Raw genomic sequence first — 57671 nt, 5'->3', positions numbered from 1 at the left:
CAATCCCAGCACCTTCGCCTCACCCGCCGTCACCCCGACCTACGTCATGGTCGCCGTCTCCCGCGAGGACATCGACGACACCCTCGGCAAGCTCAGCACCTCCTTCCTGGCCATCGGCGGCGCCGTCCTGGTGCTGATCGCCGCACTCGGCTTCTTCGCGGTGCGGGCCGGCCTGCGGCCGCTGCGGCGGATCGAGGCGGGCGCCGAGCGGATCGCGGCCGGCGAGCTGTCGCACCGGATGCCCGAATTCTCCCCCGGCACCGAGGTCGGACGGCTGGCCGTCGCGCTCAACGGCATGCTCACCCAGATCGAGGCCGCCTTCGAGGCGCGTGCCGAGTCCGAGGCCCGGATGCGCAGCTTCGTCGCGGACGCCTCGCACGAACTGCGCACCCCGCTGGCCGGGATCCGCGGCTTCGCCGAGCTGTACCGGATGGGCGCGCTGCCCACCGACGCGGACGTCAAGCGCACCATGACCCGGATCGAGAGCGAGGCCGACCGGATGGGCGCCCTGGTCGAGGACCTGCTGGTGCTCGCCAGGCTGGACGAGGAACGCCCGCTCGACCTCGCCCCGATGGACCTGCGCACCCTCGCCGCCGACGCCCTGCACGACCTCACCGCGCTCGACCCCAGCCGCCCGGTCGCGCTCACCGGCCCCTCCGGCACGGGCGCGCCCGGCGCGGCGCCCGTCATCGGCGACGAGGCCCGGCTGCGGCAGGTGGTGACCAACCTGGTCGGCAACGCGGTCAAGCACACCCCGGCCGGCACGCCGGTCCGGATCGGCGTGGGCGCCGGCGCCGACGGCACCTGCCTGCTGGAGGTCGCCGACGCCGGGCCGGGCCTCACCGAGGAGCAGGCCCGACGGGTCTTCGACCGCTTCTTCCGGGTCGACGCCTCGCGCAGCCGGGACAACGGCGGCGGCGCCGGACTCGGACTCGCCATCGCCACCGCCCTCACCCGCGCGCACGGCGGGACCCTCAGCCTGGAAACCGCGCCGGGCGAAGGCGCGACCTTCCGGGTCGAACTGCCCGACGGCGACCGGCCTTCCTGACAGCGGGCCTTCCTGGCAGCGGGCCTGCCCGGCGGCGGGCCTTCCTGGCGGCGGGCCGCCTTTCTGCAGGGCGGGTCACCTCGCCGACGGGACTTTGCGCGCCCTTTGTCGACTCGTCAATGATCCCGTCAACCAGGAAGGTTGAGCGGCCGGACATTGCCGGAATCCGGCATGGAGCGTAAAGAAAGCGTCTGCCTATGATCGGCACTGCCTGGCCGTCACCACCGTTACGGACCAAGGCCTTTGCTTTCTTTCCGACCCGAAAGGGGTCATTGTGAAACTCCGCCGTTCGCTGGTCTCGGCCGCCGTCCTCGCCTCCGTGATCGTGCCCGCAGCCGCGTTCTCCGCCGCACCGGCCTTCGCGGCGACGGCCTCGGCGTCGCAGGCCCGGAGCGAGAGCGGCTCGATCGCCGAGCTGGAGCAGGCCGCCGCCGACGCGGCCAAGGCCTACGAGGCCGCGAAGGCCCACGAGGCCGACCTCAAGGCCAAGTTCGACGCCTGGACCGCCCCGGCGGACCTCCGTGCCGCGTTCGAGGCGGCCAAGGCCGCAGCCGCGAAGGCCACCGCGACCAGGGAGGCCCTCGACAAGGCGGCCGGGGAAGCCGCCGCCGCGTACGGCAAGGCCAAGGAGGCGGACCTGGAGAAGGCCAGGGAGGCGATGCTGAAGGCGTTCGACGCCGCCAACGCCTCCCACACCGCCGAGACCGAGGCCAAGGCGGCCGTCGACGCGGCCGGCCGGGCGATCGACGACGACCGGATCGCCGAACTCCGCAAGGTCATCGCCGCGCAGGACGCCACCGAGAAGGCGGCCGCCGCCAAGGCCGCCGCCGACAAGGCGCTCGCCGACGCGAAGGCGGACGCCGAGAAGCCGGTGGAGAAGCCGGTCGAGCAGCCGGTGGAGAAGCCCGCCGAGCAGCCGGTCCAGCAGCCGGTGGAGAAGCCCGCCGGGCAGCCGACCACCGTCACCCCGGCCTCGGACACCACCAAGGCCTCGACCGCCACCGCCATGTCGGACCGGTCGGTCACCGCCGCCACCTCGACCACCGCCGTCACTCCGGCCACCTCGCCGGCGGCCACCACCACGGGCTCGACCACCGAGCTCGCCGAGACCGGCTCCGGCCCGGCCACCCCGTACCTCGCGCTGGGCTCCGGCCTCGCCGTCAGCTTCGGCGCCGCCGCCCTCTACGTCTCCCGCCGCAAGCCGGCCGCCCGCGCCACCCGCTGACCCACCCCGGTCCGCGCCCGCTCGGGAGGAGGGCGCGCACCGCACCGCACCCGCGACCGCAGGACAGGCCCCGGCCCGTCCTGCGGTCGCGGCGTTCCCAGCCCCGAAACTCCCCGATCGGGTGAACCGGAACCCGTTCACCCGGGTGGCCCCCCGGTCGTGTGCAACCGTGCAGCCGTTGCTTGTGCGGACTCGCACGGGCTGATCACACCGGACGGGAAGTGGGTGTCCCCATGAGCGTGCTTGTTGCCGAGAGGACCGTCGTGAACCTGGACCAGCAGCTGTGGCAGGCATGGAAGTCCATGGATGTACCCGAGGGCTTCTGCGCGGAGATCACCGGTGAGCACCGTGGCTGACCGCGAGGTGTCGTTCAAGCGGGACCTGTCGGAGTGGCGGGTCGCCCTGGTCGCCTGGCGGCTGCTGGTGCTGCAGGCGGCGGATCCGGTGGTGGGGGCCGGGATGTCGGAGCACTCGACGTACCGGGCGCACCCGTGGCGGCGGATCGAGCACACCCTCGGCAGCGGGCGGCGGCTGTTCTACCAGGACGCGGAGACGCTGCGGCGCGAGGTCGCGCGGCTGGACCGGGCGCACAAGCGGATCCGGGGCACGGCGCCGGACGGGCGGGCGTACGACGCCCGGGACGCCGCGACCAGGGCGTGGGTGCTGCTGACGCTCTTCGAGTGCGTGGTCGCCATGCGCCGACTGGGCGGGGACCCTTACGACGCCGGGCAGTTGGAGGAGGCGTACGCGGAGTTCAAGGGCGCGGTCGCGGCCTTCGACCTGCCCGAGGAGGAGTTGCCCGCCACGGCGAAGGACCTGCCGGCCTACTTCGCCCGGTACGCCCGGGAGAAGCTGGAGCTCACCGACGCGGCCCGCTACCTGATGGGCGACCTGCTGCGGGAGGCGCCCCGGCCGCGGCGGCTGTGGTTCCTCGGCGACGCCGGGTGGCGGGTGCTGCGGCGTCTGGTGGCCCGGGTGATCACCGAGCTGACGGTGGCGGACCTGCCGCCGGTGGTGCGGGAGCGGTTCGGGATGGTCCCCGCCAGGCGGGCGGTGCTGCTGTCCGCGTTGTTGCACCGGGGCGCGGGGGCGCTGGTGCGCCTCCTCCCGGACCGGATGCGCTACCGCTCCCCGGCCGAGCAGGGGCCGCCCCGCCGCTACCGCCCGCTGCGCGACCCGCGCGGGTCGCGGCTGGACCGGTTCTTCCGGGAGGTGCTGGACCAGACCGGCGACGGCTTCGTCACCGTGCACGACCTGCGGGCGATGGCGCACAACGTGTGCTGGCAGCTGGAGCTGGACGAGGCCGGCGAGGCGCGGGTCCACGAGGCCTTCGAGGGCTGGTGGGAGCAGCTGCGGGCGGCGATGGACGCCAACGGTGACGGCAAGGTCAGCCGGGAGGAGTTCGTGGCCGCGACCGCGGCCGGCCTGGACCGGGACGGGACGTACCTGGAGCAGGGGCTGCTGCCCGCGCTGCGGGCGGTGTTCACGGCGGCCGACACCGACGGCAGCGGTTTCCTGGAGTTCGACGAGTACCGCGCGGTGTTCGGCGGTCCGCGGGTGCACCCGGCCGAGCTGTCGCACGGTTTCCGCCAGTTGGACACGGACGGGGACGGGCGGATCACCCGGGAGGAGTTCCTGCACGGCTTCACCGAGTTCTTCACCGCCCGCGCCGACTCGACATCGGGTACCCAGCTCCTCGGCCGCGCCTGACCGGCGCCCGTCCGGGGCCGTTCGGCCGTAGCACGCCCCGTTCGCCGTCGCGAGCGGGGCGTCGGCCTGTCAAGCGCCGGTTCGGCCAAGAACCCGCCGGCATCCGCCCGCTCGTTCGTTGCCCCGCCACCGGCCCGGTCCGCAGACTGTGCGCACCGCACCGCACACGGTGACCGCACCGTGACGCACCCCACAGGGCTGTCAACTCCACCCCACCTGCAGTTCCCCCGTAAGGATGGTGGATACTGATGCTTGTGAACGTGTTCACGTTCACAAGCGGACAAGCTTGCATGGTTCGGCAGCGGTCTACGGCTATAGAAGATGTTTGTCCGGAATGAGCCCGTCGGAGTACGGGCCGGCTGGGAGAGAGGGCGACGTGGAACTGGCAATCGCTCACGAGACCATCGCGCGATGGCAATTCGGCATCACCACCGTCTACCACTTCCTCTTCGTTCCGCTCACGATCAGCCTGGCCGCGGTCGTGGCCGGCCTGGAGACCGCCTGGGTGCGGACGAACAAGGAGAAGTACTTCCACGCGACCAAGTTCTGGGGAAAGCTCTTCCTCATCAACATCGCGATGGGCGTCGTCACCGGAATCGTCCAGGAATTCCAGTTCGGCATGAACTGGTCCGACTACTCCCGCTTCGTCGGCGACGTCTTCGGCGCCCCGCTCGCGATGGAGGCGCTGATCGCCTTCTTCTTCGAGTCCACCTTCATCGGCCTGTGGATCTTCGGCTGGGACAAGCTGCCGAGGAAGATCCACTGCGCCTGCATGTGGATGGTCGCGCTGGGCACCGTGCTCTCCGCCTACTTCATCCTGGCCGCCAACTCCTGGATGCAGCACCCCGTCGGGTACGCGATCGACCCGGCCACCGGCAAGGCGCAGCTGACCGACATCACCGCGGTGCTGTTCCAGAACACCACCCTGACCGTCGTCGCCCACACCCTGACCGCCGCCTTCCTCACCGGCGCCGCCTTCATGGTCGGCATCTCCTCGTTCCACCTCTGGAAGGCCAAGCGGAGGCCGGAGACCGCCGACGCGAAGAAGACCGCCTCGATGCGCACCTCGCTGCGGCTCGGCCTGGTGCTCGCCGTGGTCTTCGGCGCCGGCACCGCCCTCAGCGGCGACGAGCTGGGCAAGGTCATGTTCGAGCAGCAGCCGATGAAGATGGCCGCCGCCGAAGCCCTGTGGGACACCCAGTCGCCCGCGCCGTTCTCGGTCTTCGCGGTCGGCGACGTCAGCAAGGGCCACAACTCGGTCGCGCTGGAGGTCCCCGGAATACTCTCCTTCCTCGCCCACAGCGACTTCAGCTCCTCCGTCCCCGGCATCAACGACACCGCCGCGGCCGAGGCCGCCCAGCACGGCGGCGACCCCAAGGACTACATCCCGAGCATCTTCGTCACCTACTGGGGCTTCCGCCTCATGATCGGCTTCGGGATGACCTCCTTCGTGGCCGGCCTGATCGGACTCTGGACCACTCGCAGGAAGTTCCTCCTGCGGCCCGAGTTCCGCACCGGCGAGACCGAGGTGCCCCGGCTGATGCTCACCCCCGGGCGTGAACTCGGCCCGCTGCTGACCACGTGGAGCTGGCGGATCGGCATCCTGACCATGGGATTCCCGCTGATCGCCAACAGCTTCGGCTGGATCTTCACCGAGATGGGCCGTCAGCCCTGGGCCGTCTTCGGCCTGATGACCACCTCCAGTGCGGTCTCGCCCAACGTCGGCGTCGGCACCCAGATCGGCGCACTGGCGACCTTCACCACGCTGTACGCGATCCTCGCGGTCGTCGAGGTCCGGCTGCTGGTCAAGTACGCCAAGGCCGGCCCGGTGGTGACCGAGCAACCGCCCACCGAGGACCCCTCGCTGCGCGGGCCGTCCTCCGGCGAGGACGCCGACAAGCCGCTCGCCTTCGCGTACTGAGGCACCCGGGACGACTGAGGACCACTGGGGAACTGAGGATCTGACATGCAACTCCACGACGTCTGGTTCGTGCTGATCGCGGTCCTGTGGATCGGCTACTTCTTCCTGGAGGGCTTCGACTTCGGGATCGGCATCCTGACCAAGCCACTGGCCCGGAACACCGCCGAGCGCCGGGTGCTGATCAACACCATCGGCCCGGTCTGGGACGGCAACGAGGTCTGGCTGCTGACCGCCGGCGGCGCCACCTTCGCCGCCTTCCCGGACTGGTACGCGACGCTCTTCAGCGGCTTCTACATTCCGCTGCTGGTGATCCTGGTCTGCCTGATCGTCCGCGGCGTGGCCTTCGAGTACCGGGCCAAGCGTGACGGTGCCCGCTGGCAGCGGAACTGGGAGGAGGCCATCTTCTGGACCTCGCTCCTGCCCGCCTTCCTCTGGGGCGTGGCCTTCGCCAACATCGTGCGCGGCGTGGACATCGACGCGCAGAAGAACTACGTCGGCACCCTCGGGGACCTGCTGAACCCGTACGCGCTGCTCGGCGGCCTGGTGACGCTCTCCCTGTTCACCTTCCACGGCTCGGTGTTCGCCGCGCTCAAGACGGTCGGCGAGATCCGTGAGCGGGCCCGCAGGGCCGCCCTGCAAGCCGGACTGGTGACGGCCGTGCTGGCCCTGGTCTTCCTGGTCTGGACGCAGGCCCACAGCGGCAACGGCCGCAGCCTGGTCGCCCTGGTGATCGCCGTGCTGGCCCTGGCCGGCGCCCTGGTCGCCAACCAACTGGGCCGTGAGGGGTGGGCGTTCGTCCTCTCCGGGGCGACCGTCGTGGCCGCCGTCGCGATGCTCTTCCTGGCGCTCTTCCCGAACGTCATGCCGTCCACCCTGAACCCGGCCTGGAGCCTGACCGTCGGCAACGCGGCATCCTCGCCGTACACGCTGAAGCTGATGACCGTCGTGGCGGCGGTCTTCACCCCGCTGGTGCTGCTCTACCAGGGCTGGACGTACTGGGTGTTCCGCAAGCGGATCGGCGTCCAGCACATCCCCGGGCACGCCCCCGCCGCCCCCGCCGCCCCGCTCGACCGGGCCTGACGCGATGAAGCCGGTCGACCCCCGACTCCTCGGGTACGCCCGCACCACCAGGGCCTTCCTCGCCGGATCCGTGCTCCTCGGCGCGGCCGGTGCGGCCCTGGTGGTCGCCCAGGCGGGTCTGATCGCCGAGATCGTCGTCCGCGCCTTCCAGCGCGGTGCGACCCTCGCCGAACTGACCGCGCCGCTGCTGCTGCTCGCCCTGACAGCCCTCGGGCGCGGGCTGGTCGGCTGGCTCACCGAACTCACCGCGCACCGGTCCGTCGCCCGGGTGAAGTCCACCCTGCGGCTGCGGCTGCTCGACCACGCCACCGCGCTCGGCCCGTCCTACCTGGCGGGCCGGCGCACCGGAGAACTCACCACCCTCGCCACCCGCGGCGTCGACGCACTGGACGACTACTTCGCCCGGTACCTGCCGCAGCTGGCGCTGGCCGTGGTCGTCCCCGTGATCGTGCTGCTGCGGATCGTCGGCGTCGACTTCACCTCGGCCGCGATCATCGCCGGGACGCTGCCGCTCATCCCGCTGTTCATGGTGCTGATCGGGATGGCCACCCAGTCCCGGATGGACCGGCAGTGGGACACCCTGGCCCGGCTCTCCCACCACTTCCTCGACGTGGTCGCCGGGCTGCCCACCCTCAAGGTGTTCAACCGGGCCCGCACCCAGGCCGCCACCATCGCCCGGATCACCGCCGACTACCGCCGGGCCACCCTGCGCACCCTGCGGATCGCCTTCGTCTCCTCCTTCACCCTGGAGCTGCTCTCCACCCTGTCCGTCGCCCTGGTCGCGGTCACCGTCGGCTTCCGGCTGGTGGACGGCACGCTCGACCTGGAGACCGGGCTGCTGATCCTGGTCCTCGCCCCCGAGGTGTACGTCCCGATCCGCCAGGTCGGCGCGCTCTACCACTCCAGCGTCGAGGGGCTGACCGCCGCCGACGAGCTGTTCCGGGTGCTGGAGACCCCGCTGCCCGCCACCGGCACGGTGCCCGCGCCCGACCTGGCCGGCGCCCTGATCGAGGCGGACGGGCTGGTCGTCCACCACCCCGGACGGACCGGGCCCGCCCTGGACGGCGCCGCGCTGACCCTGCGTCCGGGCTCCAGCACGGCCGTGACCGGCCCGAGCGGCGCCGGCAAGTCCACCCTGCTGGCCGTCCTGCTCGGCCTCACCGCCCCCGGGACCGGCACCGTCCGGATCACCGCCGCCGACGGCCGGTCCCACGCCCTGGCCGACCTGGAACCCGGGAGCTGGCGGCGGCAGATCGCCTGGGTGCCGCAGCACCCCCACCTGTTCGCCGGGACGGTCGCCGACAACCTGCGGCTCTACCGGCCCGACGCGACCGACGAGCAGCTGTGGACGGCGCTGCGGGCCGCACACGCGCTCGACTTCGTGACCGACCTGGCCGCCGGGCTCGGCGAGGACGGCGCCGGGCTCTCCGCCGGGCAGCGCCAGCGCCTCGCCCTCGCCCGGGTGCTGCTCGCCGACGACCGGCCGCTGGTGCTGCTGGACGAGCCCACCGCCCACCTGGACGGCGCCTCCGAGGCGGCCGTCGTGGACGCCGTCCGGACGCTCGCCGAGGACCCGGCGCGCACCGTGCTGATCGTCGCGCACCGGCCGGCCCTGCTGGCCGTCGCGGACCAGCGGGTCCGGCTGCTCCCGCCCCCGGCCGAGGGCCTCCCCGCCGCAGGACCCGTCCCCGCCCTCGCCCACAGCGGCCGCCCGACCGCCGCCCCCGCCGTCCCCGGGGAGCCGGAGACCGAGGCCGGCAGCACGCCCCGGCTGGCCCTGTCCGTCCTGCTCGGGGCACTCGCCCTCGGCTGCGCCGTCGCGTTGATGGCCACCTCCGGCTACCTCATCTCCCGCGCCTCCGAGATGCCGCCGGTGCTCTACCTGATGATGGCCGTCACCTCGGTCCGCGCCTTCGGTATCGGCCGCAGCGTCTTCCGCTACGCCGAACGGCTCGTCTCGCACGACGCGGTGCTGCGCACCCTCGGCACCCTGCGGGCCGCCGTCCACCGGCGGCTGAGCGCGCTCGCCCCGGCCGGCCTGCCCGCCTTCCGGCGCGGCGACCTGCTCTCCCGGCTGGTCGCCGACGTGGACGCGATCCAGGACCACTACCTGCGCTGGCGGCTGCCGGCCGCCGTGGCCGGCGTGGTCGCGCTGGGCTCGACGCTGGCGATGGCCGCCTTCCTGCCCGCCGCCGGGGCCGTGCTCGGCCTCGGACTGCTGCTCGCGGGCGTGCTGGTGCCCGCCCTGGCCGCCCGCTGGTCGGCCGGCGCCGAGCGGCGGCAGGCCCCGGCGCGCGGGCGGTTGGCCACCACCGTGGTGGACGCCTTCACCGGCACGGCCGAACTCACCGTGGCCGGCGCGCTGCCCGCCCGGCTCGCCGCCGTCCGCGGCGCCGACGCCGCGCTGACCCGGCTGGCCGCCCGCTCGGCCGCCACCACGGCGCTCGGCACCGGACTGATCGCGCTGCTCACCGGGCTGACGGTGACGGCGGCGGCGGCCGTCGGCGTCCAGGGGGTGCGCGGCGGGGCGCTGGCGCCGGTCTGCCTGGCGGTGGTGGTGCTGACCCCGCTGGCCGCCTTCGAGGCCGTCACCGGGATGCCGCTCGCCGTCCAGGCCCGTCAGCGCAGTCGCGCCGCCCGGGCCCGGCTGGACGAGGTGCTGAACGCCCCCTCGCCGGTGACGGAGCCGGCGGACCCGGCGGAACTCCCCGGTGAGCCGTTGCCGGTCGCGGTGCGTGGGCTGACCGTGCGGCACCCCGGGCAGGCGTCCGACGCGCTCGCCGGGGTGGACCTCGACCTCGCCCCGGGCCGCCGGATCGCCGTGGTCGGCCCGTCCGGCTCCGGCAAGACCACCCTTGCCCAGGCGCTGCTGCGCTTCCTGGAGCCGGGCGCCGGGAGCGTCACCTTCGCCGCCGGCCGTCCACAGGCTGTGGACAGCCGGGAGCTCGCGGGCGAGGACGTCCGCCGGGTGATCGGGCTCTGCGCACAGGACGCGCACGTGTTCGACAGCTCGCTGCGGGAGAACCTGCGACTGGCCCGGCCCGACGCGGACGAGGACGAACTGCGCGCCGCGCTCGCCGCCGCCCGGCTGCTGGACTGGACGCGGAGCCTGCCGGACGGCCTGGACACCATGGTCGGCGAGCACGGCGCCAGGCTCTCCGGAGGCCAGCGCCAGCGCCTCGCGCTCGCCCGGGCCCTGCTCGCGGACTTCCCCGTACTGGTCCTGGACGAGCCCGCCGAGCACCTCGACCTGCCCACCGCCGACGCGCTCACCGCCGACCTGCTGGCCGCCACCGAGGGCCGCACCACCGTGCTGATCACCCACCGGCTGGCCGGGCTGGACGACACCACGGTGGACGAGGTGCTGGTGCTGGACGGCGGCCGGGTGGCCGAGCGGGGCCGCTGGTCCGAGCTGGTCGCCGACCCGGACGGGCGGCTGCACGCGATGTGGCGGCGGGAGCGGGAGGCGGACGGGCTGCTGGAGCCGGCCGGGCGCTGAGACCGGGCCGCCGATCCCCGTGCGCCCGGTGTGCCCGCCGTGCCCGCCGTGCCTGACGGGCCCGCCGTGCCCGCTGATCGCCGGTGGGGGCCGGTCATGCCGTCCTTCGTCTGAAAAGCGTACAAACTAGGCTTTCTGCATGGACCCGATGCCGGACGTTCCCGAGGCCACCCCCGAGGCCACCCCCGAGCCGACACCCCATCGGGTGCCCGAGATCGCCTCGCTCGGCCTGGACACCCTGGTCACCGAGGTCGCCGAGCGCCTGCAGTCGGCCGCCGCCGTCACCGACCGGATGCAGCGGCTCCTGGAAGCCGTGGTCGCCATCGGCGCCGGCCTGGACCTGCACGCCACCCTGCACCGGATCGCCACCGGCGCCGCCGAACTGGTCGACGCCCGCTACGCGGCGCTCGGCGTGATCGCCCCCGGCGGCACCGGCCTGGCCGACTTCATCCACGTCGGCGTCGCCGACGAGACCGCCGCCGAGATCGGCGACCTGCCCGCCGGCCGCGGCGTCCTCGGCGCGCTCATCGACCGCCCCGAACCGCTACGGCTGGCCGACCTCGGAGCCGACCCGCGCTCCTCCGGGTTCCCGCCGCAGCACCCGCGGATGCAGACCTTCCTGGGCGTGCCGATCCGGGTCCGCGAGGAGGTGTTCGGCAACCTCTACCTCACCGAGAAGAAGGGGGGCGGCGCCTTCACCCCCGAGGACGAGCAGGTCGTGCACGCCCTCGCCGCCGCGGCCGGCGTGGCGATCGAGAACTCCCGGCTGTACGAGGAGGGCCGCCGCCGCGAGCGCTGGATCGCCGGTGCCGCCGCCGTCACCACCGCGCTGCTCTCCGCCGAGCAGGCCGAGACGGCCCTGACCGTCGCGGCCGAACAGGTGCGGGAGCTGGCGGACGCCGCCCTCGGCATGATCCTGCTGCCGACCGGCCCGGAGGGTGAGGAGGACGGGCAGATGCGGGTCGCCCACGCCTCCGGCGAGGTGGCCGAGTTCGTCCGCGGCGAGCTGCTGCCCAAGGAGAGCTTCGCGGCCCGGCTGCTGGAGGGGGAGAGCGTCCGTCTGGACGACATGTCCAGCGACCCGACCGTGGTGATGCGGCTCGCCCGCCGCTTCGGCCCGTCCATGGCCGTGCCGATGATCGCCGCCGGGCGGGTGCTCGGCGGCCTCTGCGTCTGGCGGCCGTGCGGCGCCCGGCCGTTCACCGACGGCGAGAAGCAGCTCGCCGAGACCTTCGCCTCCCAGGCCGCCCTCGCCCTGCGGCTCGCCGAGGGCCAGCGCGACCAGCAGCGGCTGGCCGTCTTCCAGGACCGCGACCGGATCGCCCGGGACCTGCACGACCTGGTGATCCAACGGCTGTTCGCCACCGGGATGATGCTGGAGAGCGCGGCCCGGCGGGCCATCGTCCCGGAGGTGCGGACCGGCATCGGCAAGGCGGTCGACGAACTGGACGCCACCATCCAGGAGGTCCGCACCACCATCTACGCCCTCCAGCACGACAACCACGGCGACGCGCCCGACACCCTGCGCACCCGGGTGCTGCGGGAGGCCAGCCAGGCCGCCGCGGCCCTCGGCTTCAAACCGGCGGTGAGCTTCGTCGGCCCGGTGGAGAGCCTGGTCGGCGAGAAGACCGGCCGTCAACTGCTGGCGGCACTACGGGAGATGCTGTCCAACACGGCACGGCACGCGCGGGCCTCCCGGGTCGGCGTGGAGATCGACGCCACCGTCCACCTGGGCGACGACGGCCGGCCGGTCGGCGGCGACCCGGAGTCACTGGATCGCAGCGGCCGCCCCGGCGTGCTGCTCTCCGTGACCGACGACGGGGTGGGCATCCCGGAGGGCGGCCGGCGCAGCGGGCTGCTCAACCTCACCCGGCGGGCGGAGGCCCTCGGCGGCGACGCCTGGCACGAGGGCGGGCCCTACCGGAAGGGCACCGTGGTGCGCTGGACGTCCCGGCTCTGAGGGTGTTCCCAGGGGCTGTCCGGGCGGGTTCCGAAGGCATTCGAAAAGCCCTCGGGTAAAGACAAGTGAAAGTTAAACGAGAGAGAACTTCCCGACCAACGGAGCAAGTTGTGAACGTTCTGGGCTTTCCGGGGCTCTGTGTGCACACATAGCTTTGCTCCGCTCGGAGGGGAAACCGGAAGGTAACCGGACGGAGGGGGCAGTGGACGCTTCCGGCCGCGGTCACACCGCAGCAGGGGCAAGTCGAGGGGGGTTCCGCGCCGAACGGACCGCGGACGGGCGCTACCGCTGGCAACTGAAGGCGCCCAACGGCCGGGTGGTCGCGATCACCCCGGCCGCGTTCGAAACGGCCGGTGAGGCCGAGCGCTGCTTCGACGGCCTGCGCGTCGGGGCGGCCGAACTGACCGCCCGCATCACCCACGTCCGGGACGGCATCGGCTGGATCTGGGTCGTCCCGGGTTCGCGCAACCTCCCCGAAGTGCGTTCCAGCCGCGCGTACGAGCGGTACGCGACCTGCCAGAACGCCTTCCGGCGGTTCGTGGTGCTGCTCGCCAAGCAGCCGCCACGCGAACTGCCGCCGCGCGAGTTGTCGCCGCGCGAACTGCCTGAGCGCGCAGTGCCGTTGAGACGCACCGATGGCCACTGAGCGGCGCGGTCCGCGGCTGCTGGTCGTGCCCGCGGCCGACCGCTGCCTCGGCTGGGCGCTGCGCGCCGCCAACGGCCGACCACTCGGCGTCGGCGTGCGCACCTACCGCACCGAGGAGGAACTGGCCGAAGCGGTCAGAGAGTTGCTGATCGAGCGGGCCGCGCTGCGGTGCTCGATCAGCCAGTCCGAGGGGCGTCAGTGGGTCTGGGCCGCCTCCCTGCCGGTGCGCAGCACCCGGCCGGGGGCGGCCTCCGCCGTTCCGGTCGCCCGCAGTGCCCGCGGGTACCTGCGGCGCGACCAGTGCCAGGCCGGGATCGATGGATTCCTGGCCGCTCTGCAGTGGGTGGGGCAGGAGCTGCGCCGTTCGGGGCGCGACGGCCGCCGGCCGCTGTAGCCCGCCGCCCGCGTGCCGCATGCCGTGGTCAGCCGCCCGCATGCCGTGGTCCGTCGTCGCCGTGCGGTGGTTCGCCATCGCAACGGCACGGTTCGCCGCCGATGGGTCGTGGGCGGCGTTCCGTTCGTGCGTTTCCGGTGAAGCCCAGGTTTCCGGCAACACCCCGAGCAGCCTCCTGGAGAAGAACGTCGACCGGGTTCGGAGGCCCGGTCCCGCCCCTGTCGCGTCAACGCTGACCAGTGCCTAAACCTCGCTGAACCGATGAGTCGACATTCCCCGGCGGCCCTCGACCTCCCTTCCGGCGGAACCCGCCCGCCGGACAGGATCTGCACTGCCGGACAGGCCGCAGCGGACGCGGCCACCGGCCCCGAACTCCCGACCGGAGCAAGGGTTCACGCGATGGACGTCTCTCCCACCGGAGGAAGAGAAACATGCGTAAGACCGCTGCCAACCTGCTTGCCGCCGCCGCGCTGGCGACCTCGGTCGCCACCGTCTTCGCCGGCACCGCCGTCGCCGACCCGGCCGGCCTGCCGAACTCCCAGGACATCGTGGGCGTCGGCTCGGACACCACCCAGGCCGTGCTGAACCAGCTCGCCGCCGACTACAACGCGACCCTGACCAACCCGAGCGACCCGCACCTGTACAGCTGGGACGCGATCCCCTCCGGCACCATCACCACCAAGTCGGGCGCCACCGCGATCACCCGCCCGAACGGCTCCGGCGCCGGCATCACGGCGCTGAACGCCAACACCAGCGCCACCGTCGACTTCGCCCGCTCCTCCCGCGCCCCGCAGGCGAGCGACCCGACCACCGACGACTTCGTCGCCCTTGCCAAGGACGCCGTCGCCTGGGCCGCCCCGGCCACCGGCAACGCCCCGGCGAACCTGACCACGCAGAACCTGAAGGACATCTACACCTGCACGGTCACCAACTGGAACCAGATCAGCGCGTCGCTCCCGAACGCCACGATCAAGCCCTTCCTGCCGCAGGCCAGCTCCGGCACCCGTTCCTTCTTCCTGACCACCATCGGTGGCGGCACCGCCGTCACCCCGGGCGCCTGCGTCACCAGCGGCACCCAGGAGAACCAGGGCAGCGACCCGGCCCTGGCCGACGTCAACTCGGTGGTCCCCTACTCCGCCGCCCACTACATCGGCCAGGTCTACTTCGGCAAGGGCAGCGGCGCCGACGTCCAGGGCCCGCTGACCATCCGCAGCGTCGACGGCGTCGCCCCGGTCGACACCGTGAACAAGACCATCAGCTCCGCGTTCGCGGCCACCGCGTACTCCCGCGTGGTCTACAACGTCTTCCGTGACGCCGAGTGGACCGCCACCGACGCCCACGGCACCGCCCTGCGCGCCATCTTCGGCAAGGGCGGCTGGATCTGCACCAAGGGTGCCGCCGACATCAAGAGCTTCGGCTTCCTGCCGCTGTCCTCCTTCGCCTGCGGCAGCGTCACCCACTCCTGAGCCACCCCGCACCTCACCGGCGGCCGCGGGGCCTCGCCCCCGCGGCCGCCGGCCCGGTCCGACGACGAGCCGGGATCCGGACCTCCGGGTGCCCGCCGCCGGAGTCCCCCGCCCGCGGCGGTGCCATCCGCGCATGAGCTTCTTCGAACCGCACGACCGGAACACACCTCTCCCTCTCCCAAGGAGTTCAGCATGTCCCGCATCAGCGCCCGCCTGGCCTCGTCCGGTGCCGCCGTCGTCCTCGCCCTGACCGCCGCGAGCGGTGCGGCCGTCGCGGACACCCCCGCCACCACGCCGGCCGCCGGCCAGGCCGTGATCACCACCGACGTGAGCTTCCTGTCGAACGCCGCGCGCAACGGCATCGTGGTCATCCCGCTCCAGCCCGCCAACCCGGCGTTCGACCCGAACGCCGGGCTCACCGTGACCCTCCCGGTGAGCGGCGGCGCCGCGAACATCCCGGCGTTCTACGGCGACGTGCAGTTCGGCGGCGGCCTGCTCTTCCTGAACCTCGCCACCGGCCGGAGCGTGACCTTCAAGCAGCTCGACTTCTCGGTCGCCAACGGCTACTTCACGGCCGTGCCGACCGGCTCGACCACGCCCGTGCCGCTGCTGGACCCGGCCGGTGACAACGTGATCAACCGCACCGGCCTCACCCAGAACCTGAACTCCTCCAGCTTCCAGGTGGACGCGGAGGGCGCGAGCTACCTCGACGCCAAGCTCGGCACCACGTTCTTCACCGCCGGCCAGCAGATCGGCAAGCTCGCGCTGTCCTACACCCCGGCGCACTGAGCCCCGGCGGGCCGGACCCCGGCGCACCGAAACCCCGGCGGGCCGAACCCCGCCGCGCCGAACCGCAGATCGGCGGGCCCGCGCCTCGGCGTGGGCCCGCTGCTTGTGGAGTTCCCAACTCCGGTACGGAGTCGCCGCGTTGTGGTCTCGTACACCTGGCCGACCGGATCCCGCCACATCCGGCTGGCCGAATAGTACGCACGGAACCGTCCGTCCCCAGCGCGATCGACTCCCTCGCGCCGCCTCCCTCGGCGGCCCGCATCCCCCGGAGGCCCCGCCATGAGAAACCGCGTACCCGACCCGAGAGACCGAGGGCGGTGGCGCCGTCGACTTCCGGCCCTGGCGTTCTCCTGGGCCGTCGTCGCGGCGCTCGCCGTCGTTCCGATCGGGTTGGGCGCGGTGCCGCAGGCGCACGCCGACTCGGCTGTGACGGTGCCGGGCCCGAAGGTCTGGATCCCGGCCACCAAGCAGTACGGGCCGGCGGGCAGCGTGACGGTCTCCCAGACGGCCAACCTCACCAACCAGGTCCTCCAGGTCTCCTGGACCGGCTTCACCCCGACCGTCGCGATCGGCGACAAGTCCCCGGTCGCGGTGGCGCAGAAGGAGTCGACCAAGATCCTCTACGCGGTGCGGATCTACCAGTGCCGCGGCACCGACCCCGCGGTGACCGACTGCTACGGCAGCACGCTCTACGGCGGCGACCGGTCGAAGGGCTTCGAGCAGCCGCCGCGTCCGACGCGCCTGGAGACGCCGGAGTGGCCCTCCAACCAGGTGATCGCCGCGACCGGGCCGGACGGTTCGGGCACCGCCTCGATCGAGGTGTGGAGCGCCAAGGAGAGCGCCACGCTCGGCTGCGACGCGACCCACCCGTGCTCCCTGGTGGTCGAGCCGAACTACGGCGGTGACCCGCTCGACCTCTTCCAGGTCCTCGACGGCGGAGCCGACTGCGAGTTCCACGACCTGGACGACGACCCGGACGGCTTCACCGCCGCCGACGGCATCATGCGCCCCGGGCCGGCCTTCCAGAACTGGAAGACGGGGAACCGCACCAGCGAGCAGTGCGCCTGGAAGCACCGGACCGTGGTCCCGCTCGGCTTCGCCCCCACGCCGGACGCGTGCGCGGCGAGCAACCAGGCCTTCGGGACCGCCGGTCTTGAGATGGCGAACCGGGCGATGCAGCAGTGGCGGGCGGGCCTGTGCCTGGGCGGCTCGCCGATGACCGTGGGCTACGTCCCGGCCGGCGGCGAGCCGCAGGCCCGGGCGGCGTTCCTGGCCGGCAGCAGCACCACGGAGGTCGCACTGACGGCCCGGCCCGACGGTTCACCGGCCCCGCGGCCCTACGTCTACGCGCCGCTCGCCACGACGGGCATCTCGGTCACGTACGTGGTCGACGACCCGTCCACCGGCCGGCAGATCCGCGACATGAAGCTGAACGCCCGGCTGGTGGCCAAGCTGCTGACCCAGTCCTACGCCACACCCGGCGCGGCGATCCCCTCGGTGGCCGGCAACCCGGTGTGCCTGTTCACCGACCCCGAGTTCAAGCAGCTGAACCCGGAGACCACGGCCAACGGGATCCACTGGCCGAGCAGCTGCGGCGGGATCCTGACGATCTACCCCGGGGTCCCCGGCGGCACCACCGACCTGACCTACCAGGTGACCTCGTGGCTGGCGGCCGATCCGGACGCGGCCCGGTTCCTCGACGGCGAGCCGGACCCGTGGGGCATGCACGTCGACGGCTTCTACCTGAAGCCGAAGTTCGCCGGCTACCCGACGGAGGCCTTCCAGACCCAGGACTTCACCGGGCCCGACCGGGACGACCCGGGCGTGGACTACCGGCACTGGAAGCAGTACGAGTGGAATCCGTCCATCGACGGCCTCGGGCGCGTGCTCCGCAACCTGATCCAGAACCAGCCCAACTGCCAGGAACCGAACATCGACCCCGCCACCGGCGGTCACAAGGCGTGCGCCGCGCAGCTTCCCGGCCAGCGGGCGATGCTCGCCATCATGGACACCGCCCAGGCGAAGGCGTTCTCGCTGCCCGAGGCCGCACTGCTCAACCCGGCCGGCTCCTTCGTGTCGCCCACCACGGCCGGCTTCCAGGCCGCCGTCGCCGACATGCCGACCGGCGCCGCCACCGGGGTCCAGCAACTGCCCTACGGCACGCCCGACACCGCGTTCTCGCGGGACCAGCGGGCGTACCCGCTGAGCGTCGTGCAGTACGCGATGGTGCCCACCGGCGGACTGTCCGCCGAGAAGGCCGCCGCGATCTCGCGGTTCCTCAAGACGGTGACCACCGACGGCCAGACGTACGGGCTCGCCCCCGGGCAGCTCGCCCAGGGCTACCTGGCGCTGACGCCCGCCCAGCGGCAGCAGGCCCAGGAGGCCGTGCAGCACGTCGAGGCGCAGGACGGCAAGCTGCCCGGCAACCAGACCGCGCCGCCGACCCCGGGCACCGACCCGGGCACCCCGGAGAGCGGGAACGGCGGCACCCCCGCGGCCGGTTCCGGCGGCACGACCGGTGGCACCACCCCGGTGACCGAGTCCGGCACCGGCGGCTCCACCGCCGACGGCGGCTCCGGCGGCACCGGGGCCGGCTCCTCCGACGGCCTGGCCGGCAGCGGCTCCTCCGGGAGCGGGCTGTCCGGCACCGGTACGAGCGGGACGGGTACGGCCGGCGGCGCCGCGGCGCCCGGCGCCCCGGCCGGCGCCAAGCCCGGCGCGACCGCGGGCCCCTCCGCCGCCCCCTCGGGCGGCCCGCTCGCCGCGGCCCCGGTCGGCACCCCGGTGCCCGACCGCCCCGGCACCGCCCGGCTGCTGCTGCCCGTCGCGCTGATCGCGGGCCTGGTGCTGCTGGTCGGCGGACCCGCCGCGCTGTTCCTGGGCGGCACCCCGGCCGGCGCGAAGGTGCTGGCCGGAGCCCGCGCCCAGTGGTCGCGACTGCGCCGCAGGTAGGAACCCGCGCTCGGCGGGGCCGCCGCCACGGCCCCGCCGAGCGCTTCCCTCCCGCCGGGGCAGCCCCGGACCCTCACCGAGCACGCCCGTTCCCGAGCACGGAGAGCACACCATGACATCGGCCGCCGAGCCCGCGGCACCGTACGCCGGGGCGTCACGCCAACCCGACCACGGGCCCGACCAGGACGTCCCGCGCACCATCACCGCCCCCGCGACCCCGGGCGACCGGGTGTTCCGCGGCGTGCTGCGGCTGGCGGGCCTCTCGGTCTTCGCGATCATGGGACTGATCGCCTTCTTCCTGGTCCTGCGCGGCACCGACGCGCTGCGCACGGTCGGCTGGTCCTTCCTGACCGAGCAGAAGTGGCAGACCGCCGCGCACAACTTCGGCATCGCCGCCGTCCTGCCCAACGGCCTGCTGATCGCGGTGATCGCGCTGGTCATCGCCGTCCCGGTGGCCCTCGGCACCGCGATCTTCATCTCCGAGTACGCGCCGGTGCGGCTGCGCGCCGCGCTGATCTCGCTCGTCGACCTGATGGCGGCGATCCCCAGCATCGTCTACGGCCTGTGGGGCCTGTTCTTCCTGCAGCCGCGGATCGTCGGCTTCGTCCGCTGGATGGCCAACCACCTGGGCGACACCGTCCCGTTCCTCAAGGTGCGCATCGGCGACATCGGCACCTCGTACACCTCGTCGACGTTCATCGCCGGCGTGGTGGTCTCCCTGATGATCATCCCGATCGTCACCTCGCTCAGCCGGGAGGTCTTCTCCCAGGCCCCGCAGGGCGAGCGGGAGGGCGCGTACGCGCTGGGCTCGACCCGCTGGGGGATGGTCCGCGCGGTCGTCCTGCCCTTCGGCAAGGGCGGTGTGATCGGCGCGGTCATGCTGGGCTTCGGCCGGGCGATGGGCGAGACCATCGCGGTCGCGCTGATCATCTCGCCGAACTTCAAGGCCATCACGCACATCCTGGAGAACGGCGCCAACTCGATCTCCGCGCTGATCGCGCTGCGCTTCGGCGAGTCGGACTCGCTGTCGCTCTCCGCGCTGATGGCCGCCGGTCTGGTGCTGTTCGCGCTCACCCTGCTGGTCAACGTGCTGGCCGGGGTCGTCATCAACCGCTCGCGCTCCGGCGCCGCGACGGCGGACTGACCGTGACGGACCGTCAGCCCGAACGCCGGGCAGGGGAACGCCGGCCAGGGGAACGCCGACACCCGAACCGTGAAGGGACCATCCGATGACCACGCTCGACCTGCCGCCGGTCGCGGCGTCCGGGCCCGCCGGCGGACCCGCGCCCACCGCGCCCACCGCGTCCGCCGCGGCCGCGCCCGGGGCCGCCCGCCCCGAGAAGAAGCTGCGGATCGGCGGCGTCACCCGCGACGACGTCCTCACCCTGGCGGGCGCGACGGCCGGCTCGCTCGCACTGGACTGGGTGCTCTACGAGCGGGTGCTGCCGTTCAGCGGCGCCTTCGGCTTCCTGGTCTGCTGGTACCTGCTCTTCCTGGCCGGCTACTACCTGCTCGGCCGGCTCCAGTGGAACCCGATGATGGTGCGGGATCGGCTGGTCGGCGTGGTCGCCTGGAGCTCCGGCCTGCTGGTGGTCGCGCTGATCGCCGACCAGATCGGCTACGTCGCCGGCCGGGGCTGGGAGGCGGCCCAGCACCTGAACTTCTTCACCGAGTCGATGGAGCACACCGGCCCGCTCGACCCGCTCACCTCCGGCGGCGCGCTCAACGCGATCGTCGGCTCGCTCGAACAGCTCGGCCTGGCCACCCTGTTCGCGGTTCCGCTGGGCATCGCGGCGGCCGTCTTCATGTCCGAGGTCGGCGGCCGGATGTCCCGCCCGGTGCGCACCCTGGTCGAGGCGATGACGGCGCTGCCGTCCATCGTGGCCGGCCTGTTCATCCTCGGCGTCATGATCATCACCTTCGGCTTCGAGAAGAGCGGCTTCGCGGCCTCGCTCGCGCTCACCGTGATGATGATGCCGATCGTCACCCGGGCCGCCGAGGTGGTCATCCGGCTGGTGCCCGGCACCCTGCGCGAGGCCTCGTACGCGCTCGGCGGCAGCCAGTGGCGCACGGTGTGGAACGTGGTGCTGCCGACCGCGCGGCCCGGTCTGGTGACCGCGGTGGTGCTCGGCATGGCGCGCGGCGTCGGCGAGACCTCGCCGGTGCTGCTCACCTCCGGCTTCACCTCGCAGTTCAACGGCAACCCGTTCGAGGGGCACCAGGTCTCGCTGCCGCTGTACATCTGGAACTACGTCAAGCAGCCGTACGACGGGATGATCGCGCGCGGCTTCGCGGCCGGACTGACCCTGATGGGCGTGGTGCTGGTCCTCTTCGTCACCGCCCGTGTGGTCGGCGGCCGCCGGCCCGGGCAGCTGACCCGGGCCCAGAAGCGCCGGATCGACCGGGAGGCCCGCCGCCTGGAGGCGGCCGCCGTCGGCGCGGCCGCCCGCCCGTACCCCCTCCGGCCGCGAGCGCAGCAGTGATGTCCCGTCCAACCACCCTCCGTCCCAGAGGAGTTCACATGTTCCGGGAGGCCGCAAGGCGCTCCATGGCCCGGCTGCTGGCAGGGACGATGTCCCTGTCGCTCGCCACGGCCTCCCTGCTGATCGGGCAGACCCCGGCCCACGCGGCCTCCGTCTCGCTGAGCGCGGACGGCTCCAGCTGGGCCGGCCCCGCCATCGACCAGTGGCGGCAGGACGTGTCCCCGCAGGGCATCCAGATCAACTTCAACCCGGTCGGCTCGGCGGCCGGCCGCACCCAGTGGTCGATCGGTCAGGACGACTTCACCGCCTCCGACGTGCCGTTCCGCTCCGCGCCGGACACCGGCGTCGGCCAGGGCGGCAAGGACGCCGGCACCGGCAGCAAGGAGAACCCGGTCTACGGCTTCTCCTACGTGCCGATCACCGCGGGCGGCACCACCTTCATGTACAACCTGGTCGTCGGCGGCAAGCGGGTCACCGACCTGCGGCTCTCCCCGCAGACCGTCGTGGACATCTTCACCGGCAAGATCACCAACTGGAACGACCCGAAGGTCACCGCCGACTACGGCAAGGCCCTGCCCAACCTGCAGATCACCCCGGTGATCCGCTCGGACGGCTCCGGCGCCACCGCGCAGTTCACCCGCTGGATGGAGCACACCCACAAGGACCAGTGGGACGCCTACTGCAGGTCGGTCAACGGCGTGACCTGCGGCGACTACACCGAGTTCTTCCCGCCGTCCGGCCGGATGGTCGCCCAGAACGGCTCCGACGTGGTGGCCGGCTACATCAAGTCCCCGGGCAACCTCGGCACCATCGGCTACGACGAGTACGCCTTCGCCAAGCGCAGCAACTGGCCGGTCGTGAAGGTGCTCAACGCGGCCGGCTACTACTCGCTGCCCACCGCCTCCAACGTCGCCGTCGCGCTCACCGCCGCCAGGATCCGCGGCGTGGACGACAACACCGCGGCGGACGACCCGAACTACCTGCAGCAGAACCTCGACGGCGTCTACACGATGAACGACCCGCGCGCCTACCCGATCTCCAGCTACAGCTACCTGATCGTGCCGCGCGCCGGCGCGGCGCTGCCCCCGCCGCCGCGCTTCAACAACGACAAGGGCTCCGCGCTCAGCCGCTTCCTCTCCTACGTGCTGTGCGAGGGCCAGGGCAAGGCCGACGACCTCGGGTACTCGCCGATCCCGCGCGGCCTGGTCCGCGGCGGCCTGCTGCAGACCAGGTCCATCCCGGGCAACGCCGGCACGGTCGACCCGAACACCCTCTCCAACTGCGCCAACCCGACCTTCAACGCGGCCGGCGAGCTGACCGTCCTCAAGAACGCCCCGATGCCGAGCGAGTGCGACAAGCAGGGCGCGCCGCTCAACTGCGTCGTGCAGGGCGGCAAGGCGACGCCGGCCGGTTCGGGCGGCGGCTCCGGCTCCGGTTCCGGCGGCTCGAACGGCTCCGGCGGCGCGGCGGGCGGCTCCGGCGGTACCGGTGGCACCGGCGCGTTCGGGGGCGGCTCCGGGACCGCCGGCGGCACGGGCGCCGGCGCCGGTGTGGGGGCGGGCGGCGCCGGAGGTGCCGCCGGGGGTGACCCGAACGCGCCCGGCGGTGCTGCCGCCGGGGGTGACCCGAACGCGCCAGGCGGCGACGGCGGCGGGGACGTGATCGACCCGCAGACCGGGCAGGTGGTCGCCCGCGGCCGCGGCGGCGCCGCCACCGAGGTGGCGGCCGACGTGGTCGAGGTCAGCGGCAAGCCCGAGGACTGGACGCTGTCCACCCTCACCGCAGTGGAACTGCTCGCCGTGGTGCTCGTCCCGCCGCTGCTCGGCCGCCGGCTGCTGCGCCGCCGCAACGGCTCGGACGGCACCTCGTGACCGCCCCGGTGCTGGAGAAGCCGGACGTGCGGCCGGCACCGGCGGCCGAGCAGCGGCCCGCCGCCACGGCTGCCCCGGCCCTGCCCGCCGTCCCGCCCGGACGGCGGCGGTTCCTCCAGGGCGCCTGGGCGGTGAGTCTGGCGGCCGCGCTGGTGCTGGGCTTCGTCGGGTACCTGTTCACGCTCTCGCACGTCCAGGAGCGGCACTACCAGTCCACCGCCTACAAGACCTTCCGCGACCAGCTGGCCCGGGCCGTCGCCCCGACCGGCCCGGCCGCCGACGGCGACCCGGTGGCCCTGCTGGACATCCCGGCGATCGGCCTGCACCGGGCCGTGGTGGTCGAGGGCACCACCGGCCGGGACCTGATGCGCGGCCCCGGCCACCGCCGGGACACCGCCCTGCCCGGCCAGGGCGGCGTCGCGGTGGTCTTCGGCCGCGGCGCCACCTTCGGCGCACCGTTCGCCGAACTGTCCGGGCTGCGGATCGGCGACAGGATCGAAACCACCACCGGGCAGGGCAAGTTCACCTACACCGTCAACACGTACGGCGACGGCGACCACCCGATCGCCGACCAGGCCCGCAACCGGCTGGTACTGGTGACCGGAGACTCCGACTGGATCCCCGGCTCGACCGTGCTGATCGGCGCCCGGCTCGACGGCGACCCCGAACAGAACCCCGGCGGCCGGCCCGCGACCGTCCCGTACGACAAGGCACTGGCCGCGGACAAGGGCGTGCTGGCCACCCTGCAGCTGTGGTCGCTCGGCCTGCTCGGCGCCGTGTTCGGCGCCCTGGTGCTGGCCCGGTTCTGGCGGCGCTCGGCCGCGTACCTGAGCCTCGCGCCGGTGGTCGGCGCGCTGCTCTGGGCGGTCTACGAGAACGCCGCCGCCCTGCTGCCCAACCTCTACTGACGCGCGCCCGGAGGACCGTACCGATGACCGACGCACCACTGACCGACGACCCGGCGACCGACCCGGCCGCCGACACCCTCACCCTCCCCCCGGTCGCCCCCGCGCCGGCCGCCCAGGCCTCCCCGGCCGTCCCGTACGGGGACGGGCCGTACGCCGACGGCCACCCCGGCGGCGAACCGCTGGCCGGGCTGGAGACCCGCGATGTCTCCGCCTGGTTCGGCAGCCGCAAGGTGCTGGAGCGGGTCTCGCTGGCCATGCCGGCCGGCGGGGTCACCGCGCTGATCGGCCCGTCCGGCTGCGGGAAGTCCACCTACCTGCGGATCCTCAACCGGATGCACGAGATGGTGCGCGGCGCCGCCCTCTCTGGCGAGGTCCTGCTGGACGGGGACGACGTCTACCGGCCCGGCCGGCGCCCCGCCGAAGTGCGGCGCAGGATCGGCATGGTGTTCCAGCGGCCCAACCCCTTCCCGGCGATGTCCATCCAGGACAACGTCTCCAGCGGCCTCAAGCTGGCCGGGATCAAGGTGTCCAAGGAGGAGCGGCAGCACCTGGTGGAGACCAGCCTGCGCCGGGCCGGACTCTGGGACGAGGTGTCCGGCCGACTGCACACCCCGGGCGGCGCACTTTCCGGCGGGCAGCAGCAACGCCTTTGCATCGCAAGGTCGTTGGCCGTCTCGCCGGACATCCTGCTGATGGACGAGCCGTGCTCCGCGCTCGACCCGACCTCCACCCGGCGGGTCGAGGAGACCATCGCCGAGCTGCGCGGGCGGCTCACCATCGTGATCGTCACCCACAACATGCAGCAGGCCCAGCGGGTCTCGCAGACCTGCGCGTTCTTCCTGGCCACCCATGACACCCCGGGCCGGATCATCGAGGCCGGGCCGACCGGGCAGGTCTTCGGCAGTCCGCGCGACCAGCGGACCTCCGACTACGTCAACGGGCGCTTCGGGTAACGGTGTTCAGAGCGGGGGGCTGCTCGGCCGGCCGAGCCCGAGCAGCTCCTCCAGCACCGCCGCCACGCCGTCCTGCTCATTGCTCACCGTGTGCAGCGGCACCGCCGCCAGCACCTGCGGGTGGGCGTTGGCGACGGCGTACGCGGTGCCGGCCCAGGCCAGCATCTCCAGGTCGTTCGGCATGTCGCCGAAGGCCACCACCTCGGCGCGGTCGATCCCGTGCCCGGCGCACCAGCCGGCCAGCGTGCTGGCCTTGGTGACGCCGGGCGCACTGATCTCCAGCAGCGCGATCGGCGCCGAGCGGGTGATCTCGGCCAGGTGCCCGGCCGCCGAGCGGGCCTCGGCCAGGAAGGTGTCCGGATCGAGCTCCGGGTGCTTGGCGAGCAGCTTGAACAGGCCGCGGACCGGCCCGCCGGCCCCCAGCAGCTCCTCCGCCGAGCCGACCGCGTGCTCCAGGTCGTCGCCCCACATCGGCACCGCGTAGCCGTCCTCACGGGCCCAGCCGTCCGGGTACTCGAAGGCGAACGCGGTGCCCGGCAGCTTGGCCCGCAGCACCTCGACCACCGCCAGCGTGGTGTCCACCGGCAGCGGGAACGACTCCAGCAGCTCGCCGCGCCGCACGTCCACCACCGCGCCGCCGTTCGAGCAGATCGCCACCCCGTGACCGCCGATGTGCGGGCTCACCTGCTGCATCCAGCGCGGCGGCCGCCCGGTCACGAACACCACCTGCACCCCGGCCGCCTCGGCCGCCGCCAGCGCCGCGGCGGTGCGGTCGGTGACGGTGCCGCCGGAGCAGAGCAGGGTGCCGTCCAGGTCGGTGGCGATGAGGCGGGGGGCGGTACGGGGTTCGGTCACCGGTCCATCTTCGCCCATCGACGCCGCCGGGTCACCGGCACGGTCGGCGCCGGGGCCGGGCCGGGCAGGGAGGTGCTCCGGGGGCCGCGCTCGGCTCGATCCGGCCCTTCGTACGCCCTTTCCGGCCGATCCCGTGATCGCCCCGGGTGTCCCGCGCGGCCCGGGGCAGGAACCGGGCACGGCCACCCCGTCGGCAGGAAGAGCCATGCCCACTCGCGAGCTCCGTGACCAGCCGCCCCCGACCGTCCGCCCCGACCGCTCCGGCCCGGGGCCCTCCGGCCCGGACACGACCGGCCCGGACACGACCGGCACCTCGCGCGACCCGGTCCTGATCGGCGAGGTCCTCTTCCACACCCTCGCGGACCTCGCCCGCCGCACCGCCGCCCCGAGCCTCCCGGCGCAGCGCACCCGCCCGCACCCGTAGCGGCCCGTCGCCGGGCCGGTGTCCGGGAGCGCGGGGGCGCCGGTGCCCGGGAGCGCCGAACCGGCTCCGGCGCCCGGAAACGCCGGAGGCCTCCCGGCAGCTCGCGGTGCGAACTGCCGGGAGGCCCCTTTCACGGGTTCCCGAGGGCGTCCTGGGCGTCCTAGTGGAGCGCCAGCGACAGGGCGGTCACGTTCGAGTTGTCGACCGGGACCGGAGCGTGGAACCAGTTGCCGTCGGCGCTGTGCACCTCGTACAGCTTGCCGTCCTCGATGGCCTGGATCACGCGGTCACCGCCGGGGGTGATCTTGCCCGAGAGGGAGGTGATGTTGCCGGTGACACCGGGGATCACGCCGTCGTGCCAGCCGTCGGAGGCGCTGTACACCTCGTGCAGCTGGTTGTTCTTGATGGCCGAGATCACGCGGACACCGGAGGTGTTGTAGTTGAAGCTCAGCGCGGTGATGCCGGACAGGCCCGGGATTACGCCGTCGTGCCAGCCGTCGGAGGCGCTGTAGATCTCGTGCAGCTCGCCGCCCTTGATGGCCTCGATGACGCGGGCGCCCGAGGGGCTGTAGCTGAAGCTCATCGCGGTGATGCCGGACAGGCCCGGGATCACGCCGTCGTGCCAGCCGTCGGAGGCGCTGTAGATCTCGTGCAGCTCGCCGCCCTTGATGGCCTCGATGACGCGGTCACCCGACGGGCTGAAGCTGAAGCTCATCGCGGTGATGCCGGACAGGCCCGGGATCACGCCGTCGTGCCAGCCGGTGTTGTCGGTGTAGATCTCGTGCAGCTCACCGTTCTCGATGGCCTCGATCACCCGGTTGCCGTTGGCGTTGTAGGTGAAGCTCAGCGCGCTGAGGCCGGTGACGCCCGGAACGACGCCGTCGTGCCAGCCGGTCAGGTCGGTGTAGACCTCGTGCAGCTGGCCGTTCTCCACGGCCTCGATCGTCCGGTCGTAGCCCGCGTTCGGGTTGCAGACCAGCTTCATGACCTTGTCGGCGTCCGGGGTGCCCAGGCCGGTGGCCATGTCGTAGCCCGAGGTGGCCGCGTACAGGCCGCCCTGGATGCCGATGTCGTTGTTGCCCGAGGTGACGTCGTTCAGCGCGGGGATCCCGTGCTTCGCGGCGTAGTAGAACGCGGGGGCGAGGAAGCCCACCCGGCCGGTGCAGCCCGGGTTGTTCTGGTGCGCCGCGATGGCGGCCCAGAGCGGGGCGGAACCGCTGGTGCCGCCGACGATCATCCAGGAGCCGGCGCCGGTGGAGACCACGTAGCCGGTCGACGGGTCGGCGTTGGCGGCCACGTCGGGGACCTGACGGCAGACCGTGCCGGCCGCGCCCTGGCACTGGTTGTTGTAGCCCGGGCCGTAGAAGCCGGCCTGGTAGCCGCCGCCGGTCTGGGCCCAGCGGGAGATGCCGCCGCCGCTCGCGCCGCCGTTGCGGTTCCACACCGACTCGGAGACGGTGCCGCCGTTGCTGCTCAGGGTCGTGCCGCCGACACCGGTGACGAGCGGCTGGCTCGCCGGGTCGGAGGTGCTCAGCAGGTTGGTGATGCTCGCCGGAGCGCCGGCGTTCTTCAGGTAGTTGCAGCCGCTGGAGCCGTCGTCACCCGAGGCCGCCACCACCGTCTGGCCCTGCAGCGCGGCCTGCAGGAAGATGTCCCGCTCGGCGACCAGGTCGCTGGTCGCCATCACCTGGTCGCAGACGCCCCAGCTGGTGGTGACCACCTGGGCGCGGTTGTCCGAGACGATCTGACGGTAGGTGTTCTGGATGTCCGCCTGGGTGGCGCGCGAGGCGTCCGGGCCCTGGTAGACCAGCACGTTCGCGCGCGGCGCGAGGCCGATGACGGTGTCGATGTCCAGCGCGGTCTCGACGCCGACGCCGTTGTTGGTCGGCGGGGCCTGGTAACCGGTGTTGACCCGGACCCGCTGCACCGAGGCGTTGGTGCCGAAGCAGGACTGGAAGGCGCTCAGACCGGCGTCCGAGTAGTCCTCCAGCGCGAAGACGGCGACGGTCGTGCCGAAGCCGCCGTCGGTCATGCCGTTCAGGCCGTAGGCCGAGGCGAGCGCGGAGGGGCTGAAGTAGTCCTTGCCGTCCGTCTTTCCGGGGAACGCCGCGGCAGCGCCGCCGCACATCGCCGGGTAGGCACCGGCCGCGGCCGTCGCGGCCGAGTGCGCGAGACCCGTGCCGGCCTGGCCGGTGGCGCCGATCACGTGGCTGCTGTGCGCCTGGGCCAGGGTGTTCAGGCCGACGACGCCGGTGATCGCCCCGGCCACGTCGGAACGCACCGCGGGGGCGGCGGTGTTCAGGAAGCCGGTCCGGCCGTCGGGCGTCGCGTAGCCGGCCAGGTCCACGTCGAAGGACTTCTTGGCCTGGGCGACGGTGGTGGAGACCGGGATGGTCAGGCCGTCGGCCGCGAGCGCGCCGGGCTTCAGACCCTGCGCCGTGAGCGCCTGGCTGACCTTGGCGACGGTGGCCGGGTCGGCGCCGAAGCGCTGCGCGAACTCACCGGTCTGCAGGAAGTGGTGGTACTGCGGCGACGTCCTGTCGCTCACCGCGGCGGCGAGCGCGTTGGCGCCGGCCTCGTTGCGGGACTTCAGGTGCACGCTCAGCTGAACCGGGGTGTCGTCCGCCGGGTCGGCCGTCTTGGTGGCGTCCCCCGGGGCGGTCGGCACGCTGCCGACGCGCTGCGTCGTCGGGGCGTCGGCGTGGGCGGCCGGCAGGCCGGCGTAGGTGACCAGGGCAACGGTGGCTATGGCCAGGGTGGCCGCGCGGGACAGCGGCTTGGCCGTCCAGGGCAGCCGGGCGTTCGGCGTCGGATGAGACATCCGCGCTCCCCCCAATTTGATGAATCCGATGGACTCTCGAACGAAGGTCCGACGGGAGTTCTATCAGGCCGCGGGGACACCCCCGCAACCGAATACCCCCCAGGCGCCGCGCGGGGGGCCCGGAGCCCCCTCCCGTAGGGTCGTCGGCATGCGACTGAGCACGGTGATCCTCCCCATCCACCGGTGGAGCGAGGGGCAGAAGATCTGGCGTCGGGCCGAGGAACTCGGCTTCCACGCTGCGTACACCTACGACCACCTGTCCTGGCGGAGCTTCCGCGACGAGCCGTGGTTCGGCTCCGTCCCGACCCTCACCGCCGCCGCCACGGCGACCGAACGGCTGCGCCTGGGCACGCTGGTGACGTCGCCGAACTTCCGGCACCCGGTGACGCTGGCCAAGGAGCTGATCACGCTGGACGACGTGTCCGGCGGGCGGCTGACGCTGGGGATCGGGGCCGGCGGCACGGGCTACGACGCGACGGCGATGGGCCAGGAGGCGTGGTCGCCGAAGGAACGGGCGGCCCGGTTCGGCGAGTTCCTGCCGCTGCTGGACGAACTGCTGCGGACCGACGCCACCACCCGCGAGGGCACGTACTACTCGGCGGTCGAGGCGCGCAACGTCCCCGGCTGCGTGCAGACCCCGCGGGTGCCGTTCTACGTCGCCGCGACCGGCCCGCGCGGGCTGAAGCTGGCCGCCGAACACGGGCAGGGCTGGGTGACGTACGGCGACCCGAAGGGCCCGGCGGACGTTCCGGTCGAGCAGGCGCCCGCGGTGATCGGGCAGCAGATCGGCAAGCTGACGGCGGCCTGCGAGGCGAGCGGCCGGGACGTGGCCGAGCTGGAGAAGGTCCTGCTCCAGGGCTCGACGGCGGAGAAGCCGCTGGACTCCCTGGACGCCTTCGTCGACTGGGCCGGCACCTACCGGGAGTTGGGCATCACGGAGCTGGTGGTGCACTGGCCCGTCCCGGACTCGATCTTCGAGAACGACCTCGCCGTCTTCGAGCGGATCGCCACCGAGGGCCTGGCGCAGCTGGGTTGACCGGTTCCGGCCGGAGCGCCCGACGCCGGGGCGCTCCGGCCGGACCGCCGGGTGGTGACCGCCCCGGGGAGTGACGGGGCGAGGCGCTAGTCTGTCCGCCGCACCGCCACATCTGATCATGCGTTACAACGGGGGTTCCTTCGCCATGTCTGCTTCCAGGACACTGCTCGCCACCGCTCTGGTCGCCACCGCCGCGCTCGGCCTGGCCGCCTGCGGACCGGACGACTCGTCGGACCAGGGCGCGGGAGGCGGGTCGAGCACCGCGACCGCCGCCCCGACCACCGCCGCTCCCGGCCCGACCACCGCCGCCCCGGCCGGCACCGGGAAGCCCGCGCCGACCGGCGCCCCGACCGGCACCCCGGGCGCGTCCGGCGAGCCCGAGGGCTTCTGCACCCACGAGCCGCTGCCGGCCGGCCAGAAGTGGATCTACCCGGTGAAGGGCACCACCGCGACCACCCTGGTCTACAAGGAGACCAAGGACGTCTGCGGCGTCGACGACGTCGGCTTCGACCCGGTCGGCGCCGACAAGAGCGCCGCGTTCGCGCCCACCGCCAAGGGCCACCTCCGCTCGGTGGTCGCCGCGCCGAAGGACGTCAGCGTGGCCGACCTGGTCAAGCACGTCAACGAGTGCATCGCGACCCCGGGCAACCAGAAGGGCTCGTACCCCTGCTCGACCGGCGACTACAAGCTGGCCCTCGACGCCTCCGGCAAGGTCGTCGAGCTGTGGGAGCGCCCGCACTCCTGACCCGGGACCGGCGTCGGCCGCCCGCCCCCGCGGCGGGCGGCCGACGCCGTCGCGCGCGCCCGCCTTCCCGGCGAGCGCACAGGAGGGCGCCGATGCCGGCCGACCCCTAGGGGAGAGGGGGGCCGGAGTCATACCGCAGCAGCAGGGGGGCTCGTCATTCCAGCTCATGACCCGTGCCGCGCGGGCCCGTTACGTTGAGGGCGTGTCCACAGCTGTCATCAAGACGGACGGCCTCACCAAGAGGTTCCCCCGGATCACCGCCCTCGATCAGCTCACCGTCGAGGTGCAGCCGGGGGTGGTCGGGCTGGTCGGGGCCAACGGGGCCGGGAAGTCCACACTGATCAAGATCCTGCTCGGGCTCGCCCCGGCGACCTCCGGCCGGGGCGAGGTCCTCGGTCTGGACATCGCCACCCGGGGCTCCGAGATCCGCGAGCGGGTCGGCTACATGCCCGAGCACGACTGCCTGCCGCCGGACGTCTCCGCGACCGAGTTCGTGGTGCACATGGCCCGGATGGCGGGCCTGCCCGCCACCGCCGCCCGTGAGCGCACCGCGGACACCCTGCGGCACGTCGGCCTCTACGAGGAGCGGTACCGGCCGATGGGCGGGTACTCGACCGGCATGAAGCAGCGGGTCAAGCTCGCCCAGGCCCTGGTGCACGACCCCAGACTGGTGCTGCTGGACGAGCCGACCAACGGCCTCGACCCGGCGGGCCGGGACGAGATGCTCGGCCTGATCCGCCGGGTGCACACCGACTTCGGCATCTCGGTGCTGGTCACCACCCACCTGCTCGGCGAGCTGGAGCGCACCTGCGACCACCTGGTCGTCATCGACGGCGGCAGGCTGCTGCGCTCCTCCTCCACCGCCTCCTTCACCGAGGCGACGGCGGTCCTCGCGGTCGAGGTCACCGACCACCCGGAGGACCACACCGTCGAGCCCGGGGAGGCGGTCCGCGCCCGCCTTGCCGCGGCCGGCGTCGACGTCCGGCCGGAGGGTTCGCACCTGGTGCTGGTCCGGCTGGCCGACGAGTCGACGTACGACACGATCCGCGACACCGTCGCCGGGCTGGGCCTCGGCCTGGTCCGCTTGGAACAGCGACGGCACCGGGTCGCCGAGCTGTTCACCGAGGGCCCGGACACCGTGGCACCACCGGCTGTGCCGGACGCCCCGGAGGGCAGGAACACCCAGGACAGCAGGGGAGGTTCGGACGATGTCGCTGCCTCCTGAGAGCAGGCCCGCCGACACCGGCGTCATCCACGACATCGGCTACCGCGGCTACACCGGGCCCCGGCTCGGCCGCGGCTACGCCACCCGCGCGCTCTTCACCCAGAGCCTGCGCGCCGCCTACGGGCTCGGCCGTTCCGGCAAGTCCAAGGTGCTGCCGATGCTGGTGCTGGGCGTGGTCACCGTGCCCGCCGTGATCATGGTGTCGTTCGCCCTCTACCTGAAGCGCGACGAACTGCCGGTCGAGTACGCGGGGTACCTCGCGAGCCTCAACCTGGTGGTGTCGGTCTTCCTCGCCTCCCAGGCGCCGGTGCTGCTCTCGCGGGACCTGCGGTACCAGGCCGTGCCGCTCTACTTCTCCCGGCCGATCACCCGCACCGACTACGTCCGGGCCAAGTCCGCGGCCATGGTCTGCGCCCAACTGCTGCTGATGTCGGCGCCGTTGCTGGTGCTCTACGTCGGTGCCCTGCTCGGTGGCATGGACTTCGCCGAGAACACCGGGCACTTCCTGTACGGCCTGGCCGCGGCCGTGCTGTACGCCGTGGTGCCGACCTCGGTGGCGCTGGTGATCGCGGCCACCACCCCGCGCCGGGGCTTCGGGGTCGCCGCCATCATGGGCTACCTGGCGATCAGTGCCGCGGTGGCGGGCGTCGCGGTCGGCATCAGCGACCCGGGCCCGACCGGCTCCGACGCCGCGCAGTGGACCTCGCTGATCTCGCCCACCAACCTGGTGGAGTCCCTGGTCAACGAGGTGTTCGACCTCGGCACCGGCCTCGACCGCCGGCACGCCCCGGGCGGGCTCGGCATCGCGGTGTTCGCGCTCGTGGCCGTGGCCCTGGTGGTCGGCTCGTACCGGCTGCTGCTGAGCCGCTACAAGAAGGTTTGAGAGAGGGCGGCATGGCCACCATCAGCATCGACAAGGTCTCCCGCTGGTTCGGGAACGTGGTCGCGGTCAACGACATCACCATGACCATCGGCCCCGGCGTCACCGGCCTGCTCGGGCCCAACGGCGCGGGCAAGTCCACCCTCATCCACATGATGAGCGGCTTCCTCGCCCCGTCCAGCGGCTCGGTCACCCTGGACGGCGCGCCGATCTGGCGCAACCAGCAGGTGTACCGGCAGATCGGCCTGGTCCCCGAGCGGGAGTCCATGTACGACTACCTGACCGGCTGGGAGTTCGTCCTCGCCAACGCCGAACTGCACGGCCTGCCCCAGCCGGGCGCCGCCGCCCGCCGGGCCCTGGACCTGGTGGAGATGGCCCACGCCAAGGACCGGCGCACCGGCACGTACTCCAAGGGCATGAAGCAGCGGGTCAAGATGGCCTCCGCACTGGTCCACGACCCGGCCGTGCTGCTGCTCGACGAGCCCTTCAACGGCATGGACCCGCGCCAGCGGCTCCAGCTGATGGAGCTGCTGCGCCGCTTCGGCGCGGACGGCCGCACGGTGCTCTTCTCCTCGCACATCCTGGAGGAGGTCGAGCAACTGGCCCGGCACATCGAGGTCGTGGTCGCCGGCCGGCACGCCGCCTCGGGCGACTTCCGCAAGATCCGCCGGCTGATGACCGACCGCCCGCACCGCTACCTGGTCCGCTCCAGCGACGACCGCCGGCTCGCCGCCGCGCTGATCGCCGACGGCTCCACCACCGGCATCGAGGTGGACGAGCGGGAACGGGCCCTGCGGATCGAGGCGGTCAACTTCCAGGGCTTCACCACCCTGCTGCCCAGGGTCGCCCGGGAGGCCGGCATCCGGCTGTACACCGTCTCCCCGGCCGACGAGTCGCTGGAGAGCGTCTTCTCGTACCTGGTCTCCGCGTGATGCCGGCCGATCCCCGCGTGACACCGACCGACCGGGCCGAGGCCGACCGTGCCCGAGCCGACCGGACCCAGGAAGGGGCCGACCGTCCATGAACCCCACCGTCGCCAGGCTGACCCTGCGCGGGCTGCTGGGCCGCCGCCGCGGCCTGCTGCTGCTGGTGGTCCCCGCGCTGCTGTTGCTGGTCTCCGCCATCGCGAGCGGGTCGACCGCCGACGCGCACGGCCTGACCGTCAAGATCCTCGGCCAACTCGGCCTGGGCACCCTGGTCCCGATCCTCGGCCTGGTGGTCGGCACCGGGGCCATCGCCACCGAGATCGACGACGGCTCGATCGTCTACCTGCTCGCCAAGCCGCTGCCGCGGTGGCGGATCATCACCACCAAGCTGGCCGTGGCGATCGGCGTCACCTGGCTGTTCTCGGTCGTGCCGACGCTGCTGTCCGGGCTGCTGCTGTTCGGCACCCGGGACGGCATGGTGCTCGGCTACACGGTGGCTGTGATGGTCGCCGGGGCCGCGTACAGCGCGCTGTTCCTGCTGCTCGGCGTGGTCACCCGGCACGCCGTGGTCGCCGGGCTGGGGTACGCCCTGATCTGGGAGTCGGTGGTCGGCAACTTCGTCGAGGGCGCCCGGACGCTGAGCATCCAGCAGTGGGGCCGGGCGGTGGCCGAGGCCGTGGCCGGGGACTCCGCGATCGGTGCCGACGTCTCGCTGGGGGCGGCCGTCCCGCTGCTGCTGGTGGTGACCGTCGGGGCGACGGTGCTGGCCTCGGTGAAGCTGGCCGGGCTGACCCTGGCCGGCGAGGAGTGAACCGGGCCGTACGACGGTGAACGGGAACGGCGCTCCGGGGATCCCCGGAGCGCCGTTCCCGTTCACGACCGTCGAGTCCGTCCGGACGCCGTGGCGGGTCCGGACGCCGGAGGGTCAGAGCGTGCGGTTGCGGCCCGCTCCCCAGCCGGCCACACCGACCACCAGCACCAGCGCCAGCATCAGCATCAGGGTGGTCTCCCAGCCGCCGGTGAGCTGGTGCAGGGCGCCGGCACCGACCGGGCCGGCCGCCGCGACCAGGTAGCCGATCGCCTGCGACATCCCGCCCAGCTGGGCGGCACCGGCCGCGCTGCCGGTGCGCAGCACGATGAACGCCAGGCCCAGGCCCAGCGAACCGCCCTGGGCCACCCCGAGGACGGCCGCCGAGACCCACGCGGCGGAGACCGGCGCGACCAGCAGCATCGCGATGCCCACCCCGTTCAGGGCGGCCATGGTCACCGCCAGGGCGCGCTGGTTGGTCATCCGGCCGGCCATCAGCGGCACCAGGAAGGCACCGGCCACCTGCACCAGGTTGGAGAAGGCGAAGACCAGACCGGCCTGGCCGCGGTCCATGCCGTGGTCGGCCAGGATGGTCGGCATCCAGGCCACCAGGGTGTAGACCAGCAGCGACGAGATGCCCATGAAGAGGCTGATCTGCCAGGCCAGCGGGGACTTCCAGATGCCCTCGACCGGCGTGCCCGGCGTCGCGGCCGCGGCCGCGACGCCGCGCTCCTGACGGCTGCGCAGCACCTGCGGCAGCCAGGCCACCGCGGCGACCAGCGCCAGCAGCGACCAGGCACCGAGCGAGGCCCGCCAGCCGCCGCCGAGCACGTGCTCCAGCGGGACGGAGGTACCGGCGGCGAGGGTCGCGCCGACCAGCATGGTGGTCGAGTAGACGCCGGTCATGGTCGCCGCGCGGTCCGGGAACTCCCGCTTGACCAGGCCGGGCATCGACACGTTGAGCACCGCGATCGCCACGCCGATCACCACGCAGCCCGCGTACAGCGCGGCCACCGAGGGCAGCACCCGCAGCAGCACGCCCGCGCCCAGCACCAGCACCGCGCCCAGCACCACCCGCTCGGCGCCGAACCGGCGGGTCAACCGGGGGGTGAGCGGGGCACCGACGCCCTGGAACAGCACCGGGACGGTGGTGATCAGGCCGCTGGCGGTCGCGGAGAGGCCGAAGGTCCGCTGGATCTCGCCGACCATCGGGGAGATCGCGGCCAGGCAGGCGCGCATGTTCAGCGCGACCAGCACGATGCCGGTCAGCAGCAGGAGCGGATGGGCCAGCCGGGTGCGGACCGGGAGCGGGGCAGGGGTGGTGACAACCGGCTGCTGGGCACGGGTGACGGCCATGGGTGTGCTGTTCTTTCCGGGATGTGCGTGGATGCGGGCGGGACGGAGGAGGCTCGCGCCGTCCTACTTCCGGGCCGCGATGGACGCGAGCAGCTGCTCGACGGCCGCGGTCGGGCCGGCGAGCAGCGTGCGACACGCCGCCTCGGCCCGGTCCGGGTCGCCGCTCTCGATCGCGTCGACCAGGGCCTCGTGGGTGGCCACGACGGCCTCGGGCATGTCGTGGTCGCCGAACGCGGAGGTCATCGCCTCGCGCACGGAGGCGCCGAAGTAGCGGTACACCTCGGCCAGCGCGGGGTTGTGCGCGGCCTCGACGACGGCGGTGTGGAACTCCAGGTCGTGCTCGACGGTGGCCTCTCGGCTCGCCCGCTCGGGGTGCGCCGCGAACACCTCGGCCTCGCGGGCCAGCGCGGCCCGCATCCGCCGGACGTCCTCGTCGGTGTGCCGCAGCGCGGCCAGCCGGGCGCCCTCGGTCTCCAGCGCCGCGCGGACCTCCAGGACGTCCCGGATGCCCGAACGCTGGACGCCGCGCAGGACGGAGGCCGGGTCACTGGTCGAGCGGACGAACGTCCCCTCGCCCTGCCGGGAGACCAGCATTCCGGCGTGCACCAGCACCCGGATCGCCTCCCGGACGGTGTTCCGTCCGACCTGCAGCTGCTCGGCCAGTTCGTGCTCGGTGGGGATCCGCGAACCCACGGGCCAGACCCCGCCGGCCAGCTGCTCCCGCAGCTGGTCGATCGCGGTGTCCACCAGGGAGCGTCGTCCGGCCGCCTGCAGGCCGTTGCCCTCGCCGCTCATTCCGGACTCACCTCCCTCCGCCGTCGCACGCGCGCCTTCACCAGTCGTCGGTCATCCTACAACTGATTGCCCGGTCATCCTACAACTGTCGGGGAACGGTCCGTGAACACCCGACCACCGACACGCCGCACCGGGCGGGACTCCGGAGTCCCGCCCGTCCCCGGGCCCGGGGCGCGCCGCCGGTCAGCGGGCGGGGTAGAGGCGCTCCAGCACGACCGCGACGCCGTCCTCGTCGTTGCCGGCGGTGACGGTGTCGGCGACGGCGAGGAGTTCCTCGTGGGCGTTGGCCATGGCGACGCCGTGGGCGGCCCAGCCGAACATCGGGACGTCGTTGGGCATGTCGCCGAAGGCGATGGTGTCGGCGGCGCGCACGCCCAGGCGGCGGGCGGCGACGGCCAGACCGGTGGCCTTGGACAGGCCCAGCGGGAGCAGTTCGACGACACCGGGGCCGGCCATCACGACGCCGACCAGGTCGCCGGCGGCGCGGCGGGCCGCGTCGGCGAGGGCGTCGTCGGTCAGCGCGTGGTGCTGGACGTAGAGCTTGCTGACCGGGGAGGCCAGCAGCCCGTCACGGTCGACCCGGACGACGGGCAGGTCGGAGCCGATCAGCAGCTCGTAGCCGGGGCCGGCCAGGACCTGGCCGTCGAGGCCGTCCTGGTTGGCGGCGACGGCGAGCGGGCCGGTCTCGGCCTCGATCTTCTCGACGGCGAGGGCGGCGAGCCGACGGTCCAGGGTGAGCGAGGTGAGCAGCTTGTGCGCGCCGGCGTCGTAGACCTGGGCGCCCTGACCGCAGACGGCTATCCCGGTGTAGCCGATCTCGTCGAAGACCGGGCGGGCCCAGACGGCCGAGCGGCCGGTGACGATGATGTGCAGCGCGCCCGCGCCGGTGGCCGCGGCCAGCGCGGCGCGGGTGCGCTCGGAGACGGTCTCCTCGCTGGTCAGCAGGGTGCCGTCGAGGTCGGTGGCGATCAGCCGGTAGGGCAGGTCGCCACCGTCCCGGGTGCCTTCCGGGGAGACGGGGCTGGGGCTGGTGGTGCTCATGGGCCGGTCGTCTCCCGGGAGTTGCGGGTGGAGCGGGTGGAGCGGGTGGAGCCGGGGGAACCGGCTACTTGACCGGTTCGAGGACCGTCCGGCCGCCGAGGAACGGCCGCAGCGCCTCGGGCACGATGACCGAGCCGTCGGCCTGCTGGTGGTTCTCCAGGATCGCCACGATGGTGCGCGGGATGGCGACCAGGGTGCCGTTCAGGGTGGCGAGCGGGCGGGTCTTGCCGTCCTCACGCATCCGGATCGACAGGCGGCGGGCCTGGTACTCGGTGGTGTTGGAGGTCGAGGTGACCTCGCGGTACTTGCCCTGGGTGGGGATCCAGGCCTCGATGTCGAACTTGCGCGCGGCCGAGGCGCCGAGGTCGCCGGAGGCGACGTCGATGACCCGGTACGGCAGCTCCAGCGCGTTCAGGAAGTCCTTCTCCCACTGGAGCAGGCGGCGGTGCTCGTTCTCCGCGTCCTCCGGAGTGGTGTAGACGAACATCTCCACCTTCTCGAACTGGTGGACGCGGATGATGCCGCGGGTGTCCTTGCCGTAGGTGCCGGCCTCGCGGCGGAAGCAGGACGAGTAGCCGGCGTAGCGCAGCGGCAGCTTGTCGGCGTCCAGGATCTCGTCCATGTGGTACGCCGCGAGCGGGACCTCGCTGGTGCCGACCAGGTACCGGTCGTCCTCGGCGAGGTGGTACACGTTCTCGGCGGCCTGGCCGAGGAAGCCGGTGCCGTCCATGGCGGCCGGCCGGACCAGGGTCGGGGTGATCATCGGGACGAAGCCGGCCGCGGTGGCCTGGGCGATCGCCATGTTGACCAGGGCGAGCTCCAGCAGCGCGCCGACGCCGGTCAGGTAGTACGAGCGGGCACCGGCGACCTTGGCGCCGCGCTCGGTGTCGATGGCGCCCAGGATCTGGCCGAGCTCGACGTGGTCGCGGGGCTCGAAGCCCTCGGCGGAGAAGTCGCGCGGGGTGCCGATCTCCTCCAGGGTGACGAAGTCCTCCTCGCCGCCGACCGGGGCGGCCGGGTCGATGAGGTTCGCCAGCGAGCGGAGCAGGCGGTCGGCCTCCTCCTTGGCGGCGCCCTGTTCGGCGTCCGCGGCCTTGACCTCGGCGGCCAGGTCCTTGGTGCGCTGCAGCAGGGCGGTCTTCTCGTCACCCTTGGCCTGGGCGACCTGCTTGCCGAGCACCCGCTGCTCGCTGCGCAGTTCGTCGAAGCGGCTGCCCGAGGACCGGCGCCGCTCGTCGGCGGAGAGGAGGGCGTCGACCAGGTCGACGTCCTCGCCACGGACGCGCTGCGAGGCGCGCACTCGGTCAGGGTCCTCACGGAGCAGGCGAAGGTCAATCACAGGCCCAAGCGTACCGGGCGGGCGTTCCTCCACCGGTACCGGTTTTCCCCTGGGGATAACCACCCCCGTCCTGTGGATAACTTCTGTGGAGACCGCTCCCGGGTCGGGTTATCCACAGGCCCGGGGCCGGGGCTGTGGATCGAAGGGGAGGATCACCCTCCGTGCGACCGAGCCAGGGAATTGAGGTTTCAAACCTCATTCGACCTTCCCGAGTGAGGGAATTGAAGCACTCGGACGGGTGATTTGCTGGCAACCGGGTGACTCTGGTCCGATTAGTCATCTCTGCGACGCAAACTGATGATCCGACCAGTTCTGGGTAATGGCTATACCGGTTTGTCGACTCGTCCCCAGGCCTGTGGATAACTCGGAGCTGTGGACAGAGGTGAGGCCTGTGGACAGCGGCCCGCGGCCCCGGGTGGGCCTGTGGACGACGGGTGGGGTCGTCCGCCCCGCCCGATCGCCGCAGTCCAAAACGGTCGGAAAAGGTCAGAAAGACAACGGGTATCGCTCGGATGACTCCGCGGTCTCCGGCGTCTCGGGCATCTCCGCCGTCTCCGGCGCGTCCGGTGTCCCCGCGCGCCGCCGCGGGACTCAGACGTCCCCGCGCCCGTCGAGTGCGCGGGAGAGCCAGTCCGCCGCCGAGCCGAAGTCCGCGTCCGAGGTCCCCGGCCGCCGGTGGGTGGACACCTGCCGGTCGGCGCGCGGATAGGAACCGAGGAACCGCACCTGCGGGGAGATCCGCTTGAGCCCCATCATCGCCTCGCCCACCCGGCGCTCGGACAGGTGGCCCTCGCAGTCGATCAGGAAGCAGTAGTTGCCCAGGCCCTCGCCGGTCGGCCGGGACTCGATCCGCATCAGGTTGACCCCGCGCACCGCGAACTCCTGCAGCAGCTCCAGCAGCGCGCCCGGGTGGTCGTCCGGCAGCCAGACCACCATCGAGGTCTTGTCCGCGCCGGTCGGCGAGGAGACCCGGCCCGGCCGGCCCACCAGGACGAACCGGGTGGCCGCGCTCTTGGCGTCGGCGATGTCCTTGACCAGCGGGTCCAGCCCGTAGATCGGCGCCGCGAACTCGCCCGCGAACGCCCCGTCGTAACGGCCCTCGGAGACCAGCCGGGCGCCGTCGGCGTTGGAGGCGGCCGACTCCCACGTCGCCTCCGGCAGGTTGGCCGCCAGCCAGCGGCGCACCTGCGGCTGGGCCACCGGGTGGCTGGTGACCGTCTTGATCCCGGACAGCTCGGTGCCCGGGCGCACCAGCAGCGCGAACGAGATCGGCAGCAGCACCTCGCGGTAGATCATCAGCGGTGCGCCGGAGGCCAGTTCGTCGTTGGTCGCGGTGACCGCGCCCTCCACCGAGTTCTCGATCGGCACGAACGCCCCGGCGGCGTCCCCGCCGCGCACCGCGTCCAGGGCCAGCGCCACCGAGGACAGCGGCACCAGCTCGCGGGTCGCCGCCTCGGGCAGGGTGTGCAGCGCCGCCTCGGTGAAGGTGCCGGCCGGGCCGAGGTAGGTGTAGCGGGTCGCCGACATGACGCCTCCGGGAGGACTCGGTGCTGCGTGGAACGGGCGGTGCGGACGGGGTGGTGCGCTACGAACGGTGCGGTACGGCCGGTGCGGACGCGGTGGTGCGGACGCGATGCTGCCGAAGCTGTCACCCTAACGATTCCCCGGTCGCGGCAGGAAAGCGTTCCGATGGCCGGGACACGGCCGGTCGGCCCGTGGTACGGGACCGCGCCGGCCTCCCGGGAAGGGCCTCAGCCCTCCAGCAACTGCTGGCCGAGGTAGCCCCCGGCCGGTGCGGCCGGGGGCACCGCGTACACCCCGCTCGCCTCGTGCCGCAGGAAGCGGGACAGGCCGTCGCCCCGGGAGAGCTTGCGCTGCACCGGGGTGAAGCCCCTGCGCGGGTCGGACTGGAAGGCGAGGAAGAGCAGCCCGGCGTCCGGGGAGCCGTCCGGCAGTAGCCCGTCGTGGTACGAGAAGCCGCGCCGCAGCATGGCCGCCCCGCCGTTGGCCGCCGGGGCGGCGACCCGGACGTGCGCGTCGGCGGGGATCGCCAGGGTGCCGTCCGGGCCCTGCGCGGACAGGTCGACCGGGGCGTGCTCGCCGGACCCGGCGGGTGCGCCGAGCGGGGCGCCGTCCGTCTTGCGCCGTCCGATCACCCGCTCCTGCCGGTCCACCGGGAGCGCCTCCCAGTGGTCCAGCAGCATCCGGATCCGCCGGAACACCAGGTACGAGCCGCCGGCCAGCCAGGCCGGCTGCTCTCCGCCGGCGGTGCAGAACACCTTCGCGGCGAATCCCTCCTCGCCCGGCTTCGGGTTGTTGGTGCCGTCGACCTGGCCCATCAGGTTGCGGCCGGTCACCGGCTTCCCGGCGGCCCCGGGGGTGCGGGCGAAGCCGGCCGACTGCCAGCGCAACGCCGCCGTGCCGGCGGCCAGCCGCTGCAGCACCCGCAGGGCGTGCACCGCCACCAGTGCGTCGTCGGCGCCGATCTGGAGGAAGAGGTCGCCGTCGCCGCGGGCGGGGTCGAGCGCGTCGCCGGGGAAGGCGGGCAGCGGTTCGAGCCCGGGCGGGCGGCGGTCGGCCGCCCCGGCCTTGTCGAACAGCGCGGCGCCGAAGCCGACGGTGAGAGTGAGCGAGCAGGGCCCGGCGTCCAGGGCGACCTGGTCGTCGAACTCCTCGGCGGGCTCCCCGGCGGTCAGCCGCTCGGCCGCCTTCGTCCAGCGCTGCAGCAGCCCGCGCAGCCCGTCCCGGCCGACACCGTCGGACAGGTCGAAGGCCGCCAGCTGGACCCTGGCCTGCTGCGGTTCGAGGATCCCGGCCTGGTGCTCGCCGCGGAACGGCACCCGGGCCGCGCCGAGTGCGCCGCCCGCGGCCGCCGCACCGGCGGGGCGGCCGGTGCGGTCCAGGGCGACCGCCCCGGCGACGCCCGCCCCGGCGCCGACCAGCAGCCCGGCGCCGGCGGTGCCGAGCAGCGCCCGCCGGGTGACGCCGGTACGGTCCTCGGCGGCCCGCTCCTGCGCCGGTGTGGCGTCCGTCGTCCCGGTGCGCGGCGTCCCGATGTCCGTCGTCCCGTTGTCCGTCGTCCCGTTGTCCTGGGACCGGTCGTTCGTCGTCACGTCGTCCACCGCCGTCAGCCGATCTTGAACTGCTGGGTCGGCGTGGTCTGGTCGATGTCGGAGGAGCGGACCTGCACCGACACCACCCAGGTGCCCGCCAGCGGCAGCTGCGCGGTGCCGCTCCAGCGGCCGGTGCCCTCAGGGGTGAGCGCGACCGGCAGCGGGCCGAGGTCGCGGTCCGGCAGGGTGAAGGCGAGCTGCACCTCGGGGACGTCCACCGGCTGTCCGTCGGCGCCGTCCAGGGCGAGCTTCACCTCGTTCGGGCCGGTCCGCGCCGGGTTGAGGGTGACGGTCGCGGTGCCCTTGGCGTTCGGCGTCCGGCCCTTGGTGTCGTACGGGAGCTTGAGCTCGACGGTGCGGCCCGGCTCGGTCTGCGGCGCCGCTGCGGCCCCGCCGGTGGCCGGCGCGGCGGTCCCGGCCGTGACCTCGCTCGCGACCCGTCCGGGCGGGGAGTTGGTGAGCATCGTGGTGACCACCAGCACCGCCACCGCGACCAGCGCCTCGACCAGCACCGAGCGGCGCAGTCCGGCCCGGGTCGGGGTCAGCCCGCGCTCGCGCCCGGCGCTCTCCCGGGCGGCCCGCTGACGGTCCAGCTGGGCCTGGCGGACCGGGTCCGCGCTGTGCGCGGCGACGCCGACCGGCTCCGGCACCTCGGCCTGCTCGACCTCCGCCGCCTCGGCCGGGGCCGAGCGCAGCCGGGCCAGCCAGGAGCGGGAGATCCACGCGACGCCGAGCATCACGGCCACGCAGCCGCTCTTCACCAGCAGCAGCCGCCCGTACTCGGTGCCGGTCAGCGCGCCCCAGCTGCCGAGACCCCGCCAGGACTGGTAGATCCCGGTCACGACCAGGACGGCGACCGAGCCGAAGGCGATCCTGGAGAAGCGGTCCACCACCCCGGCGCCGGCGCCCTCGCGCAGCGCGACCAGCAGCGCGGCCAGTCCGCCCAGCCAGAACGCCATCGCGATCAGGTGCAGGATGCCGAACGGCAGCGCCAGCCAGACCTGGATGCCGACCGAGGCGTGGTCGGCGCCGACCCAGGTCGCGGAGAGGGCGACGGCCAGCACCAGCCCGGCGACGCCGAGGCCGAGCCGGGTCTCCCGCTGCGGCCGCTCGGCGGCCCGCCGCTCCAGCTCGCGCAGCTCGGCGTCCTCGGCGTCCTCGCCCTCGGTGCGTCCGCTCCCGGCACGCCCACCGGCACCGCCGCCCTCGACCGGCCCGTCCTCGGCGCCGCCCGTCGGGGGCTGCGCCGGGAGCGGCTTCGACGGCTGCCCCAGCTGGCCGACCAGCAGCGACAGGAACACCCCGCCCGCCGCGAGCAGCAGCAGCCGGGCGGCCAGCGCGGTGCCGATCCGCTCGTCCAGGGTGGCGCGCACCAGCGAGAGGTCGAAGGCCTGTCCGATCCCCGAGCCGCGCTCGTACGGGCCGCGCAGCATCAGCACCGCGACGGTGGAGACCAGCAGCGCCGTCCAGCCGGTCATCAGCAGCCGCTGCACCGGCCGCCGGGCGGTGCCGGCCGGCCAGCAGATCAGCACGAAGGCGGCGGCCCCGGCCAGCAGCGCGAACGCCGCGTACGCGACGGTGCGTCCGGTGCCGTACAGGGCGGCGACCAGGCCGTCGGCCTTGGCTCCCTGCAGCGCGGTGGCCGACACCGAGGTGTCCGAGGGCGCGCCGATGGAGAAGGTGAAGGCGCCGCCGACCGGGTGCGAGTCGTCGGAGACGGCCCGCCAGGCGACGGTGTACGTGCCGTTGGCGAGCCCGCCCTTCAGGCCGACCCGGGCGGTGTTGCCCCTGCCGTCGGCGTGCGCCGGGTCGCCGGTGTCCACGGCCTTGCCGGCCGGGTCGAGCACCCGGACGGAGTCCGAGGAGAGCGACACGGACTCGCTGAAGGTCAGCGTCACCGCCTGCGGGGCGGTGGCGACCACGGAGTTCTGCCGCGGGTCGGTGGAATCCAGGGTGGCGTGCGCGGAGGCCGGTCCGGCGCCCGCGAGCATCAGCGCGAGCAGCGCGCCGAGCACTCCGAGCACCCCGGCGATCCGGCGGTGCGAGGCCTTCTCCAGGCCGGCCGACTGCATGGTGGCGGGTCCCCTAACTCTGGCCGGGGCGGTAGGTGAGCTCCTTGACCGGCACCTTGACCGAGATGGTGCCGGACTTGGCGAAGGTGAGGTCGAGCTCCAGCTCGTCGCCCAGGACGGGGGCCTTCTGCCAGCCCATGATCATGAGGTGGGTGCCGCCGCGGGCGAACTGCAGCGCGCCGTGCGCGGGCACGTCCAGGCTGGCGACCTGTTCCATGCTCGACGGGGTCGAGCGGTGCATGGTGACCGACTCGGCGCCGGGGCTGGTCACGCCGACCAGCTGGTCCCGGCCGCCGTCGTTGCGGACGGTCAGGTAGCCGGCGGCCATGCCGCCCGCCGGGGGCAGCGGGATGTAGGAGTCGGCGACGCTGAGCCGGGCCGGTCCGCTGCCGGCGCCGTCCTGGCCGCCGCTCCCGCAGGCGGCCAGGACGGCGCCGCCGCCGAGGGCGGTCGCGACGACGGCGCCCAGCAGGGCGGTGCGGCGGAAGCGACTGGTCCCGGCGGTCACGCCGCGACCCCCTTGGCGAGCAGCGGGAGGTCGTGCTCGTAGGTCTTCTCCTCGGTGCCGCTCATGTAGAGCACGTGCGCCTTGTCGTCCGAGGGGAGGAAGGCCAGCACCTGCGCGCCGTGGGTCGAGGTGACCGTGCCGTCCGCGTTGACCACCGGGTCCTCGATCATGATGCCGAGCGACCTGGCGGCGCTCTTCACCTTGGCGAGGTCGCCGGTCAGGCCTATGAAGTCGCTGCCCATCGAGTCCAGCCAGGTTCGCAGCACCTTGGGGGTGTCGCGCTGCGGGTCGGTGGAGACGAAGACGACGTTGACCTTCTGCCGGTCCTCGGGGGAGAGCGCCTTCATCGCGACGCCGATGTCGCCCATGGTGGTCGGGCAGACGTCCGGGCAGCTGGTGTAGCCGAAGAACAGCAGGGTGGCCTTGCCGTTGGTCTGCTGCCGCAGGTCGTAGGGCTGGCCGGAGGTGTCGGTGAGCTGGAGGTCCGGCTTCTCGAAGTTCCTGGCCAGCTTGGTGCCCTGGTACGGGGTGTCGTCCTTCTGCTGGGTGACCTTCGCGGCGGTGGGACCGCCGGAGGAGCCGCAGGCGGACAGCGTCAGGGCGGCGGCCAGCGCGAGGGCGGCCGCGCCGGCCAGGCGGGCGGTGCGGGCGGTGCGGGCGGTGCGGGACATGCGGGATCCGATCGTGCGCGGTGAACCGCCGGCGGGGCCGCACCCGGGTGTCGGTGCGGCCCCGCCGGCGCGGGGGTCAGGAGGCGGAGCCGCCGTTCTTGCGGCGCAGGCCGAGCACGCCGACGGCGGTGCCGACCACGCCGACCACGATGCCGACCACACCGAGGGTGCGGGCGGTGGAGTCACTGGCCTTGCTGCCGCCGTCCGCGGACGCGGCGTGGTCCGAGCTGTCGCCGTGGGCAGCCGCGGTCGGGGAGGCGGTGACGCCGTGGCCGTCGCCGGCGTCGGCCTTGGTGAGCTTCAGGACGGGCGCGGGCTTGGCCGGCTCGGGCTGGCCGTCCTTGGACTCGTCGATCCAGCGGACGACGTCACCGTTGTCGTAGGTCTGCAGGGCCTTGAAGACCAGGCTGTCCGAGTCGGTCGGCAGCGGGCCGAGCGAGACCCGGAACTCCTGGAACTGGCCGGGGGCGATCTTGGTGCCGGCGTCGGCGGTCCAGGTGATCTTGGAGACGGCCTCGTTGACGTCGTTGCCGTGGACCTTGATCGGCTTGTCCAGCTTCGACTTCTCGACCGCGGCGGTCCAGCCCGGCAGCGGCAGGGTCCGGACCGAGGCCAGCGGGTGGTCCAGCGGGAGGTTGACCTCCAGCTTCACCGTGCTCGCGGTGTCGCTCTCGTTCGGCACCCGGAAGTCGACGGCCGTGTAACCGCCCTGGGCGGCCGCGCCCGGGTTCACGGTGACGTGCGCGAAGGCGGGGCCGGCCAGCGCCACCACGGAGGCGGCGGCGGACAGGGCGACGGCGGCGATGCGACGGGTGGAAAGGGAACGCATGATGCGGGGTCTCCGATCGGAGCTCGGCAGGCCGGGACCGGGCGGCGGACGGAGCCGCGCCTCGGGGGCCGCGCGTGGGGACGTGTGGGGGCAGAGCCTCGGGCCGGACCCGGAGGTCGGGACGGCCCGGACGGTGCGCACGCCCGTACCCGACACGGCCCGCAGGCCGCCAGGAGGCACGGATCAGTGCGCGAGGACCCCGCACGGCGGCCCGCGCCGCACCACGCTGTGCCGCAGCACGGCACCCGTCGGGAGCGGGGACTCCCCGCCCCGGGCCCCGAACCGGCGGACCGGACCGGCCACGCCGAACAGACCGCGCAGCAGCGCGGCCGCCAGGACGAACACCGACCGCAGCGGCGCCGCCCAGTGCTCCCGGGCCGCCGACGCGGCCACCCGCAGCAGCCGCCACAGCGCCGCCTCGCCGCGCCGCAGCCACCAGCCCGCCACCAGCGCGGCGGCCAGGTGCCCGGCCAGCATCGACGGCGTCAGGCCGAACACGCCGTCCTGCCACCACGGCGCGGCGGCGAACGCGTGCGGGTCCAGGCCCGCCGACGAGACCAGCTGCTCCGGGGACGGGTTGCCGGGCAGGCCCGCCAGCGTGCCCGGGCGGGCCTCGTTGCAGATCAGCCGGCCGGCCACCTGCGGCACGGTCAGCGGACCGGAGTCGCCGTGGTGCATCCCGGCCATGGCGGCCATGCCGGTGAAGCCGTGGCCGTCGAAGCCGTGGAAGAGGAAGTGCAGTCCGAACTGCCCCGCGCCCAGCGCGCCGACGATCCCGGCCAGCGAGCGCTCCCGCCCGCCGCAGGCCGCGGCGAGCGCCAGGACGGCGGCGAAACCCGCCGCCAGCGCCGTCGGCGGTACGTTCCCGCCACCGGCCAGGGCGTGCCCGGCGGCCGCTATCAGCGTGCAGACCAGCGCGAACGGGACCGCCCGGGCAAGCCGCAGGTCCCAGGCGGCGGACCCCACCGGCTGGGCCGGTCCGGGGGCGCCCGGGAGCGGGGCGGCGGCGAGGGCAGTCATGGCCGGGCCATCCTCTCATTGCGTACACCGCCGACACGGGCAGGGTGGGAAATCCCTACGAATGCCTCTTTCGGCGGCGGCGTGCGGGCCCGGGAGCGCGCCGCCCGGCACAGACCCCGTCCCCCAGTCCATCCGCCGAACGGGCGGTAGCGGCCCCCGGGCACGGTTCACCGCCGAATCGCCCGGAGATACCTAGTTGTATGTGGAGCCGCAGCCAGGAGGGACCTCCCGTGGACATCCGGTGGACTCTGCACCTCAAGCGCGACCCGGCCAGCGTCCCGCTGGCCCGGCGCATCCTGCTCGGCGCCATGGCGACCGCCGGCGTCGACCCGCAGATCGCCGACGACCTCGGCGTCGCGCTCAGCGAGGCCTGCGCCAACGCCGTCGAGCACGGCGCCACCGGGCGCGCCGACGACGGGTTCCAGGTCACCGCCTCGATCAGCGGGGACCGGCTGCGCATCGAGGTCACCGACTCCGGCCCCGGCCTGCCCGCCGCCGCCCCGCCGGTCCGGCGCCCGGTCGCCGCCACCCCGAGCCGCCCGGCGGCGACCGGCCGCGGGCCCCACCGCTCCCGCCGCGGCCGCGCCACCGTCCCGGCCCGGGTCCTCACCGCCCACCGGCCCCGCCGCGACGGCCACCCGTACGACACGCACGTCCTGCCCTGCCGCCCCGCGGCGCCCACCCTCCGCCCGGTCGACCTCGACGCCCTCCCCGACCTCACCGCCGAATCCGGCCGAGGCCTCTTCCTCATCCACGCGCTCACCGACCACGTCCAGCTCCGCAACCACCCCCTGCGGGGCGCCATCGTGAGCTTCGACAAGATCCTCAAGTGGCAGGACGGCGCGCTGCTGCGGGCGTCCTGACGGAGCTGCCGGGGAGGACGCCGAGGGCCGTGGGCCCTCGCCTCTCGCCTCTCGCCTCTCGCCCCTCGCGCCTGTGTGCCGGGGACGGACGGGGCGCGGTCAGTGCCGGAGGGCTTCCGCGGGTTCGACGCCGGCGGCGCGCAGGGCCGGGTGGAGACCGGCCAGCAGGCCGACCAGGCTGCCGACGAGCGGGGCGGGCAGGACCGCCCCGGGCTGGAGCAGCGCGGTCCAGTCGCGGGCCAGGGCGACCAGCACCACGACGACCACGCCGAGGGCGGTGCCGATCAGTCCGCCGAGCGTGCCGAGGACGGTGGACTCGGTGAGGAACTGGGCCGCGATGTGCCGAGGTCGGGCGCCGAGGGCGCGACGGAGGCCGATCTCGCCGGTGCGCTCCAGGACCGCCACCAGGGTGGTGTCGGCGATCCCGACCGCGCCGACCACCAGGCAGACGGCGGCCAGCAGCAGGAACAGCCCGGTGAGGTCGGTGGACACCGAGTCGCGCAGGGTGTGCGGATCGGGCGGGGCGACGACGGTGAAGCGGGCCGGGGCCTCCGGCCGCAGCGCGGTCGGCGCCTGGGCGGCGACCAGCCCGGCGGCGCCGGTCCGGGTGCGGACCACCATCCTGGCGCGGCCGTCCTCGCCGGCGCGCGGGTTGCCCCAGAGCGAGCGGGCGGTGGTGGTGGGCACGATGACGTCGAGTACGGCCGCGGGCAGCCGGGCGCTGTCCTCGATGATGCCGATCACGGTGAAGCCGGTGCCGTCGACGAACACGGCGGGATGGGCGTCGAGGCGGGTGATGCCGAGCCGGGCAGCGGCGGCGGAGCCCAGGACGGCGACGCGCAGGGCGCGCTCGCTGTGGAACGCGTTGTAGACGGTGCCGGCGCGGACCCGGGCCTCGATCGCGTCGAAGCCGCCGGGGGAGAGCGCCAGGACGTCCAGTCCGGCGCCGGCGCCCGGCCCGGGTGCCGGGGAGCCGGAGATCTTCGGGGCGGTCAGCGGCGCGCTCCAGTAGACCCCGGCGGCGACCGCGCCGTTGAGCCGGGAGACCCGGCGGTCGGCGTCCTCGGGGAAGTCCAGGGCGGCGCGGTGCCCGCCGTCGGCGAGCAGCACGTCCGGCCCGGTGTCGACCACGGTGACCGTGGTGTTCTGCAGGGCCGAGAAGCGCTTGCCGATCTGGCCGGTGGCGCTGGAGGTGAGGCCGAGCACGGCGACGAAGGCGCCGACGCCGAGGACGGTGCCCAGCAGGGTGAGCGCGGAGCGGCCCGGGCGCTGCACCGTGCCGGACAGCGCCTCGCCCAGCAGGTCGGTCAACGTCAGCCGGGAGAGCGGCACTCCGGTGCCGGGGCGGCGGGTGCGGCGGCGGAGGAGCGGTCTCACCGTCCGCCCGCCGTTCCGGGCGCGGTGAGCCGGCCGTCCCGGATGGTGACGGTCCGCCGGGCCCGGTCGGCGACCTCGCGGTCGTGGGTGATGACCAGCAGGGTCAGTCCGTCCTCGTGCAGTTCCTCGAACAGTTCCAGGACCCGCCGGGCGGTGGCCGAGTCGAGGTTGCCGGTGGGTTCGTCGCACAGCAGCAACGACGGCCGGTTCACCAGGGCGCGGGCCACCGCGACCCGCTGCCGTTCGCCGCCGGACAGCCGGGAGGGCAGCGCCTCGGTCCGGTGACCGAGTCCGACCCGCTCCAGCACCTGCCGGGCGGCCTCGGCCCGGCCCGCGCGGGGCGAGCCGGTGTACACCTGGGCGAGCATCACGTTCTCCGTGGCGGTCCGGTGCGGCAGCAGGTGGAAGGACTGGAAGACGAAGCCGATCCGCCGGCCGCGCAGTGCGGTCCGCCGTGCCTCGGAGAGCGCGCCGGTGTCGACGCCGTCGAGTTCGTAGCTCCCGCTGCTGGGGCGGTCGAGCAGGCCGAGCAGGTTGAGGAAGGTGGACTTGCCGGAACCTGAGGGGCCGACCACGGCGACGTACTCGCCGGCGGCGATCTCCAGGTCGTGCGGGTGCAGGGCGGTGACCGGCGGCGGCCCGGGGTAGGTGCGGGAGATCCCGCGCAGCCGGATCACCGGCGGGCTCCCGTGCTCCGGGGCGGTGCGGTGGCCGGCCCTGCCCGCCGGGTGTTTCCCGCTCACCGGCCGACCACGACCTGCTCGCCCGGCGCGAGGGCGGTCCCGGTGGCGGGCCCGACCTCGACGAAGCCGTCCGCGACGACGCCGGCCGTCACCTCCACGGTGCGCCGGGAGCCGTCGGGGGCGACGACCGACACCGAGGTGCGGCCGTCGACGCCGGAACTGATCGCGGAGGCCGGCACCGCGAGCACCTCGCCCGGGGTGGAGGCGGCGACGACGGTGATCCGGACGTCCTGGCCCTCCAGGGCCGGGTCCCAGGGCGCGTCGGGGGTGACGGCCAGGGGGACGTAGGGTTCGCCGCCGCCGGGGGGCTGCGGCGTCGGGCCGGCGGTGCCGCCGCCCGCGGGGCTGCCGGGGGTGACGAGCGAGCCCACCGAGCCGACCTCGGCGTCGAGCCGGACACCGGTGGTCTCGGACAGGACGGTGACCTTCCTGCCGGGCTTGACCAGGGGGGCGTCGCCTGGCAGCAGCCGGCCGGTGAGGTCGAGGCCGCCGGCGGTGAGGGTGAGGACCGGGGCGGTCACCCTGTCGCCGACCCGGGCGCCCACCGCGCTGACCCGCGCGGGTAGCGAGGGGAGGAACACCACTTCGGCCGCCGGGAGTTGGGGGCCGTCCTTGGCCTGGACGCGGGCCAGCTCCTGGCGCTTGGCGGTGAGGTCGGCGCGCGCCCGGGCGAGGCCGCCCGCACTCCCGGCCGCCGCACTGCCGGCCGCCGCGCCGCCTGGCGCCGTTGCGGGGGGCGCCGTTGCCGTGGGTGCCGTTGCTCGGGGCGTCGGCGCCGGGGCGGAGACCGGTGGCCCGGAGACCGGTGGCGCGGGCGCCGGGGTGCCGGGCTGCGCGGCGGGTGCGTCGGCGCCGGGCGCGGGTCGGCTCTCCAGGTCCTGGACGGTCTGTTCGGCCTGCTCCACGGCCTGCCGGGCGGTCCGGACGGCCGCGGCGGTCTGGTCGCCGGTGGTCGGCACCGGGTAGCCGAGCCTCCGGTAGAGCCCGGCCACGGCCGTCTTGGTGGCGGCCCCGAAGTACCCCTCGTCGTCGCCGCCGGCGTAGTACCCCATGTCGCGGAGCACGACCTGGAGTTGGCCGATGTCGCCGCCGGACTCGCCGGGTGCCATGTCCCGGTAGGCGGGCACCGTCCCGGGCAGGGCGATCACCGGCCGGCCGGAGACCTCGGCCAGCACCTGACCGGCGTTCACCGCGTCCCCGCTGCGGGCCCTGAGCGCGGTCACGACCGGGGTGCCGCCGCCGGGGCCGCCGCTGCCGGCGGAGACGGTGGTCGGCTGGACGGGGAAGGACCGGCCGGCCGTGAACACCCCGCGGAGCACGGTGGTGGTGGACAGCACCCGCCGGACCACCGGGGCGGTGAGCACCGAAGCGGGGGGCGCCGCGGTGTCGGCGGCGGCCTGCTCCGGGGAGCGGACGAGGGCGGCGGCCCACAGCCCGCCCCCGGTGGTGACCGCGGCGACCAGGGCCGTCACCGCGACCACCCGCCGCCGTCGGCGGCCGACGGAGCCCGCCGGGAGGCCGGGGTCCGCCGAGGTGGCCTCGGCGGGGTCCGCTGCGGTGGCCTTCGGCTGGGGCGTGTCCACGGCTTCCGTTTCTGACGTGTCGTCACAAGACTGAGTGGTGCGGGCCGTTCGCGCACCGGTCGGCTCGCCGGGTGCCGGATTCGCCAGTCGACCATAAGTCACATCGCGGGCCCGGCGCAGCGGTTCCCCCGGGCCCGGCCGACGCGGAGGGTCACCGTGCGGCACCGGCGTGACCGTGCGCCGTGACCCGGAAGTCCGCCCGTCCCGCCCGCGGTTCCCCTCCGGTTGCCGGGGGTGGGGGGCGGTCGGACGATGGGGGCATGATGCACCAGATGCGAGCCGAGTACGGCGCCGGCGGCGCGGCGGAGGGGGTGCGCCTGTGGCACATGGTCCGGGGCGAGGAGAGCGTGGCGATGTGCGGCCGGGAGCTCGATCCGCAGGCCGCGGTGCGGGAGGCGGTGGACTGGGGGAAGACCCCGGAGCTGTGCTGCCACACCTGCGGGGCGTACTTCCTGCGTGAGGCGCCGTACCTGGCGGCCGAGCACCCGTAAGCCCGGTCTACTGTGCTCGGCATGGACGAACCCCTGGTCGGGCCGCGGTCGTTGACCCGCGAGGCCGCCGCGCTGCGTACCGGGGAGTCCCGGCTGCCCGAGTACGTCGACCGCTTCTGCGCGCGGGTCGAGCGGGTGGACCCGCTGATCCACGCGTTCGTGCCCGAGCCCGGCCGGCACGACCGGTTGCGCGCGGAGGCGGAGCGGGTGGCGGCGCGGTACCCGGAGCCGGCCGGGCGGCCGCCGCTGTACGGGGTGCTGGTGGGGGTCAAGGACGTCGTGCACGTGGACGGGCTGCCCACGCACGGCGGGTCGGCGCTGCCGCCGGGGGTGCTGGCCGGGCCGCAGGCCGCGGTGGTGGACCGGCTGCGGGCGGCGGGGGCGCTGGTCGCGGGCAAGACGGTGACCGCCGAGTTCGCCGCGAGCGCCCCCGGCCCGACCCGCAACCCGCACCACCCGGGGCACACCCCCGGTGGCTCCAGCAGCGGTTCGGCGGCGGCGGTCGCGGCGGGGCTGGTGCCGCTCGCGGTCGGCACCCAGACGGTCGGCTCGGTGATCCGCCCGGCCGCGTACTGCGGGGTGGTGGGTTTCCGGCCGACGTACGGGCGGATCCCGATCGACGGGGTGATCCCGAACGCGCCCAGCCTCGACACCCTGGGGGTGTTCACCGCCGACCTGGCGGGCGCGGCCCTGGCGGCCCCGCTGCTCTGCGACGACTGGCGGCCCGCCGGGCAGGGCCCGGAGCCCGTGCTCGGGGTGCCGGGCGGGACGTACCTGGAGTGTGCGGAGCCGGCCGCGCTGCGGGCCTTCGAGGAGCAGGTGGAGCGGCTGGCGGCGGCCGGGCTGGTGGTGCGCCGGGTCGAGCTGTTCCCGGACTTCGCGGAGGTGTGCCGGCGGTTGCAGACCGTGAACCGCTTCGAACTGGCCCGCAGCCACGCCGACTGGTTCGCCCGCTTCGGCGGCCTCTACCGGCCGGAGACGGTGGCGGGCATCCGGGTCGGCCGGGGCGTCGCGCCCGAGGACCGGGCGGCCGCGCTGCGGTTCCGGGAGCGGCTGCGCGAGCGGGTGGACCGGGCGGGCGCGGCGGCCGGGGTGGACCTGTGGCTGGCGCCCTCGGCGACCGGCGGGGCGCCGGAGGGCCTGCACGACACCGGGGACGCGGTGATGTCGCTGCCGTGGAGCTTCCTCGGGCGGCCGGCGCTGAGCCTGCCGGCCGGACGGACCCCGGCGGGGCTGCCGCTGGGCCTCCAGGTGGTCGGTGCGGCCGGTGACGACGAGGCACTGCTGGGCCGGGCGGCCGGGCTGGAGGCGGTGCTGGCCGGCAGCCGGTAGCCGGTAGCCGGTAGCCGAGGCGCACCCGGCCGGGGTCTCGGCCCTGTCCGGACCCAGGGCTTGGCTGACAATTCCCGCCGCGCGCTGATGCGACGCGAATTGTCAGACAAGCCCTACCAGGCGAGCGCCGGGTCGGCCGGGTCGGTGGCCTCGGCGCGCAGCAGGCGCAGCAGCAGGCGGCCGGCCCGTTCGTACGGGGTGGCGTCGTCGTGCAGCACGGCCTGCGAGTTGGCCGTCTCCAGGACCGCGATCAGGGCGAAGGAGAGGTCCCCGAGGTCGGTGTCCGGGCGCAGGGCGCCGGCGGCACGGGCGTCGGCGAGGGCCGCGGTGACGGTGTCGGACCACTCCCGGGCGCAGCCGGCCAGGGCGTCCCGGACGGCGCCGGGGCGGGCGTCGAACTCGGCGGTGACCTCGTAGAAGAAGCAGCCGCCGGGGAAGACCCGGGCGCGCGAGTAGGCGAGCCAGCCCTCGCACAGGGCGCGGACCCGGGGGAGGCCGGGCGGGGCGTCGGCGACCGGGGCGACGACGGCGTCGGCGAAGATCCGGCGGGCGGCGCGGACGGTGGCCAGCTGCAGCTCCTCCTTGGAGCCGAAGCCGGCGAAGACGCCGCTCTTGCTGAGCCCGAGGTCGGTGGCCAGCCGGCCGATGGAGAGCGCGCCCAGGCCTTCGACGGAGGCGATGCCGACGGCGCGGTGCAGGACCGCCCGGCGGGTCTCCTCGCCGCGCAGGACCCGTCCGTCCGTGGTCGGTCCGGCCATGGCCCGCCCCCCGTTCTCGTCGCAGTGCGTGCCGCCCAGGGTAGTGCGTGCGCGGTGCCGACCCCTGGAACCGCACCCCTAAAACTGCACGAACGGTCGTGCTAATATCTCGCCGCGATCCGCGCACCACGCCCGGGGCGCGTGCGGGAGCACGGCCCCGCCCCCGCCAGGAACACCCGTCCGCACCCGACAGGGAGACCAGATGGACCCGGCCCAGGTACCGATGGCACTGATCCGCACCGCCCTCAACCCCACCGCCCGCAACGCCCCCGGAGCCGCCGGCCGGGCCGCCTACGAGCTGTTCGTGCACCCGGTCCGGCGCAGCCGGGTGCGCCCGTCGGAACAAGAGGTCCACGGGCAGGCCGTCACCGAGCGGCTCACCGTGAACGGCAAGCCGGTGGTCGGCTACCGCTGGGGCAGCGGAGAGCGGCCGGTCCTGCTGCTGCACGGCTGGCGCTCCCGGGCCTCCCGCTACGCGCCCCTCGTGCCCCGGCTGCGGGAACTCGGCCTCAGCGCCGTCTCCTTCGACGCGCCGGGCCACGGCGACTCCGGCGGACGGACCACCGGCGTGCCGGAGTTCCGAGAGCTGGCCCTGCGCCTCCAGGAGCGGTACGGGCCGTTCGAGGCCGTCGTCGCGCACTCCCTCGGCGTCTGCGCCGCCTTCGGCGCGCTGGCCGACGGCCTGCGGGCCGGCCGGCTGGCGGCCGTCTCCGGGGTGTCCCGGGTCGGCTTCTTCCCCGCCGCGTTCTGCGCCGGGCTCGGGCTGAACGCCGGGGTCGAACGGGCGCTGCGGGCGCGGATCGAGCGGGAGCTGTTCGGCGGGGACGCCGGGGGCTGGGAGCGCTTCGACGCCGCCCGCCGGGTGGCGGACGTCGACCTGCCGGTCCTGGTGGTGCACGACGAGGCCGACGACGTCGTCCCGTTGAGCGAGGCGCACCGGCTCCGCGAGGCGTACGGGGAGCGGCTCGACCTGGTGGTCACCCGGGGGCTCGGCCACCGTCGGATCATCGCGGAACCGGCCGTCGTCGACCAGGTGATCGGATTCCTGGCGGCGGGCCTGGAGGTCGCGGCCGGATGAGTACTGTCGCCCGTATGGACATCGTCGAACTGCATGCACGCTCAATGGAGTTGGCCGCCGGGGTGGTGGACGCCGTCCGCCCGGGCCGGCTGGACCTGCCGACCCCGTGCGCGGGCTGGACGCTGCGCCGGCTGCTGGCGCACGCCGTCGGCCAGCACCAGGGCTTCGCGGCGGCCGCCCGCGGGGCCGGTCCGGACCTCGCGCTCTGGGCCGACGCCCCGGTCGGCGAGGACCCGGGAGGCGAGGACCCGGCGGGCGCCTTCCGGCGCACGGGCGCCGAGCTCACCGCGGCGTTCCGGGAGGCGGCCGCGGTCGGCCGGCCGCTCTGGCTGCCCGAGATCCTCACCACCGCGCCGGTCCCGCTGGAGCGGGCGGTGGGCTTCCACCTGCTCGACACCCTGGTGCACGCCTGGGACGTCGCCGCCACCCTCGACGCGGGGGCAGCCACCACCCTCGACGCGGGCCCGGGCGCGGCCGTCGATTTCGGCGCGGCCGTCGAGCGCGAGGAGGCGCTGATCGTCGCACTGGTGGCGGTGACCGAGGCCGTCCCGAACACCCCGGAGGCCCGGGCGCCGGGCAAGGCCTTCGGACTGGGCCTGCCGCCCGCCGGCGGTGCGGGCCGGTTCGAGCGCGTCCTGGCGCTGCTCGGCCGCGATCCGGCCTGGAAGCCGTAGGGTCCGTCGACGGAGCCGGGCCCCCGGGCCCGCCGGCGGGCCCGGCTCAGCTCCGGTCGCGCTGCTCGTCGGGGAAGCGCGGCCCGCCGATCAGATAGAGCAGCGCGGCGGTCGGAAAGCCGAGCGAGGCGGCCAGCAACACGATGAACTGCCAGAACATCTTCCGCTCCTCGTCAGTCACGGGCCGCCCGGACACCCGAAGGTGGTTCCAAACCCGACCCGCCCCAATCGGCCGAATTGTCCGGTCACTGTCCGACGGTATGGCCGAATCGCCCCCACTGCCACCGGGCGCCCGGCCCCGCCCCGCGCCACACCAGCGCAGGGGTCTGGGCGCGGGCCGGGGGCGGCGTCCACACTGTCGGGATGCAGCTACAGCTCGCAGGGGAAGCACGACGGCCCGACCGCGAGAGCGAGGACTTCGCGGCGGCCTCGCCGGAGGCGTTGGTCCTGCTGGACGGCGCGAGTTCGCCGGCCGGCCTGGAATCCGGGTGTCGGCACGGGACGGCCTGGTACGTGCGCCGACTGGGCGTGCACCTGCTCGCCCGGCTCACCGACCGGGCGGACCGCTCGATCGCCGAGTGCCTGGCCGACGCCATCGTGGAGACGGCCGCGCTGCACGGCGGCCGGTGCGACCTGGCCCATCCCAACACCCCCGCCGCGATGGTGGTCGCGGCGCGACGGCACGGTGAGGAGCTGGAGTACCTGGTGCTCGGCGACTCGCTGTTGGTGCTGGAGTTCAAGGACGGGCCGCCGAAGGTGATCGGGGACAACCAGCGCTTCCCCGGCGGGGAGGGGCTGCGCCGTCAGGTCTGGTCGACCGTGCCCGGCTCGGCCGAGCGGACGGCCCTGCACATGGAGTACGCGCTGGCCGTCCGCGCGGCCCGCAACCGGGGCACCGGCCCGTGGATCGCGGCCGCCAGCCCGCGCGCGGCCGAGCACGCCGAGACCGGCTTCGTCCGGCTGGACCGGCTGCACGCGCTGGCCGCCCTCACCGACGGCGCCTCGCGCTTCACCGAGCGCTTCGGGCTGGGGAGTTGGGGCGACGTGCTGCGGCTGCTCGCCGAGTCGGGGCCGGCTGAGCTGATCGCCCAGGTCCGTGCGGTGGAGCGGGCGGACTCCGCCTGCGAGCGCTGGCCGCGCGGCAAGACACACGACGACGCCTCGGCCGTGTACGCGCTGATCTGAAACCCGCCGCGCAGGCACCTCCGCGGAGCGCAGGTCCGTCCAGGGAGCGGAGGTCCGTCCGGAGACGGCGGGGTGACCACGGACCGGCGGGGTGACCACGGACCGGCGGGGTGACCACGGACCGGCGGGGTGACCCCGGCAGCTACCTCCTGGGCACGACCGTCACCCCCGCCGAGTTCAAGGCCCTGCCGATCACGCCCGACGCGTTCCACGGCGAC

General features: G+C 74.1%; 48 protein-coding genes (1 of these 48 running past the window's edge). 31 read left to right on the top strand and 17 right to left on the bottom strand.

Annotated features, from left to right (window positions below):
- From AB0D10_RS21590 to AB0D10_RS21505, 18 genes are all read left to right on the top strand, one after another.
- On the top strand, positions 1 to 1048 hold the 3' portion of the coding sequence (locus AB0D10_RS21590; protein ID WP_360258644.1) for a HAMP domain-containing sensor histidine kinase. 461 nt of this gene lie to the left of the window's left edge; the window shows 1048 of its 1509 coding nt (coding positions 462-1509); its start codon lies beyond the left edge, outside the window; the stop codon is at positions 1046 to 1048.
- Positions 1049 to 1322: 274 nt separating this feature from the next.
- Positions 1323 to 2273: an LAETG motif-containing sortase-dependent surface protein gene (locus AB0D10_RS21585; RefSeq protein WP_360258641.1), complete on the top strand. Its 951-nt coding sequence runs from the start codon at positions 1323 to 1325 to the stop codon at positions 2271 to 2273.
- 233 nt (positions 2274 to 2506) lie between these two features.
- The gene (locus tag AB0D10_RS21580) at positions 2507 to 2629 is read left to right on the top strand and encodes a hypothetical protein (RefSeq protein ID WP_360258638.1); all 123 of its coding nucleotides are present in this window, start codon (positions 2507 to 2509) and stop codon (positions 2627 to 2629) included.
- Positions 2613 to 3983 carry an EF-hand domain-containing protein gene (locus AB0D10_RS21575; RefSeq protein WP_360258635.1) on the top strand — a complete coding sequence of 457 codons (1371 nt, stop codon included), beginning with the start codon at positions 2613 to 2615 and terminating at the stop codon, positions 3981 to 3983. The genes AB0D10_RS21580 and AB0D10_RS21575 overlap by 17 nt, the downstream gene beginning before the upstream one ends.
- 376 nt (positions 3984 to 4359) lie before the next feature.
- The gene (locus AB0D10_RS21570; RefSeq protein WP_360258632.1) at positions 4360 to 5904 is read left to right on the top strand and encodes a cytochrome ubiquinol oxidase subunit I; all 1545 of its coding nucleotides are present in this window, start codon (positions 4360 to 4362) and stop codon (positions 5902 to 5904) included.
- A 45-nt stretch (positions 5905 to 5949) separates the two neighbouring features.
- The gene (gene cydB / locus AB0D10_RS21565; protein ID WP_360258629.1) at positions 5950 to 6984 is read left to right on the top strand and encodes a cytochrome d ubiquinol oxidase subunit II; all 1035 of its coding nucleotides are present in this window, start codon (positions 5950 to 5952) and stop codon (positions 6982 to 6984) included.
- A gap of 4 nt (positions 6985 to 6988) precedes the next feature.
- Positions 6989 to 10483 (top strand): thiol reductant ABC exporter subunit CydD, encoded by a 3495-nt coding sequence (gene cydD, locus AB0D10_RS21560; protein WP_360258626.1) that lies wholly within the window; start codon positions 6989 to 6991, stop codon positions 10481 to 10483.
- Positions 10484 to 10631: 148 nt separating this feature from the next.
- Entirely contained in the window at positions 10632 to 12443 is a 1812-nt protein-coding gene (locus AB0D10_RS21555) for a GAF domain-containing protein (protein ID WP_360258860.1), read from the top strand.
- A 202-nt stretch (positions 12444 to 12645) separates the two neighbouring features.
- Positions 12646 to 13089 carry a hypothetical protein gene (locus AB0D10_RS21550; RefSeq protein ID WP_360258623.1) on the top strand — a complete coding sequence of 148 codons (444 nt, stop codon included), beginning with the start codon at positions 12646 to 12648 and terminating at the stop codon, positions 13087 to 13089.
- Positions 13079 to 13483 (top strand): hypothetical protein, encoded by a 405-nt coding sequence (locus AB0D10_RS21545; RefSeq protein WP_360258620.1) that lies wholly within the window; start codon positions 13079 to 13081, stop codon positions 13481 to 13483. The genes AB0D10_RS21550 and AB0D10_RS21545 overlap by 11 nt, the downstream gene beginning before the upstream one ends.
- Before the next feature lie 431 nt (positions 13484 to 13914).
- Entirely contained in the window at positions 13915 to 14949 is a 1035-nt protein-coding gene (locus AB0D10_RS21540) for a substrate-binding domain-containing protein (protein WP_360258617.1), read from the top strand.
- 192 nt (positions 14950 to 15141) lie between these two features.
- Positions 15142 to 15738 (top strand): hypothetical protein, encoded by a 597-nt coding sequence (locus AB0D10_RS21535; RefSeq protein WP_360258615.1) that lies wholly within the window; start codon positions 15142 to 15144, stop codon positions 15736 to 15738.
- Between the two features lie 279 nt (positions 15739 to 16017).
- Positions 16018 to 18690: a hypothetical protein gene (locus tag AB0D10_RS21530; protein WP_360258612.1), complete on the top strand. Its 2673-nt coding sequence runs from the start codon at positions 16018 to 16020 to the stop codon at positions 18688 to 18690.
- 112 nt (positions 18691 to 18802) lie between these two features.
- Positions 18803 to 19834 carry a phosphate ABC transporter permease subunit PstC gene (gene pstC / locus AB0D10_RS21525; protein ID WP_360258609.1) on the top strand — a complete coding sequence of 344 codons (1032 nt, stop codon included), beginning with the start codon at positions 18803 to 18805 and terminating at the stop codon, positions 19832 to 19834.
- 85 nt (positions 19835 to 19919) lie between these two features.
- Positions 19920 to 21173: a phosphate ABC transporter permease PstA gene (pstA, locus tag AB0D10_RS21520; protein ID WP_360258606.1), complete on the top strand. Its 1254-nt coding sequence runs from the start codon at positions 19920 to 19922 to the stop codon at positions 21171 to 21173.
- 38 nt (positions 21174 to 21211) lie between these two features.
- The gene (locus tag AB0D10_RS21515) at positions 21212 to 23044 is read left to right on the top strand and encodes a phosphate ABC transporter substrate-binding protein PstS (protein ID WP_360258603.1); all 1833 of its coding nucleotides are present in this window, start codon (positions 21212 to 21214) and stop codon (positions 23042 to 23044) included.
- Complete coding sequence (locus tag AB0D10_RS21510; protein ID WP_360258600.1) at positions 23041 to 23952, top strand: sortase; 912 nt, start codon at positions 23041 to 23043, stop codon at positions 23950 to 23952. Before AB0D10_RS21515 ends, AB0D10_RS21510 begins: the two co-directional genes overlap by 4 nt.
- A 23-nt stretch (positions 23953 to 23975) precedes the next feature.
- Positions 23976 to 24905 (top strand): phosphate ABC transporter ATP-binding protein, encoded by a 930-nt coding sequence (locus tag AB0D10_RS21505; protein ID WP_360258597.1) that lies wholly within the window; start codon positions 23976 to 23978, stop codon positions 24903 to 24905.
- A 6-nt stretch (positions 24906 to 24911) separates the two neighbouring features.
- Here AB0D10_RS21505 and AB0D10_RS21500 read toward each other — a convergent pair whose 3' ends face one another.
- The gene (locus AB0D10_RS21500; RefSeq protein WP_360258594.1) at positions 24912 to 25778 is read right to left on the bottom strand and encodes an HAD family hydrolase; all 867 of its coding nucleotides are present in this window, start codon (positions 25776 to 25778) and stop codon (positions 24912 to 24914) included.
- A 187-nt stretch (positions 25779 to 25965) separates the two neighbouring features.
- On the opposite strand from AB0D10_RS21500, the gene AB0D10_RS21495 reads away from it, so the two are divergent.
- Positions 25966 to 26184 carry a hypothetical protein gene (locus tag AB0D10_RS21495; RefSeq protein WP_360258591.1) on the top strand — a complete coding sequence of 73 codons (219 nt, stop codon included), beginning with the start codon at positions 25966 to 25968 and terminating at the stop codon, positions 26182 to 26184.
- Between the two features lie 160 nt (positions 26185 to 26344).
- Here the strand turns inward: AB0D10_RS21495 and AB0D10_RS21490 are convergent, their stop codons facing one another.
- Entirely contained in the window at positions 26345 to 29005 is a 2661-nt protein-coding gene (locus AB0D10_RS21490) for a protease pro-enzyme activation domain-containing protein (protein ID WP_360258588.1), read from the bottom strand.
- A gap of 148 nt (positions 29006 to 29153) precedes the next feature.
- On the opposite strand from AB0D10_RS21490, the gene AB0D10_RS21485 reads away from it, so the two are divergent.
- The 6 genes from AB0D10_RS21485 (at position 29154) to AB0D10_RS21460 (ending at position 34628) form a co-directional block, all read left to right on the top strand.
- Complete coding sequence (locus tag AB0D10_RS21485) at positions 29154 to 30041, top strand: LLM class flavin-dependent oxidoreductase (protein WP_360258585.1); 888 nt, start codon at positions 29154 to 29156, stop codon at positions 30039 to 30041.
- Between the two features lie 145 nt (positions 30042 to 30186).
- Positions 30187 to 30786, top strand: coding sequence for a hypothetical protein (locus AB0D10_RS21480; RefSeq protein ID WP_360258582.1), 600 nt, complete (start codon positions 30187 to 30189; stop codon positions 30784 to 30786).
- 166 nt (positions 30787 to 30952) lie between these two features.
- Entirely contained in the window at positions 30953 to 32011 is a 1059-nt protein-coding gene (locus AB0D10_RS21475) for an ABC transporter ATP-binding protein (RefSeq protein ID WP_360258579.1), read from the top strand.
- Positions 31995 to 32894 carry an ABC transporter permease gene (locus AB0D10_RS21470; protein WP_360258576.1) on the top strand — a complete coding sequence of 300 codons (900 nt, stop codon included), beginning with the start codon at positions 31995 to 31997 and terminating at the stop codon, positions 32892 to 32894. The genes AB0D10_RS21475 and AB0D10_RS21470 overlap by 17 nt, the downstream gene beginning before the upstream one ends.
- Positions 32895 to 32905: 11 nt before the next feature.
- A complete protein-coding gene (locus AB0D10_RS21465; protein ID WP_360258572.1) occupies positions 32906 to 33823 on the top strand; it encodes an ABC transporter ATP-binding protein in 918 nt (305 codons plus the stop codon).
- A gap of 88 nt (positions 33824 to 33911) precedes the next feature.
- Positions 33912 to 34628: an ABC transporter permease gene (locus AB0D10_RS21460; protein WP_360258569.1), complete on the top strand. Its 717-nt coding sequence runs from the start codon at positions 33912 to 33914 to the stop codon at positions 34626 to 34628.
- A gap of 114 nt (positions 34629 to 34742) precedes the next feature.
- Here the strand turns inward: AB0D10_RS21460 and AB0D10_RS21455 are convergent, their stop codons facing one another.
- The 11 genes from AB0D10_RS21455 to AB0D10_RS21405 form a co-directional block, all read right to left on the bottom strand.
- Complete coding sequence (locus tag AB0D10_RS21455) at positions 34743 to 35981, bottom strand: MFS transporter (RefSeq protein WP_360258566.1); 1239 nt, start codon at positions 35979 to 35981, stop codon at positions 34743 to 34745.
- A 63-nt stretch (positions 35982 to 36044) separates the two neighbouring features.
- Positions 36045 to 36776, bottom strand: a complete 732-nt coding sequence (locus AB0D10_RS21450) for a FadR/GntR family transcriptional regulator (RefSeq protein WP_360258563.1) — start codon at positions 36774 to 36776, stop codon at positions 36045 to 36047.
- Between the two features lie 183 nt (positions 36777 to 36959).
- Positions 36960 to 37817 (bottom strand): Cof-type HAD-IIB family hydrolase, encoded by an 858-nt coding sequence (locus tag AB0D10_RS21445; protein WP_360258560.1) that lies wholly within the window; start codon positions 37815 to 37817, stop codon positions 36960 to 36962.
- A gap of 64 nt (positions 37818 to 37881) precedes the next feature.
- Complete coding sequence (serS, locus tag AB0D10_RS21440) at positions 37882 to 39156, bottom strand: serine--tRNA ligase (RefSeq protein WP_360258557.1); 1275 nt, start codon at positions 39154 to 39156, stop codon at positions 37882 to 37884.
- Between the two features lie 591 nt (positions 39157 to 39747).
- Positions 39748 to 40683: a prephenate dehydratase gene (gene pheA, locus AB0D10_RS21435; RefSeq protein WP_360258554.1), complete on the bottom strand. Its 936-nt coding sequence runs from the start codon at positions 40681 to 40683 to the stop codon at positions 39748 to 39750.
- 224 nt (positions 40684 to 40907) lie between these two features.
- Complete coding sequence (gene efeB / locus AB0D10_RS21430; RefSeq protein WP_360258551.1) at positions 40908 to 42269, bottom strand: iron uptake transporter deferrochelatase/peroxidase subunit; 1362 nt, start codon at positions 42267 to 42269, stop codon at positions 40908 to 40910.
- Positions 42270 to 42283: 14 nt separating this feature from the next.
- On the bottom strand, positions 42284 to 44341 hold the full coding sequence (locus AB0D10_RS21425) for a FixH family protein (RefSeq protein ID WP_360258548.1): 2058 nt from the start codon (positions 44339 to 44341) through the stop codon (positions 42284 to 42286).
- Positions 44342 to 44354: 13 nt separating this feature from the next.
- Positions 44355 to 44849, bottom strand: coding sequence for a copper chaperone PCu(A)C (locus tag AB0D10_RS21420; RefSeq protein WP_360258545.1), 495 nt, complete (start codon positions 44847 to 44849; stop codon positions 44355 to 44357).
- Positions 44846 to 45520, bottom strand: coding sequence for an SCO family protein (locus AB0D10_RS21415; RefSeq protein ID WP_360258542.1), 675 nt, complete (start codon positions 45518 to 45520; stop codon positions 44846 to 44848). The genes AB0D10_RS21420 and AB0D10_RS21415 overlap by 4 nt, the downstream gene beginning before the upstream one ends.
- Positions 45521 to 45596: 76 nt before the next feature.
- The gene (locus AB0D10_RS21410; RefSeq protein WP_360258539.1) at positions 45597 to 46349 is read right to left on the bottom strand and encodes a YcnI family protein; all 753 of its coding nucleotides are present in this window, start codon (positions 46347 to 46349) and stop codon (positions 45597 to 45599) included.
- Between the two features lie 183 nt (positions 46350 to 46532).
- The gene (locus AB0D10_RS21405) at positions 46533 to 47369 is read right to left on the bottom strand and encodes a hypothetical protein (RefSeq protein ID WP_360258537.1); all 837 of its coding nucleotides are present in this window, start codon (positions 47367 to 47369) and stop codon (positions 46533 to 46535) included.
- Between the two features lie 230 nt (positions 47370 to 47599).
- Here AB0D10_RS21405 and AB0D10_RS21400 point away from each other — a divergent pair, with 230 nt between their 5' ends.
- Positions 47600 to 48232, top strand: a complete 633-nt coding sequence (locus tag AB0D10_RS21400) for an ATP-binding protein (RefSeq protein WP_360258535.1) — start codon at positions 47600 to 47602, stop codon at positions 48230 to 48232.
- Between the two features lie 99 nt (positions 48233 to 48331).
- Here the strand turns inward: AB0D10_RS21400 and AB0D10_RS21395 are convergent, their stop codons facing one another.
- From AB0D10_RS21395 to AB0D10_RS21385, 3 genes are read right to left on the bottom strand one after another with little or no spacing between them, the layout of a single operon-like run.
- Complete coding sequence (locus tag AB0D10_RS21395) at positions 48332 to 49609, bottom strand: ABC transporter permease (protein WP_360258533.1); 1278 nt, start codon at positions 49607 to 49609, stop codon at positions 48332 to 48334.
- Positions 49606 to 50352: an ABC transporter ATP-binding protein gene (locus AB0D10_RS21390; protein ID WP_360258531.1), complete on the bottom strand. Its 747-nt coding sequence runs from the start codon at positions 50350 to 50352 to the stop codon at positions 49606 to 49608. The genes AB0D10_RS21395 and AB0D10_RS21390 overlap by 4 nt, the downstream gene beginning before the upstream one ends.
- The gene (locus tag AB0D10_RS21385) at positions 50349 to 51935 is read right to left on the bottom strand and encodes a peptidoglycan-binding protein (protein WP_360258529.1); all 1587 of its coding nucleotides are present in this window, start codon (positions 51933 to 51935) and stop codon (positions 50349 to 50351) included. The genes AB0D10_RS21390 and AB0D10_RS21385 overlap by 4 nt, the downstream gene beginning before the upstream one ends.
- A 260-nt stretch (positions 51936 to 52195) precedes the next feature.
- Here AB0D10_RS21385 and AB0D10_RS21380 point away from each other — a divergent pair, with 260 nt between their 5' ends.
- Both AB0D10_RS21380 and AB0D10_RS21375 read left to right on the top strand, forming a co-directional pair.
- A complete protein-coding gene (locus AB0D10_RS21380; RefSeq protein WP_360258526.1) occupies positions 52196 to 52426 on the top strand; it encodes a hypothetical protein in 231 nt (76 codons plus the stop codon).
- 21 nt (positions 52427 to 52447) lie between these two features.
- Positions 52448 to 53758, top strand: coding sequence for an amidase (locus AB0D10_RS21375; protein WP_360258524.1), 1311 nt, complete (start codon positions 52448 to 52450; stop codon positions 53756 to 53758).
- A 113-nt stretch (positions 53759 to 53871) separates the two neighbouring features.
- Here AB0D10_RS21375 and AB0D10_RS21370 read toward each other — a convergent pair whose 3' ends face one another.
- Entirely contained in the window at positions 53872 to 54516 is a 645-nt protein-coding gene (locus tag AB0D10_RS21370) for a TetR/AcrR family transcriptional regulator (RefSeq protein ID WP_360258521.1), read from the bottom strand.
- 202 nt (positions 54517 to 54718) lie between these two features.
- Between AB0D10_RS21370 and AB0D10_RS21365 the strand changes: the two genes are divergently transcribed.
- The 3 genes from AB0D10_RS21365 to AB0D10_RS21355 all read left to right on the top strand — a co-directional run bounded on the left by AB0D10_RS21365 (position 54719) and on the right by AB0D10_RS21355 (position 57453).
- Positions 54719 to 55594, top strand: coding sequence for an alpha/beta fold hydrolase (locus tag AB0D10_RS21365; protein ID WP_360258519.1), 876 nt, complete (start codon positions 54719 to 54721; stop codon positions 55592 to 55594).
- A gap of 14 nt (positions 55595 to 55608) precedes the next feature.
- On the top strand, positions 55609 to 56268 hold the full coding sequence (locus tag AB0D10_RS21360) for a TIGR03086 family metal-binding protein (RefSeq protein WP_360258516.1): 660 nt from the start codon (positions 55609 to 55611) through the stop codon (positions 56266 to 56268).
- Between the two features lie 363 nt (positions 56269 to 56631).
- Positions 56632 to 57453 carry a protein phosphatase 2C domain-containing protein gene (locus tag AB0D10_RS21355; protein ID WP_360258514.1) on the top strand — a complete coding sequence of 274 codons (822 nt, stop codon included), beginning with the start codon at positions 56632 to 56634 and terminating at the stop codon, positions 57451 to 57453.
- Positions 57454 to 57671: the final 218 nt, after the last annotated feature.

Source organism: Kitasatospora sp. NPDC048545, from assembly GCF_040651155.1.
Taxonomy (GTDB): domain Bacteria; phylum Actinomycetota; class Actinomycetes; order Streptomycetales; family Streptomycetaceae; genus Kitasatospora.
The sequence above is the reverse complement of the archived record's forward strand: the minus strand, read 5'-3'. Positions and strand labels throughout refer to the sequence as shown.

Bases quoted from the DNA above. Each gene is read 5' to 3' on its own strand.
- AB0D10_RS21375 (WP_360258524.1), top strand. From the start codon at position 52,448: ATGGACGAACCCCTGGTCGGGCCGCGGTCGTTGACCCGCGAGGCCGCC.
- AB0D10_RS21460 (WP_360258569.1), top strand. From the start codon at position 33,912: ATGAACCCCACCGTCGCCAGGCTGACCCTGCGCGGGCTGCTGGGCCGC.
- AB0D10_RS21370 (WP_360258521.1), bottom strand. From the start codon at position 54,516: ATGGCCGGACCGACCACGGACGGACGGGTCCTGCGCGGCGAGGAGACC.
- AB0D10_RS21580 (WP_360258638.1), top strand. From the start codon at position 2,507: ATGAGCGTGCTTGTTGCCGAGAGGACCGTCGTGAACCTGGACCAGCAG.
- pstA (WP_360258606.1), top strand. From the start codon at position 19,920: ATGACCACGCTCGACCTGCCGCCGGTCGCGGCGTCCGGGCCCGCCGGC.
- cydD (WP_360258626.1), top strand. From the start codon at position 6,989: ATGAAGCCGGTCGACCCCCGACTCCTCGGGTACGCCCGCACCACCAGG.
- AB0D10_RS21450 (WP_360258563.1), bottom strand. From the start codon at position 36,776: ATGAGCGGCGAGGGCAACGGCCTGCAGGCGGCCGGACGACGCTCCCTG.
- AB0D10_RS21360 (WP_360258516.1), top strand. From the start codon at position 55,609: ATGGACATCGTCGAACTGCATGCACGCTCAATGGAGTTGGCCGCCGGG.
- AB0D10_RS21455 (WP_360258566.1), bottom strand. From the start codon at position 35,981: ATGGCCGTCACCCGTGCCCAGCAGCCGGTTGTCACCACCCCTGCCCCG.
- pheA (WP_360258554.1), bottom strand. From the start codon at position 40,683: ATGTCGGCGACCCGCTACACCTACCTCGGCCCGGCCGGCACCTTCACC.
- AB0D10_RS21495 (WP_360258591.1), top strand. From the start codon at position 25,966: ATGCCCACTCGCGAGCTCCGTGACCAGCCGCCCCCGACCGTCCGCCCC.
- AB0D10_RS21515 (WP_360258603.1), top strand. From the start codon at position 21,212: ATGTTCCGGGAGGCCGCAAGGCGCTCCATGGCCCGGCTGCTGGCAGGG.
- AB0D10_RS21540 (WP_360258617.1), top strand. From the start codon at position 13,915: ATGCGTAAGACCGCTGCCAACCTGCTTGCCGCCGCCGCGCTGGCGACC.
- AB0D10_RS21465 (WP_360258572.1), top strand. From the start codon at position 32,906: ATGGCCACCATCAGCATCGACAAGGTCTCCCGCTGGTTCGGGAACGTG.
- AB0D10_RS21485 (WP_360258585.1), top strand. From the start codon at position 29,154: ATGCGACTGAGCACGGTGATCCTCCCCATCCACCGGTGGAGCGAGGGG.
- AB0D10_RS21355 (WP_360258514.1), top strand. From the start codon at position 56,632: ATGCAGCTACAGCTCGCAGGGGAAGCACGACGGCCCGACCGCGAGAGC.
- AB0D10_RS21470 (WP_360258576.1), top strand. From the start codon at position 31,995: ATGTCGCTGCCTCCTGAGAGCAGGCCCGCCGACACCGGCGTCATCCAC.
- AB0D10_RS21445 (WP_360258560.1), bottom strand. From the start codon at position 37,817: ATGAGCACCACCAGCCCCAGCCCCGTCTCCCCGGAAGGCACCCGGGAC.
- AB0D10_RS21535 (WP_360258615.1), top strand. From the start codon at position 15,142: ATGTCCCGCATCAGCGCCCGCCTGGCCTCGTCCGGTGCCGCCGTCGTC.
- AB0D10_RS21490 (WP_360258588.1), bottom strand. From the start codon at position 29,005: ATGTCTCATCCGACGCCGAACGCCCGGCTGCCCTGGACGGCCAAGCCG.
- AB0D10_RS21500 (WP_360258594.1), bottom strand. From the start codon at position 25,778: ATGGGCGAAGATGGACCGGTGACCGAACCCCGTACCGCCCCCCGCCTC.
- AB0D10_RS21380 (WP_360258526.1), top strand. From the start codon at position 52,196: ATGATGCACCAGATGCGAGCCGAGTACGGCGCCGGCGGCGCGGCGGAG.
- AB0D10_RS21410 (WP_360258539.1), bottom strand. From the start codon at position 46,349: ATGCGTTCCCTTTCCACCCGTCGCATCGCCGCCGTCGCCCTGTCCGCC.
- AB0D10_RS21505 (WP_360258597.1), top strand. From the start codon at position 23,976: ATGACCGACGCACCACTGACCGACGACCCGGCGACCGACCCGGCCGCC.
- AB0D10_RS21530 (WP_360258612.1), top strand. From the start codon at position 16,018: ATGAGAAACCGCGTACCCGACCCGAGAGACCGAGGGCGGTGGCGCCGT.
- cydB (WP_360258629.1), top strand. From the start codon at position 5,950: ATGCAACTCCACGACGTCTGGTTCGTGCTGATCGCGGTCCTGTGGATC.
- AB0D10_RS21475 (WP_360258579.1), top strand. From the start codon at position 30,953: ATGACCCGTGCCGCGCGGGCCCGTTACGTTGAGGGCGTGTCCACAGCT.
- AB0D10_RS21365 (WP_360258519.1), top strand. From the start codon at position 54,719: ATGGACCCGGCCCAGGTACCGATGGCACTGATCCGCACCGCCCTCAAC.
- AB0D10_RS21415 (WP_360258542.1), bottom strand. From the start codon at position 45,520: ATGTCCCGCACCGCCCGCACCGCCCGCACCGCCCGCCTGGCCGGCGCG.
- AB0D10_RS21405 (WP_360258537.1), bottom strand. From the start codon at position 47,369: ATGACTGCCCTCGCCGCCGCCCCGCTCCCGGGCGCCCCCGGACCGGCC.
- AB0D10_RS21480 (WP_360258582.1), top strand. From the start codon at position 30,187: ATGTCTGCTTCCAGGACACTGCTCGCCACCGCTCTGGTCGCCACCGCC.
- pstC (WP_360258609.1), top strand. From the start codon at position 18,803: ATGACATCGGCCGCCGAGCCCGCGGCACCGTACGCCGGGGCGTCACGC.
- AB0D10_RS21555 (WP_360258860.1), top strand. From the start codon at position 10,632: ATGCCGGACGTTCCCGAGGCCACCCCCGAGGCCACCCCCGAGCCGACA.
- AB0D10_RS21545 (WP_360258620.1), top strand. From the start codon at position 13,079: ATGGCCACTGAGCGGCGCGGTCCGCGGCTGCTGGTCGTGCCCGCGGCC.
- AB0D10_RS21425 (WP_360258548.1), bottom strand. From the start codon at position 44,341: ATGCAGTCGGCCGGCCTGGAGAAGGCCTCGCACCGCCGGATCGCCGGG.